Genomic DNA, 57,671 nt, shown 5'->3' on the forward strand with positions numbered 1-57,671 from the left:
TATTATCAGTCGTTTCCAACTGCTATCCCCCAGTATGAGGCAGGTTGCCCACGCGTTACTCACCCGTCCGCCACTAACTTAAAACAAGAATCCGCCGAAGCCTCATCAGCGTCTTAAGTCCGTTCGACTTGCATGTGTTAGGCACGCCGCCAGCGTTCATCCTGAGCCAGGATCGAACTCTCACGTTTAAATGTTTTGTTCAATCCGGCCAGAACTAAAAGCTTGGCTTTAATGTTCTGTCCGTTATTACTTTTGGTTTGTTAATTCTGAATAATTCTCTTGGAATTTTTCAGGGTTGCATTACTGTTTATTTGTCAAGGTTCATGGAGCCTAGAATCCGCTCCATTACTGCATTTGCGGTGCTTTGTAACCGCAGCAGCAACGTATATAAATATATCACTGGGTATATATAATGTCAACAACTTTTTTCAACTTTTTTTACTTTTTTTATAATTTCCCTTAAACACCAGAAAAGACCTGCATTGCAGGCCTTTTCACCATGCTCAGTTTGAGCTGTTTTTTCTTATTTCAGGTAAACAACCTGTTCATTACCGCCTTCTCCAACGATAAGTCCAAGGGTTTCAATATGGGTCGCTTCGCTGGCATCTATCTGTGTAAGAACTACCAGGCTCTCATGGGCTCTGGATTCTATTGTCCCTATAAAGGATGAAAGGTCATTGGGAAGGAATGTCACTGAAGTATAACCTATATTCTTATCATTCAGTAATACCTGGAATAAAAGGTTATACTTTATCATATTCACATCTTTGCTGGAATCTGATCCATTGTACAGGTCAAATCTAAGTACCAGAAGTTTCTTTCCCTTGTCAGCGTTTACAACATAGCTCTTTGAGCTCTCGGGAAATGTACTTGAAACCGAGTAGCCCTCATATGAAAGGAAAAGATCCTGGGCTATCTCCTGGGAATCATCAGCGCTGATGGTTATAGCCTGAGGATTAGCTTCTGCTTCAGCACTTCCTGTATCAGGAATATTTTCAGAACCGGAGTCGCCCCTTGATGCCAGATCCTCTCCTGTCATGGTCTGTTCCTGGGTATCTCCGGAAGGATTATCTGCTGTAGGCTCTGCAACAGGCTGCGGAGCCGGCTGCTGGGGTGTAGTCTGTGTAGTGCTCTCCTGTTCTTTCGCAGCCTCCTTGGCATCTTTTCTGGCCTGACGTTCTCTGCTTTTTTGTTCTTCCTTGGCATCAACGTAAACAAGCCTCTCCTGGCCGTTATTTGAGTACTTCATAAGAAGTCCCACGGCGTACTCCACAGTCTGATCATACTCTTCCTGTGTGAGTTCCGGAAACTGCTCACCACAACCTGACAAAACCAGGATGCAACCTATGACAGCCAAAAGCCCATAGTACTTTCTAACCCTCATAAACTACCTCTTAAGTCTCATTTAGTCTCCAGTTCAAAATAAAACTCAACTCCGTTGTCATAATTGATAACGCCGTAATCCTGATGCATGCCTTCCATAATTGCCCTGACAATCGAAAGTCCGACACCGCTGCCTCCGTACTCTCTGGTTCTGGCCTTATCAACCTTGTAGAACTTATCCCAGATATGTCCGATGCTTTCCTCCGGTATCGGTTTACCTGTATTAAATACAGATACTCTGACAGTATTTTCTTTTTTCTGCAGCTTGACCTCTATTATCCTCTCTCCGTCTATATGATTGAGGGCATTGCTGTAATAATTCTGAAGAACTTCTTCGATCTTGAATTCATCACCCCATACAAAAATTGGGCTGTAGTCGTCAAATTTTACAGTAACATCCTTTTTCTGTGCCAAAAGCTCCGCTGACTTAAGATAGTTACTGACCATATCCACAATGTCAAAACGCTCCATGTTGGCTTTTTCATTGCCGAACTCAAGCTGATTCAGCGTAAGGAGCTTTTTAACCATGATATTCATCTTGGAGGCTTCATCCATGATGACTTCGCAGTAAAAGTTTCTGCTCTCCTCATCATCATTGATGCCTTCCTTAAGACCTTCCGCGTAGCCCTGAATAAGTGCTATGGGTGTTTTCAGCTCATGAGAAACATTGGCCAAAAACTCCTTTCGCATCTCATCAACCTCTTCTTTTCGCGCGATATCGCGTTTAAGGGCCACGTTGGCATTCTTAAGCTCTTTAATGGTTGATTCCAGTGTCTCGGAGAGCTCATTCATATTTTCTCCGAGGACGTCAATCTCATTGTGAGAAGTACCGTCATCAACGTACTTCGCTTCAAAATTGAGCTTTTTCATCTCATCGGAAATGAGATAAAGTCTCTTGATGGGATCTGTAAACTTCTTTGAAATATAAAGGATCAAAACAGAACCGGTAACAACTGCCATAATTCCAACATATGCCATGAAAGTATTGGAAATCATAACATTATCCTTGATACTCTCCATGGTGGATCTGACCAGAACAAGGTTGCCGCTTCCAACAACACCCCACATTTCGAGATATTGTCTTCCGGTAGTTCTGTCCTCATCAAGCTGAAGTGTATAGTCGTCCCCCATATCCAAAACGGTCTTATTCTCTATAAAATAATCACCGCCGGTGGGATTGATCATATTTTCCCAAAGAATCTTGGTGAGCATTTCCGCATTACTTGCAGAAGCCTTGACAGTCTTGGAATCTGCATCAAGAACGATCATTTCAATATTGTATCGCTCACAGATTCGTGTAATTTCTATATCGAACTCATCGGATGTAATATCGCCGTTTCTAATAGCAGTGGATATACTCCTGTACGCCTCGATGATCGCTTCTCTTTTATTCTGAACATAAAACTGTTCCATAAAGAGAAGGTTAATAACAAGGCAAAGTGCAAAGGTTCCTATCATTGTGAGTAGGAATGCCATACTCATTTCGAAGCGTATCGAACGGGTCTTATCCGAGGCCGGATTACTTGTCGATTTCTTCAAACTTATACCCCATTCCCCAAATTGTCTTTATCATGTCTCCCTTGGATCCAAGCTTGCCACGAAGCTTTTTAACATGAGTATCTATAGTTCTGGCATCGCCGAAATAATCATAATTCCAGACATTATTCAGAATTTTCTCACGTGAAAGAGCAACTCCCTTGTTTTCAAAGAAGAATGATAAAAGTTCAAATTCTTTATAGCTAAGCTCTATTTCCTTGCCGTCAACTTCTACGCTGTGAGCAACTTTATTTACCACGATTCCGCCCACTTCCATGACCTGATTATTGATAGCCTGGTTGGTTCTTCTGAGTATCGCGGAAACTCTCGCTGCCAGGATCTTGGGGCTGAATGGCTTGGAAATATATTCATCAACTCCGAGTTCAAAGCCTAAAAGCTCATCTCTCTCTTCCGACTTGGCTGTAAGCATGATGATCGGAACCTTGGAGTTGGAACGGATTTCTCTGCACACTTCCCATCCGTCTCTTCTGGGCATCATAACATCCAGAATTATGAGCGAAATATCCTTGTCATCATAAAAGAGATCAAGAGCCTGTTGTCCGTCCTCTGCCTCTAAAACAAGATATCCGTCCTTTACCAAAAAGTCTTTAACGAGTTTGCGCATCCTGCTCTCGTCATCAACTACAAGAATCTTCAGATCATCCATTAAGTAATTCCTCCTAGCCTAGTTGCTTTCTGTATCCTCATAATAACTTGAAGTATCTTCGATGCCAAGTCTTTTTTCCGCTTCCCTTACCTTCTTTTCCCTATCGGTAAGGTCCTGCTCCCATGAGGCATAGCGATTAGTAATATTACGCCTGTAATTAATAATATTATCACTTTCGCTGAAAGCTGTAATCAAAAACATCACTATGACTAGAATCGTCATAACAATGCTTAATACTATCGGAAAAATCCGCTTAAACTCAGGACTGGATTTTTGCTTTGCCGGCTTTATTCTCTGCCTGACACTTAAGTTTTCTATAGCTGAATGTCTTGTTACAGATACTCCCAGGGGAATAGGAATCAGGTCCTCTTCCGAATAGCCGTTTGCCAGTAGCTTGATCCGAAGATCCATAAGATATCCCCAACCAATAGGAGTTTTAAATATCTTGTTTTCTATAGCCTTTTCATAGACCGCTTTGATATCCTGAGGCTTTGTAGCCTTGGCACGAGTATTAAGGAGCTTTATCTTATTCTGATCCATAGCTCCTTTCTGGGCGTCAATCTCAGTCATGAACTCATATCCGCCGACTATTAAATTATCACCCTTTGATTTATCATCAGTTGCCATATTCTGCTCCGTATGATGCAATGAATACGCTGACGCTTCTGGCCTTCATGGTCTTATTTCTCCAGGTAAGCGGCTTAGGTCTGTTGTAAAAATACTTGCCTGTCTCATCTCCTGTATCAACACACAATGACCAGTATGCTCCTTCAGGAGGATTCGGAAGCATGATCTGCACATCTTCCCAGAATGCATTAATAGCAAGATAAACAATATCGTCATGTCCCTTTTTTCTGATATATCCGGCAAACCTGACGCATATTACCTTGGAATCCCCGGTAATATTGCCATTATCAGGATTTTCGGTATGAACAGAGATATGAGGAAATCCGCATTCAGCAGGTTTAAGATCCTTTCTGATGGAAGGATGCTTTCTCCTGAACTGGATCATGTTTCTGTAGAAGTCAAAGAACTCCTTATTCTTGTCAAGAAGCTTCCAGTCAAGCCATGATATCTGATTATCCTGGCAATAGGCGTTGTTATTGCCAAACTGGGTATTGCCGAATTCATCTCCCGCATAGATCATGGGAGTTCCTCTGCTGCACATCAAAACCGTAATGGCATTACGCATCATTCTGAATCTGAGGTCATTTATAGCAGGATCATCGGTCTCACCTTCAACACCGCAGTTCCAGCTTCTGTTGTCATTGGCTCCGTCGGTATTGTTCCAGCCATTGTCTTCATTGTGTTTTCCATTGTAGGAATAAAGATCATGAAGAGTGAAACCGTCATGACAGGTAATAAAGTTTATTGAAGACTCATATCCAAGATAGGACCCGCCATAGAGATCCAATGAGCCGGTTATTCTTCTTACCGCATCGGGAGCTGACCAGATATCACCTTTAAGGTAAGACCTTATGTCATCCCTATATTTTCCGTTCCATTCTGCCCATCTTTTCCAGGCAGGGAAATTACCAACCTGATACATACCACCGGCATCCCAGGCTTCGGCTATGAGCTTGACGTTTCCAAGAATAGGATCATAGGCAAGACGCTGGATAAGAGGCGGTCTTTCCATTGGTGAACCGTCCTGATCTCTTCCCAGAATACTTGCAAGATCAAATCTGAATCCATCGACTCTGTATTCTTCAACCCAGTATCTCAGACATTCCACAATGAATTCCTGAACTATGGGATGATTACAGTTCATAGTATTGCCGCAGCCGCTGAAATTATAGTATTGGCCGTAGGGTGTAAGGAGGTAATAAATATTATTGTCAAAGCCCTTAAAGGATATAAATGGGCCGTTTTCATTTCCTTCCGCAGTATGATTGAACACGACATCAAGGATAACCTCAATTCCGTTATCCTTAAGGGTCTTGATCATATGTTTTAGCTCTACGCCTTCCTTGTTATACTCAGTCTGTGAGGCATAGCTTGTATTGGGGGCAAAAAAGCTAATGGTATTATATCCCCAGTAATCCAGCAGGGTTCTGCCGTTTACTTCTCTCTTATCTCTTGTTTCATCAAATTCAAAGATAGGCATCAGCTCTACAGCAGTTACGCCAAGTCTTTTTAAGTAGTCCACCTTTTCCTTGATGCCTTCGAAGGTTCCTCTGCATCTGACATTGGAGGATTCATCCATGGTGAAGCCCCTGACGTGCATTTCATAGATAACCGAGTCGCACATTGGAACATTCAGGCTGTTTGTATCGTTCCATTCAAAGTTGTTTCGCACAACTCTAGCCCTATAGGCACCATCCTTGTTGGGTCTCTGTCCCCAGATTCTCTGGCCGGAAACAGCTTTTGCGTAAGGATCAAGAAGCACATGGCTCTTGTCAAACAAAAGACCGTTTTCAGGTTCCCAGGGACCGTCAACACTGTAGCAATACTCAAGATTCTCTATATCCAGACCGAAAACGATCATTGAGTATACTTTTCCGATTCTGTAGCTCTGAGGGAAGGGCAATGTTGCAAAGGGTTTACTCTCTCCTCTGTTATATAAAAGCAGCGTTATGGAAGTCGCACCATTGGAATTAATAGTGAAATTAACGCCGTCAGTAAGCATAGTTGCCCCGTAAATGTTATACATTCCGGGTCTGATTCTGAATCCGTTACATACATCTAAGGCCAGCATCTGTCGGTTTAAATCGCCTTTTCTAAGCTCCCGGACCTGACGCTCGCCTATCTCTACATGTTTTCTTATCTGTTTATGCCTTCTATACTCATCCATAGATTAATTTTATCACATATAGTGTACACAATTATAAAAAAAAGATGATATTTTGTTGATAAAACATACAAAATATCATCTTTTTATTTAATTTATACAAGTATCACACTTATCAAACAGGGTAAGCGTTATTCTTGGTATCTGCAGCAGTTACGTCAACCTTATCCTGCTGAGCCATACGATATTTGAAGAAGTCTGTAGCAACCTGAGGGAACAGTGCGTAGGAAAGAACGTCCTCATCCTGCTGCTTCCACTGAGCAACTTCCTTCTCGAACTTTTTAAGTCCTGGCTCAAGCTTATCTGCAGGTCTGCAGGTAATAACCTCTCTGTCACCGATGATCTTCTTCTGAACTTCAGGATTGAAAGGCTTAATTGTCTTACCATACTCACCGGCAAGGAGGTCCTTGGTCTGGTCAGTAGCAACCTTATATCTCTCACCCATAAGAACGTTCATAACAGCCTGTGTACCAACGATCTGTGATGAAGGAGTTACAAGCGGTGGCTCACCGAAGTCCTTACGAACCCGAGGGATCTCTTCAAGCACGGTATCGTACTTGTCGCTTGCATTCTGCTCTTTAAGCTGGCTAACCATGTTGGAAAGCATTCCGCCGGGAACCTGATACATAAGAGTCTTGATATTAACACCAAGAACCTTGGCATCCATAAGTCCGCTTGCAAGACACTCCTCTCTGTAAGGTCTGAAGTGATCTGCAATCTTAGCAAGAAGCTTCTGATCAAGACCGGTCTCGAAAGGCTGGCCCTTGAATGCCTCTACCATAACCTCTGTAGCAGGCTGTGATGTACCGAGAGCGAAAGGTGAAATTGCGCAGTCGATGATATCAACGCCGGCTTCAGCAGCCTTCATGTATGTCATGCTGGCAACACCTGATGTGTAGTGTGTATGAAGGTCGATAGGAAGCTTTGTAGCACTCTTAAGAGCCTTAACAAGCTTTTCTGCCTCATAAGGAAGAAGAAGACCTGCCATATCCTTGATACAGATAGAATCTGCACCCATGTTCTCAATATCCTTAGCAATGCTCATCCAATACTCTTCTGTATAAGCATCTCCAAGTGTGTATGCAAGGGCGATCTGAGCATGTCCGCCCTCTTTCTTACAAGCCTTAACAGATGCCTCAAGGTTTCTAAGGTCGTTAAGACAGTCGAAAATTCTGATATTATCGATACCGTTAGCAATAGACTTCTGAACAAAGTACTCTACTACGTCATCAGGATAGTGCTTGTATCCAAGAATATTCTGACCACGAAGGAGCATCTGAAGCTTGGTGTTCTTAAAGCCGTCTCTGAGCTGACGAAGTCTTACCCATGGATCTTCCTTAAGAAATCTCATGCAGGCATCGAATGTAGCTCCGCCCCAGCACTCTACTGCATTGTATCCAACTTTATCCATTGTATCAATGATAGGAAGCATAACCTCTGTAGGCATTCTTGTTGCGATCAGGGACTGATGCGCATCACGAAGGACTGTCTCATTGATACGAACAGGTTTTTTCACTAAATCTGCCATTTCTTTAATTTCCTTTCATAAAAAGTATTTATACGCCGAAGACTGCCATGAATGTACCGGCAACAACTGCGGTACCGATAACTCCGGCAACGTTAGGTCCCATAGCATGCATAAGAAGGAAGTTGGAAGGATCATATTCTGAACCAACCTTCTGTGAAACTCTGGCAGCCATAGGAACGGCAGATACGCCTGCGGATCCGATAAGAGGATTGATCTTGCCTCCTGTGATAAGGCACAAGAGCTTTCCAAGCAGACATCCTGCTGCAGTACCGAAAGCAAAAGCTATAAGTCCGAGTACAACGATGATAAGTGTTGTCTTGTTAAGGAAAGCCTCAGCACTTGTTGTAGCACCAACTGATGTACCAAGAAGGATAACTACGATGTACATAAGTGCGTTTGAAGCTGTCTCCTGAAGCTGACGAACAACTCCTGACTCTCTGAACAGATTTCCAAGCATCAGCATACCGATAAGAGGAGCTGTTGTAGGAAGGATCATGCTGACAACTATAGTAACGATTACAGGGAAGAGAATCTTCTCCAGCTTGGATACTTCTCTAAGCTGCTGCATTCTGATGGTTCTCTCCTTCTGGGTTGTCAAAGCCTTCATGATAGGTGGCTGAATCATAGGAACCAGCGCCATGTATGAATAAGCCGCAACCGCGATAGGTCCAAGGATTGATGTCTGATGGAGCTTACTTGCAAGGAAGATAGATGTAGGTCCATCCGCACCACCAATGATTGATACAGCGGCAGCCTGCTGATCATTAAAGCCAAAGAAAATAGCCATAAAGTAAGCAGAGAAAATACCGAACTGAGCACCAGCACCCATAAGGAAGCTGATAGGGTTGGCAATAAGGGGACCAAAGTCTGTCATAGCTCCAACGCCAAGGAAGATAAGTGAAGGAAGGATTGCCCATTCATCGAGAATGTAGAAATAATGAAGCAGTCCACCTGCAGAATCTCCAACCGGCTTAGCCATAATCTCGGGATAAATATTTACAAGAAGCATACCGAATGAGATCGGTACCAAAAGTAAAGGCTCAAATCCCTTAGCAATAGCAAGATATAAGAAAACCAGCGCCACAGCGACCATTACGTAATTCTCCCAGGTCATGGTGGTAAATGCTGTTTGCTGCCAGAGATTTGATAATGTATTAACTATGTAATCCATTTTCTATCCTCATTTCTTAATTTGATAATTGTGAATAGTTCTCTGACAAATATTAGTTAAGAGTTGCAAGAACTGTTCCTGCCTCAACAGCATCACCTGCTGCTACATCGATGCTTGCTACAGTTCCGTCTGCGGGAGCTACCATAGGGATCTCCATCTTCATGGACTCGATAGTTACAACTGTGTCGCCCTTCTTAACTGACTGACCAACATTAGCATTGATCTTAAGGACCTTACCTGCTGCACCTGCCTCAACCTTGATGCTGCCTGCGCCTGCACTTGCCTTCTTAGCAGGTGCTGCGGGAGCCTTAACTGCAGGAGCTGCTGCTCTTGCGGGAGCTGCGCCTGTGCCCTGTCCTTCTTCTACTGTTACATCATATACGTTTCCGTTAACGGTTATTGTATAGTTCTTCATTGTGTCTCCTTTCAAAATTAGAAGCATGCCTTAGCAAGCCTTAATCAATTATTTTTCCACTTTGTATTTCTCTTTCTGATGGAACGTACTACGAAGCCATCAGTTCCGCCGCTTCCTTCATAAGCAGCGATTGCAGCTGCGATAACAGCTACCAGCTCAGCATCGGAAGTAAGCTCTTCCTGTTCAGCAATCTGGCTGGTTACATTATCCATTGACTTCTGGGTGATTTCCTTATCGCTTTCCTTCTTCTTTTTGCCGCCACCGATAAGAAGCGGGAAGAGTGAAATAATAAGTGAAATGATGATCAGGATGGCGAAAGCCATTCCCATTCCCAAAAGTGTATTAAGTCCGGCATTTCCTAATTTCTCTGCGGTAGACTTATTAACCGTAACACCAAGATCGGTAGGCTGACCTGAGTTTGTCAGATAGATCTCCATATTAGCTGTGTGCTTGGTTCCGGTGATCTCATTCTGAGCAACCAAAACTCCGTCACTGTTAATATAGAACTGTGTATCTGTAACGCTGATGTCATCCCTAAGTGTCTCAAGACTGTTGTATCCCAGGTCCTCAACGGCCTTGCACCAGCTGTCATATCCCTTGAACATTACGTCATAGTATTCATCACCATAGTTGGGACCAAGTTCAAAGTACAGACTCTCCTCAAAATTAGCAGGAGTGATGCCCTGTAAATACCAGCTCTCGAAGCAGCGATCCTCAATGTTTGAAGCATAGGATCTGATATTCTCGACATTAAAGATATCGGCCTGATATCTGCTTCCTTCAACAGAATTGTACTTAACCTCCTGACCGCAGGCAGTAAGACCGAGAAGGCAGCTAATCATCACGCCCAAAACTAAAAGTTTACGTTTCATTCTGAGTGCTCCCTTCATTTATACTGTGCCATGTTTCTTGGCAGGACGCTCATCTCTTTTTGTAAAAAGCATTTCAAATGCTCCGATAACATACTTTCTTGTGTCTGCAGGCTCAATGATCTCATCAACATAGCCTCTTGCAGCAGCACTCTTAACATTATTCTGAAGTGCAGCGTACTCAGCAGCAGTCTTGGAAACGGTCTCTGCATCCTTACCGTCTGCGATGATCTTGGCAGCAAGCTTGGCATCCATAGTACCGATCTGAGCATCAGGCCAGCTGATTGTAACGTCAGCACCAAGTGCCTTGGAGTTCATGATCACATAAGCTGAACCGAAGGCCTTGCCTGTGATAAGGTTAACCTTGGGAACAGTTGCATTTGCAAGAGCATAAACAAGTCTTCCTGCAGCCTTGGCAACATGCTTCTCATCACATCTTGATGAACCGAAGCCTGTAGCATTGTTAAGTGTAAGAACAGGGATATCAAAAGCATCGCAGAAGTTAACAAACTCTGCAGCCTTCTCACAGCCATGTCCTGTAAGCTTATCTGCGAACTTCTCAGCCTCTTTGCCGTTCTCGTCAAAAAGTGCTGTGCGGTTACCAACAAGGCCTACTGTAGCGCCGTTGAGCTTGATAAAGCCGGTAACCATCTCTTTAGCATACTCTCTCTTAGTCTCGAAGAATACGCCGTTGTCAGAAATCTGAGAAGCAACAAGTGCAGGATCTGCAGCGCATCCGTCAAGATTCTCACATGCTCTGTTAAGATCGTCAGAGCACTCCTCGTAAGAATCTCCATCCTCATTGTTAGAAGGAAGAAGTGCTACGAGCTCTCTGATCTGAGCATAGATTGCAGCCTCGTCAGCAACTACATCAACATTGCCTGTCTCTGCAGACTGCCACTTAGCAGCAGAAGTATCACATTTTTCTTTATAATTGCCCTCAAGGACATTAGGGGAATTAACAAAGAGTCTTGCCTTATCAGATTCCATAAATGTGAAGTCAGTGATTGAAGGAATCAGTGCAAGTCCACCACCACAGTTCCCAAATACAGCTGTGATCTGAGGAACTACGCCGGAAGCCTCCACCTGCTTAAGATAGATTTCGCCGAATGCATTAAGTGCATCAGCTCCCTCCTGAAGACGAAGTCCCGCTGAATCGATAAGTCCGATTACAGGAGAGCCAGTCTTGATAGCCAGTTCGTACAGGCGAACGATTTTCTTAGCATGCATCTCACCGATAGATCCGCCAAGAACTGACGAATCCTGGCTGTAAACGTATACCAGATTACCGTCAATAACACCATAACCGGTAACAACGCCGTCAGATGGTGTTTCTTCCTGTTTCAGATTGAAATCTGTGCTTCTTGCTGTCACAAGGCCGCCGATTTCAACGAAACTGTTTTCATCGAGCAAAGCATTTATTCTTTGACTCGCTTGTGAAGAACTACTCATTTGTTTAACCTCCGTGAAAAAATTTGTAATATAATGAGAGCCAAGACTCGGAAATGAAAACATTTCCCAAGTTGTCGGACATCTGCAAGATTATGAATATCAAGAAAAGTCGCAAAATCCGCAACATAAGTCAGAATATAGTATACCATAATTGTGGGCAAAAAAAAGTGAGAATGCAGAAAAAAATCAGCATTCTCATATATTTTTTGGTATTTGTATATTAAATATCCAATTTTAAGTTAACTTCTTCTTCGGCCTGTGCCTTGAACTCCTCTACCTGTACGGTTCCTATGGAAGGAAGCTCCTCCAGAGACTTAACTCCAAAGCTTCTCAAAAATTCTTCTGTTGTGCCGAAAAGTAATGGTCTTCCGGGGGCATCAAGCCTTCCCAATTCCTGAACCAGTCCAAATTCCACAAGTCTGTTGACTGCGTGATCGGAATTGACACCTCTGATTTTTTCAACTTCCAGCCTTGTTATGGGCTGTTTGTAGGCTATTATCGAAAGAGTTTCCATAAGGGAATCGGTAAGAACGGCCTTTTTGGGCGCCTTGGCTATCTTTACAAGATATTCGTACATCTCTTTTTTGGTGCAGAGCTGCACTGCCTTTTCAAGCTCGATAAGCCCTATTCCGCTATCTGCCTTTGTGTATTTCTCCTTGAGGTATCCTACGTATTTTTTGACCTCTCTGACATCTGTCTCTATAGCCTTGGCCAAAGCACTAAGCTCAACAGAATCTCCCATTGTAAAAAGAATAGCTTCTACTACAGCTGCTCCCTCTTCTATCGTCATTTTCTCAGCTTGCCTTTCTTGATGTTATGATTATATCTCCGAAGGTAGTCTCCTGCTCGATCTCGATCTCGCCCAGCTTGATCTCCTCCAGCATCACAAGGAACGTAACGATGATCTCGTTCTTACTGTGCTGCTTCTCCAATAGTTGTCTGAAACTAAACCTTGAGTGTTCGCGGATATATGCCTTTACATAGAGATACTTGGCATCCATGTCCACTTCTTCCTTCTCAATGTTGCCAAACTTGCTTCGGATGGGATCCACCTTGTCTTCCTGTCTCTTAAGAAGATCCTGAAAAATCGCATTGAGCTTGGATAAAGTAGCATTCCCTATAAGATCCGTCAGATCAACAGGAGGCTCGTACTCCTTGACTTCCTTGGGAATATTTTTGCTTCTGTACCAGGAAAGTCCGGCATCCATCTGCCTGTCCTTAAGCTCGTATGCCATATATTTATACATCTTATACTCAAGAAGCTTCTCAACGAGCTCAGCTCTGGGATCCTCTTCCTCGCCTTCCTCGTTGACCTCCTTGGGAAGGAGCATCTTGCATTTGATATCTATCAAAGTAGCCGCCATAACAAGGAACTCACTGGTAACTTCCATGTCTTCCTTCTTCATGGCACCTATGTACTGCATATACTGTTCAGTTATGGTAAAAATCGGAATGTCATAGATATCTATTTGGTTTTTATCGATCAGGTGCAAAAGAAGGTCCAAGGGGCCTTCAAATACCTGAAGTTTAACTTCCAGTGACATTATTATCTCCCACAAATCTTAATCACACATACCTCGCCGGGATTGAACATCCTCACATGAATGCTGTGAGTTCCAAGTCCTCTGCTCAGTATCATATATTTCCCGTTTCTTTCGAACTTCCCTCCGTCATACTTTGGGAAAAGAGCTATGGCCGGAGAAATCACGCCTCCCACCAAAGGAAGTCTGATGATTCCGCCGTGAACATGCCCGGAAACAGTAAGATCAGCTCCCCAATCGCTGTATTCCGGAAAATAAATAGGATTATGCGCTATCAGAACCTGAAAGGCTTTCTTATCGGAACTGCCTAAAAGTCTGTTGATAGTTCCGGGTTCCATCTGTTTTTTGACAACCTTGCGAAAGTATTCATAGCCAAGGTCCAGTCCGCTGATCCTGATATTCTTATCTTCGATATCAAGGCTGTCATTCTCAAGTGTTCTGACTCCCGCCCTGTTCAGCATGCTTCTGTATCTGTCAAAAAGGTTGCCAAACTCTCCTTTGAACGCCTTGATCTTATGCTCATGATTGCCGTTTCCCATATATACAGGATAATCGGCAGCAAGGCGAGACAAGAGGCTGAGTCCGGCCTCATACTGAATACGTCCCTTGATCCTGTGAGCTGTAAACATATCGCCTGCACAAAGGATTGCATCAGGATCGGTTGCCCTGATGGCTTCCAACAGCTTGTCATTATTATTGCCAAAAACATAGCCGTGAAGATCCGAAAGAAGGACAAAGGTATAATCTCCCTCTATCTTGTCAGTGCTGATCTCATAATTTCTGACAACAAAGCTGTGCGTATCATGATAAATCACCGCCGCAGATAAAGCAGCAATTATTAAAATGGCTAAAACTACATATATCCACATAGGCAAATTATTATTTCCTGTTCCTTTTGAAAACGTAACAAATCTTATTTTAACATAAAAAAGAGTCTTTGGCATAAGCCAAAGACTCTTTTCAAGTTAAAATTAGTTATATTTGCGCTTTCTTGCTGCCTCAGACTTCTTCTTGCGTCGTACGCTTGGCTTCTCGTAGTGCTCTCTCTTACGGATTTCCTGCTGAATACCAGCTTTTGCGCAGCTTCTCTTAAAACGACGCAGCGCGCTATCCAAAGTCTCGTTTTCTTTTACTACTACAGTTGACATCTCTACTCTTACCCTCCCTTCAGTCCCTTCAAGTACATGACTGATTGGGTTATTTATTATGCTTAAACTGAGCCATTAAGCTCACATAACATCAATAATTATATCATAAAAACATATCTCGTCAAGCATTAATTTGTTGATTGAGAACTTTTTCTGCTTCTGCAAGAGCATTATCGATTCCTGCAGGGTTCTTGCCGCCTGCCTGAGCCATGTTAGGACGTCCGCCACCGCCGCCTCCAACAAGAGGAGCAACAGCCTTGATAAGGTTGCCTGCATGAACTCCCTTGGCCATAGCACCATCTGTTGCCATGGTTACAAGATTAACCTTGCCGTCAGCTTCGGAAATAAGAACTACAACGCCCTCACCAAGCTTGGTCTTGAGCTGGTCGCCCAGATCACGAAGACCATTCATGTCAACGCCCTTAACGGATGTTGCAAGAAGCTTAACGCCCTTGATCTCCTTAACCTGATCCATAACATCACCGAGAGCTGCCTGTGCTTCCTTGCTCTTAAGTGATTCATTCTCGCTTCTGAGTGCCTTAAGCTCTTCCTGGAGCTTCTTGATATGCTCAACGATATCTGAAGGATTGGTCTTCAGAGACTTGGCAGCCTCTGAAAGGGTTCCCTCTACGTTCTTGTAATATGCTCTTGCATTGTTGCCTGTAAGTGCCTCGATACGACGCACACCGGCTGCAACACCGCTCTCGGAAACAATCTTGAAAAGTCCGATATGGCTTGTATTAGCTACATGTGTACCACCGCAAAGCTCAATGGAGAAGTCGCCCATGTTAACTACTCTTACGGTCTCGCCATACTTCTCGCCAAACAGAGCCATAGCTCCGGTCTTCTTAGCTTCTTCGACAGACATCTCCTTGGTAACTACAGGAAGTGCCTCTAAAATCTTGGCATTTACGATTTCTTCAACCTTCTGGATCTCATCTGCAGTCATAGCCTGATGATAGCTGAAGTCAAATCTTGTCTTGTCAGGATCCTGGTAAGAACCGGCCTGCTCTACGCCATCACCCAGAACCAGCTGAAGTGCCTTCTGAAGAAGGTGGGTTGCTGAATGGTTACGGCAGGTAGTTGCTCTGTTCTCAACATCTACATTAAGTGAAACCTTGTCTGAAGTCTTGAAGCTTCCGCTTACAACCTTACCAACATGAGCTGTTCTGCCGCCTGCAACCTTAATTGTCTCGGCAACTTCGAACTTCGCTCCGTTTGAACCGGTAATCACACCGATATCACCTACCTGACCACCCATTGTGCCATAGAAGGTTGTCTTGTCGGTAATGACAGTTCCCTGCTGACCCTCAGTAAGCTCATCAACAAGAGCCTCTGCACCGGCCATGGCAACTACAGTACCATCACAGGAAAGTGCCTCATAGCCGAGGAACTCTGTCTTAACAGACTCATCAAGGCCATCAAATACTCCGGCGCCTGTTGTAAGATTAGCTGAGAAGTTCTGATTCTCTCTGGCCTTCTGCTTCTGCTCTTCCATGGAAGCCTTGAAGCCTTCCTCATCAACAGTAAGTCCCTCTTCCTCAGCAAGCTCAGCTGTGAGCTCAACAGGGAATCCGAATGTATCATAAAGGAAGAATGCATCCTTACCTTCGATCTGCTTCTTGCCGGCAGCTGAAGTAGCATCAAGGATCTTCTTGAACTCCTTCATACCGTTCTCAAGAGTTGACTCAAAACGAGTAATCTCTCTCTCAAGCTCTGTAAGAACGAACTTCTCGTTCTTAGCAAGGTGCTCGTAGCTGTCTTTGTACTCATCAATGTAGATCTGAGCTACGCCAAGGATCTGGCTCTTGTTAAGTCCAAGAGTTCTTGCGTGTCTTACAGCTCTTCTGATAAGTCTTCTGAGAATGTAGCCTGCTCCTGTATTGGAAGGAAGAAGCTTGGCCTCATCTCCGATAAGCATTACAGATGTACGGGTATGATCAGCAAGAATTCTCATGGATCTTGTAGTCTTTTCATCAGACTCGTACTTGATTCCGCTCTCTTTCTCAATAAATGCTATAACAGGTGCATGAAGATCGATCTTGTAAACGTCATCAACGCCGTTAAGGAAAGCAAGGATACGCTCAAGTCCCCAACCTGTATCTACATTCTTCTGTGAAAGAGGTGTGAGGTGACCGTCATGGTGCTTCTCATACTGCATGAATACGTCGTTACCGATCTCGGTATACTTGCCGCAGTGGCATCCGGGGCCGCAATCAGGGCCGCAATCCGGAACATCCTTCACATAGAACATCTCACTGTCAGGACCGCAGGGACCGTATTCAAGTCCCCACCAGTTATCCTCGGCAGGAAGATAATATATGTTCTCAGGCTTAAAGCCTGATTCGATACGATATTTAGCGCCTTCCTCATCTCTTGGAGCATTCTCATCACCTGCAAATACAGTAGCAGCGAGGTGATCAGCGTCAAAGCCAAAGAGCTGTGTAAGAAGCTCATAGCTCCACTGACATCTCTCCTTCTTGAAATAATCGCCAAGGGACCAACTTCCCATCATCTCAAAGAAAGTGCCATGGCTCTTATCGCCGACAGAATCGATATCATTGGTACGAACACATCCCTGAACATTGCAAAGTCTGGTTCCCATGGGATGCTTCTTGCCAAGAAGGTATGGCATAAGAGGCTGCATTCCTGCAACGTTGAACATAACACCGGTTGATCCGTCGGATACCAGTGATACAGCGCCACAATCAACATGTCCTCTGTCTATATAGAACTGCTTCCATGCCTTACGCAGTTCGTTAGCTGTAAACTGTTTCATTTAAAAAATCCTCCAAAAAAAATTAGAAAGTAAACTTATCTGCGAAGAATGCATCAAGCTCGTCGATGGCAATTCTCTCCTGCTCCATACTGTCTCTGAATCTGACAGTAACCTTGTTGTCTGTCTCTGAGTCAAAGTCATAGGTTACGCAGAAAGGAGTTCCGATCTCATCCTGACGACGATATCTCTTACCGATGTTTCCACGGTCATCGAATTCGCAGTTATACTTCTTGGAAAGCTGTGCATAAATCTTCTCAGCACCTTCGTTAAGCTTCTTTGAAAGTGGAAGGATACCGATCTTAACAGGAGCAAGTGCGGGATGGAAACGAAGCACTGTTCTCATATCGGGAGCTTCCTCGGTTCCAAGGTTCTCCTCGTCATAAGCCTCGCAAAGGAATGCAAGAGTTACACGGTCTGCACCAAGTGAAGGCTCAACAACGTAAGGGATATATTTCTCCTTAGTTTCATCATCAAAGTAGTCCATAGGCTCGCCTGATGTCTCCTGATGACGTGTAAGGTCGTAGTTGGTTCTTGAAGCGATTCCCCAGAGCTCACCCCAGTCTGTGAATGGGAATGCATACTCAATATCAGTTGTATGATCGCTGTAGAATGAAAGCTCCTCAGGATCATGATCACGAAGTCTAAGATTCTCTTCCTTGATTCCAAGAGAAAGAAGCCACTCATAGCATGTCTTTCTCCAGTACTCAAACCATTCTGTCTGAGTTCCTGGCTTGCAGAAGAACTCAAGCTCCATCTGCTCAAACTCTCTTGTACGGAAGGTGAAGTTACCTGGAGTGATCTCGTTACGGAAGCTCTTACCGATCTGGCAGATTCCGAAAGGTACCTTCTTACGGGATGTACGCTGTACATTCTTGAAGTTAACGAAAATACCCTGAGCAGTCTCGGGACGAAGATATACAGTATCCTTGGCATCCTCTGTTACACCCTGGAAGGTCTTGAACATGAGGTTGAACTCTCTGATACCTGTAAAGTTGTGCTTACCGCAGGATGGGCAGGGAACGCTGTGCTCCTTGATGAAGTTCTCCATCTCCTCATGAGACCATCCGTCAACTGAAGTCTCAAGTGTAATATTGTTCTCTGCAGCAAAGTCCTCAATGATCTTGTCTGCTCTGAATCTCTCGTGGCACTCCTTACAATCCATAAGAGGATCGGAGAATCCGCCTAAATGTCCTGAAGCAACCCAAGTCTGAGGGTTCATAAGAATAGCGCAGTCAACACCAACGTTATAAGGGTTCTCCTGCACAAACTTCTGCCACCATGCCTTCTTGACATTGTTCTTGAACTCTACTCCCAGGTTACCGTAGTCCCAGGTATTGGCAAGACCGCCGTAGATCTCAGATCCCGGATAAACAAAGCCCCTTGCCTTTGCAAGAGCTACGATCTTGTCCATTGTCTTAGCTGATTTCTCCATACTTCTAATCCTCTCTCTGTTTGATTCTTATTTTGAAAGAAGCAACTGCACTGAGTCTGCGCTGATGTCTGTAGATGCTGCTTCTTTTTTGTTCTTAAGCTGTGTTCCTTTTGTCATAAAAGAAATATTGTAAGGTGTAACAATATCTGATTTATCGGTAGTTATAACTATATGTTTCTCAAGGTTCTCATTGATACCTTCCTGTCCAAGGATATTACCGTCCTTGTCCACCAGGTCTTCCGAAACCTTGTATCCCTTATCCAGTGCTTCCTGCACTGTTCCGTAGAATAGTGAAACCTGATTAAAATGCGAATAATCCGAAGTGCTGTTAAAACTCATAACCATGGTCACAACCTTGGACTCTTCATCCTCTGTGGCCGATTCCAAAAACACTTTCTCGCTGATATACTCTGAATTATACACAGAAACTTCTTTGGCAGCCATGTCGCTGAGTTCCTGCAGGTCGTAATAGGACTCCCCAAAATCCTCAACTATGGTGCTTCTGACTTTTCCATCCTTACTGATGCTAAGGGTTGTTGTCGAAATATTATTATTGCCGCAGCCCAGAAGCAATATGGATGGTATCAAAAACGCAGTAAGCAAGGCCCCCGCCCTTCTGCTTTTTAATTGTAAATGTGTACTAACAGTATGATTCACGAATTCCCTCAATAAAAAAATATTTAAATAACCAAAACAAAGTTATTATAGCCAAATAATATTTCTTTTTCAATACTCAAAGGTTTTTAGCATTTCAAGGCTCTTCATAGGCCTGTCCACAAACCTTTTTATGTAATCATTGCTCACTGATACAAGCTCTCCCAATACTTCCTCGCTCACATTAAAGGTATACAATTTTTCAAGGGGGCTTGAAGCTATATAATCCAGTGCATACTCAGCCGAAGGACTGAGCATCATTTTTTGCGGTTTCCCGGGATATTCTCCCTCAGTCACAAGGGTTCTGAGTTCAAAGATGCATTTTACCAGCCTGTTGGGAAGCTTATCATTCAAAAGAGCCCTCAGGGATAAGTACAAAAGATTCAGCAGCTGCCTGTCTTCATTGTTCTCCCTTGTATAATAGGATGTAAGCTCAAGAAAAAAGGTGCCGTAACAGGCACCTTCTAAATCCTGGCGAAAGCCCTCAAAATAATTCTCTATGTCCGCTTCAACTATGGTATAGCTGTTTTTTCCCGCGAAAAGTTTGAAAGTTCCAAAGCAGAAGGGTTCAACGGTTCCGGAAAGCTTGTTTCCGGGCTTTCTGGCACTTCGTGCAAAGGCCGTTATCTTCCCTCTCTCCGCGGTAAATATAGTAGCTACCCAGTCGTAGTCCCCGGCCGGAGAATGTTTGATGATAATCCCTCTGACGGTAATTATATCTTCCATAAGTAACCTTATCTGTCAAAATTCCTTATATCATATCCAAAGCTCTTCATCTGAGTCTTGTCATCTCTCCAGTCTTTTCTGACCTTGACCCAGAGCTGAAGATTAACCTTACAGCCCACAAGAGCTTCTATATCTTTTCTTGCGGAGGAGCCTATCTTCTTAAGCATGCTTCCGCCCTTGCCGATGACAATTCCCTTATGAGAATCTCTTTCGCAAATGATGGTGGCATCGATATCCATGATTCCTTCCGGATCATAGCCCTCATCAGCAGACTCGTTTCCGGGGATGTCAAATATCACAGGACCATCCTCCATCATCTCATCATCCGGATCCTCAGCAGCTGCAATCTCTTCCTGAAGAAGCTTACTCTTCTTCGGGGGATGCTGATGTCTCTTTTTCTTTTTAGGCGGTTCCACTGTGACCTTCTCTCTCATTCTCATGGTCTCGATGGTCACCGCTATTCCGTGGGGCACCTCATCCTGAAGAAGTCTGAGAGCCTTTTCCCTTATTATTTCAGAGACGATATTTCTCTCCGCCTGATCGGTTATGGTATCTTCATCGTAAAAAGGCGGTCCCACAGGCAGGAACTCTTTGATGGCGTCCATAACGCCTTCTATGTTCTTTCTCTTGAGGGCTGCCACATGTACAACCCTGGCAAAATCCATCTCCTGCCTGTAGGCATTTTCAAATTTCTCGAGGCTGTCTTCAGAAACCGTATCAATCTTGTTGATAACAAGAATGACCGGCTTCTTGCAGCTCTTAAGTTCTTCGATTATGGACTTCTCCCCGGCTCCGATAAATGTGGAAGGCTCCACAAGCCAAAGCACCACATCCACCTCTTCCAGAGTACTCTTGGCAACCTTGGTCATGTATTCACCAAGCTTGTTCTTGGTCTCATGAATACCCGGAGTATCCAGAAAGATCATCTGGCAGGTATCATCAGTGTAAACCGTCATAATCCTGTTCCTTGTGGTCTGGGGCTTACTGGATGTTATGGCGATCTTCTGCCCTATCATCTGATTCATAAGTGTGGATTTGCCTACATTGGGGCGTCCTATTAGTGTTATAAAACCTGTTTTAAAATTATTGTTCATTCTTTCCTTCTGCAGAATCATTCTGCGCTGGTGCATTCTGAACAGGCTGTGCGTACTGATTAGCCTGCATGTACTGAGCGTAAGCAGCTGCTTTCTTTTCCTTGTTCTTCTTATCGACCTTCTTAACTATAAGAACAATGACAGTTACAAATGCTGCAAAGATCACGAGCTGTGGAATATGAATTACGATAAGGACAAAGAGCTCAACGAAGAAATTCTTCACAGCAACAAGGCTGTCAACAAAGCCTTCTCCCATTCTGGCAAAGGCGCCCTTCTTCTCAACAGGAGTAAATTTCTCAACCTGCTCAAGATAAAGGAAAACTGTGGTATAGTCAACCTTGTTGTCATAGGTGCGAAGCTGTGACTCAATGCTCTCTATCTGATATCTTACATCTGAAAGTCTGCTCTCAACTGTGATGAGATCTTCTACTGTCTCTGCACTTTCCAGGATCTTGAGAAGTCTTTCTTCTTCCGTTCTGAGTGCCTTCTTTCTGCTCTCAGTATCAGCATATGAAAGAGTTATATCCTCAACATCCACAGATTTGCTTGTTATGTTGTTATTGCCCTCAACCAGTTCGATGAAGCTGTCTGCCTTGGATGCAGGAATTCTGATGGTGTAATTGGCTGACTTGCTGTCGTTGTAAACGCGGCTGCTCTCGATATATCCACCAAGCTCACCAACCTTGTTCTCAACCTGGCTTCTTGCTTTATCAAAATCCTCTGTTTCCGCTTCTATATTGATAGTTGTGATGAGTTTTCTGCTGTTTTTTACAGTCTCCTCAGCAACCTCTCCGGCTTCAGCAGTATCATACGCCGCTTCTTCTTCATAAACTGCATAATCAGCAGTCTCCATGGCATTACTTCCCGCTGCCTTCATTGAAGCAGCCGGGGCTTCAGTTGTAGAATAGCTGTCTGAAGAGCCGCAGCCCGCAAGAATAGTTGAAGCAAAAACAATTGATCCCGCAATAATACCTAAACACTTTTTCATTTTCATAATACAAATAACCTCCTTGTATACGTATAGTATTTGTGCCGTTCTATACTGTATACATTTATGACTGACAAAATGTTGCAAGTCCCCACAAAAATTTTTTATTTATTTACAAGCTGACCTATATTGTCAAAAAGTGATTCGCTTTCCTGAATCTTCTCAGAGGTTCCTATAACGCAGATACAGCCGTCTTCCATGAAGGCATCCACATAGTCAGCCATCTTGCGTATGGACTCCTTGGTTGTGGCAAGAAGCTCATCTCTGTTTCTCTGGATGTTTTCCATCTTTGCATTGCAAAGATATGCTGTTAAGCCGTAGGTTCCCTTTCCTGAAGGAGTCTTGGGAGTATCCAGATCTGAAATGGCTCCGATCACATACTGAAGAACCACTCTGTCATCTGCATCAAATTCCCTCAGATACTCAGAAGCCTTCTCAAATACATCAACACTGTTCTGAAGATTGGGATCTCTGTATGTCACAAAAGCAGAGTCGCCGTTCTTGGCATAGCTGCTCATACAGCCGTAGGCGCCGCCCAGAACACGAATGTTTCTCCAAAGGTAGTCATAACCCATCATGACCTTGAGAACCCTGAGTGTACCGTTGTACTTAAGTCCCTTGGAGGCAAAGTTACCGGCGCGGCATACATACTGAACCTGTCCGGCAGTCTTGAAGGCCTCGTTCTTTTTAACAGGAACAAGTACAAGGCTTCCCTTATTATATTCAGAGGTGAAAAGAGACTCTGCAAATTTCCTGCTCTCCTGTGGAACGTTTACATACTCAGCCTCTGTTCCGGTAATATCCACAAGAAGATTTTCCGGTCTGAAAATTGACTTTGCAAGACTCTCAAGCTTTTCCGCAAGAGCCCTGGCTCCCTCATCAGTCTCGATCTCCTTGTTCAGCTTTTCAAGGTGCTTGAAGTATCCGATTCCGCTGATACCGTCGGAAATCATTGCGGCAGGTGAAACATAGGACATAGCTCTTACCGCAGCAGACTGATGGCCCGCAGATGCAAGGTCAGACTGCATTCTGGCATATTGCTCCCCAACTATCTCTCTGAGTCTCTTGTAATCATAATACTTGGAGCTTGTAACGATCTCTTTTATCAGCTCAAAGGCCTTGGAAAGATTCTCATGGAGAACCTTGACGTTTATTTCGAATTCTGTCTCAAATCTTGTGACTTCTGAGGAATCGGTATAAGTTCCGATGGATCCGCCTATTCCTCCGGTATGGATGTTGATCTCGTTATACAGATCTCCGTAGGTATAGCTCTCAGTATCCAGCATTCCCAGAACCTTCTTAAGGGTAGATGCATAGGGAATGTCACTGGCGTCAATATTCTTAAGATCAAAAAGGAAGCTCACATAATCAATTCCATGGGTAAATACATTATGGAAAAGAATCTTAACTCCGTCTTCCTCTCTGAGCTCATAGATAAACTGCTCTGCATTTTTACGAAGATCTTCTCTCCTTAAAAGAGGTATCTTCTTAAGGTCCTCAGGGTCATCGGGGCTTTCCTGATACTCCTTGAGGGCTCTGGTGTCCTCTACGATCTTTTTGATCTCCTGATCAGAAAGAGATTCCTTGTATTTCTTGAGGCTCTGTCTGAGTTCCTCATCCTTTTTCTCTGTGAGGCCTCTTTCAGGCTCAAGAAGAAGAACTGTTCTGTGATCATTATCAAGAAGGTATTTCTGAATAAGGTCCTCGAAATAGCGGCCCTGCGCTTCCTTCTTAAGTTCAGCGAAGGTCTCGTTGGCCTCTACATTGATCCATGGGCTTGCATCGTCATAGAGCCAGCTGTCAAGAACCTGAAGTCCGTAGAGAAGTCCCTTTGGATATCTTCCGAAATCCGCTTCTCTGTATTTGAACTCATCAAAATTGAGTCCCGCAAGAAGAGACTTCTTCTCGATACCGTCTGTAGTCTGCTGGGTGAGCACCTCTCTTATGGTATTAACAAATTCATCCTTCTGGGATGCATCTGCATTCTTGGCAATAATGGAGAAAACAGGCTGCTTGATGCCGTTATCGTATTCGCTGTAAACATCCTGGCCGATTCCCTTTTCGATAAGAGCCTTCTTAATAGGAGCTCCCGGTGCTGAACAAAGAGCATAATCCAGAATATCGAAGGCCACATAGAGCTTTTTGTCCAGGGTGTCCTTCAGAACGCAGTTATAGGAGAGATAAGTGTTCTTCTCAAGGCTCTCCTCCTGCATGATAGGATAAGGCTTGTGGATTTCCTTGGGAGCCTCAAAGGCTGCCTGCATAGGAATGTCGGAATCCACCTTCAGATAATCGAAGGCAGATAGATACTCTCTGTCGATATAATCCAGTTTCTCAGCCATATCCATATTTCCATAGAGGTAAATATAGCTGTTGGAAGGATGATAATATTTCCTGTGGAAATCAAGATATTCATCATAGGTAAGATCTGTAATAAAGTCAGGGTCTCCGCCGGACTCTTTACCATAGGTTGTGTCAGGGAAAAGTGAGCACTGGATCTCTCTTGAGAGCACATCCTCAGCTGATGAAAAAGCACCCTTCATCTCATTGTACACAACGCCGTTGATAGTGATGTCGGAGTTCTCATCCTCCATCTCGTAGTGCCAGCCTTCCTGCTTGAAGATCTTGTCTGTTTTATAGATATTCGGATAGAACACCGCATCCAGATAGACATGCATGAGGTTCTGAAAATCGGTATCATTGCAGCTTGCAATAGGATAAACCGTCTTATCCGGGAAAGTCATGGCATTTAAAAAGGTATTGAGAGATCCCTTTACCAGTTCTACAAAAGGGTCCTTGATAGGGAACTCTTTGGAGCCGCAAAGAACAGTATGCTCTATGATATGGGCTACTCCCGTTGAGTTCTTGGGAGGAGTTCTGAATCCGATGGAGAACACCTTGTTCTCATCATCATTGGATAAAAGGGCAACTCTGGCCTTTGTCTTTTTATGGCTAAGGATATAGCTGTCAGAATTGAGATCTTCAATTCTGCGCTTTTCAACTATCTCGTAAGCTGATAAATCCTCTATCTTCATTTATAATTTTCCTTCCGTCGTTTTTATTTGTTCTGTCAAAAATCAAAGATCAAAATCATCGCCCTCTTTAAAGGCAATATCAAAATCATCTTTTCTTTCAGAATAAGTCTTTCTCTTCTTCGCCCTCTTCTTTTCCTCTTCAGCCTTGAGAGCGTCGTTGATTGCTTTCCTGTTAAGGGAAATTGTACCTTCAAACTTGGGCATCTTCATGCGAGGCTCCCTCTCCCTTGGAGTCTCGTCATCATCATCCACAGGAACCACCATACCCTCAGGGATATATCTGGGTTCGCTCTTCTTAGGTGCAGGCTTAGGTTCCGGTTTGGGCTCGGGTTTTGGTTCCGGCTTAGGCTCAGGCTTTGGTTCCGGTTTAAGCTCGGGCTTAGGCTCAGGCTTAGTTTCCGGTTTAGGCTCAGGCTTACGCTCGGGCTCAGGCTTCGGTTCAGGTTCAGGCTCCGGCTCAGTCTCCTGCTCGGGTTCTTCCTCAGTCACAGGCTCTTCCTCAACCACAGATTCAACCCCATATACAGGTCTGCGAGGCACATCCGGTTCAACAACATGAGCTATGCCGCTCTGCTCAGAAGCAGAAAGAGTTTCTTCTTCCTCATATTCTTCATCATCAAAGTCCTCAGCATTTCTGAGCACTCTGTCAGAAGAAAGGCAAATAAGCGCTGCCACACAGGACAGGATAAATGCATAGTAGATAGTCACCAGCATCTGGTCATTCATTCTGGTGGCTCCCATGAAGGGAACTGTGGCAAATACGATGATAAGGGACAAAAGCCAGGGTGAAACCTGCTCAACCACCTTGTTTCTCCAAAATCCCACTATCACTCCGGACATAACAACTAATGTGATAAGATAGATCAGCTTGTAGTCAGTATAGGTCCAGAACATGCTGAAGGTATTGAGATTGTGGAAATAATAGGTCGTCCATTTTACAAGGGTCACATCCCCCTGCATAAAACCGGCTTCCTGGATTATCATTGCACCAAAGGTAAGCACTGCTCCCAGAAGCAAAAGTAACAGTCTGATGATCTCGGCCTTAAGCTCGCTGTCATAAATAAACAGAGCGGCAAAAAGGAGGGGCAGGATCATGATAAAGGTTCCTGCATCAACATAGGTCATAAAACCTATAACTACGCCCACAATCAGATACCAGATAACCCACAGGCCTGATCCATAGGCTTTTTTTGCAACACCCTTAAGATAAAAAGCGGTGATAAGCAGTTCTATTCCAAAAAGAGCTAAAAACAGGTATTCCGTCGAAAGTTTCAGGAACCTGGTATTGTCGGAAAAAAGAGGCATAAAAGAAGTATATGCCGCAAAAACCAATGAGGCTGTCTTTCCAAGAAGCATTCTTACAGCCAAAGAAGCGCAAATAATGAAAACAGTAAAAAGGAAAATCTCAAAGAAAAATGCTACGAAAATCTTATTCCCGGTAAATAAAAGAACAAAGCCAAGAAGCTTGGAATAAATGATTGATAACAGGTCTGACTCAAGAATCTTCACTCCATGTACTACAGCATTATCATAAAGCGACATCTTACCTGTGGGAATACCGGTGTTTCGGGCAACAAGATCCGCTCTGTAGTATACACCGGCTGCAATAACTGCTATGAGGAGAATTCCGTAGAGGACCTTGAATCCGGTCTTTTTCGATAATTCTTCCACATTCAGCATGTCACAAATCCTTCCCAAAAGGAAGGTCAGTACCCCCATGATCAGTACCGAAAGCGCCGTAAAGCCGCCTACATATAACAGGATATTATCAGACGGAAAAAGTCCCGAAAAGTAACTACAGCTCGCTATCATAACCACATCAAAAAGAAGAAAAATACAGAAGATGCATATTGCCGGCCACTTGCGTCTCAGTTTCATTTCAGGACTCCCCCACGTCGTTAGTTTTTATTTACTTATAATTCAAAATTATTCTTCAGGCTCATCCCAGTTGTGGTAAACAGCCTGTACATCATCATCCTCGTCAAGAAGATCGAGAATTCTTGTAAGATACTTAACAGTCTCAGGATCTGTAACAGATACATAGTTCTGAGGGATCATTGTAACTTCTGCAGAAGCTGTCTCGATACCCTCTTTGCCAAGAGCCTCAACTACAGGCTGGAAGTTCTCAGGAGATGTAAGGATCTCGTAGGAATCCTCTTCCTCATTGAAATCATCAGCGCCTGCATCGAGAACAAGCATCATAAGATCATCGGAAGCCATCTTGCACTCTTCCTTGTCGATGAGGATCTGTCCCTTGTTATCAAACATGTAAGATACGCAGCCGGGAGTACCAACGTTACCGTTACCCTTGGTAAATGCGCTCTTAACGTTAGCTGCAGTTCTGTTGGAGTTATCTGTAAGTGCCTCAACAATGATAGCTGTTCCGCCAGGGCCATATCCTTCGTAAGTAATGCTCTTGTAATCTACTGCTCCGTCAGCGCCGGAAGCCTTCTTGATACCACGCTCGATGGTGTCGTTAGGCATATTGTTAGCCTTAGCCTTAGCGATTACTGTTGCAAGTTTGAAGTTGTTGGCAGGGTTTGGTCCGCCTTCCTTAACTGCAACCGCGATTTCCTTTCCGATAATGGTAAAGATCTTACCCTTTGCCGCATCATTCTTTTCTTTCTTGTGCTTGATGTTAGCAAACTTTGAATGTCCTGACATAAAACCTATTCCTTTCACTTATATAAATTAAAAAATTATTTTGCTATCGCAAGTTCACGGTCCTCTTCTGCCGCCTCCTCAGGAAGCTTGTTAACCAAAACATCCTGAACCATGTGGTTCTTAACAGAAAGAATCTTGAAACTATAGCCTTCAACATTGACGGTAAAGTCTACATCTTCCTCAGGGATCCTGTCAAGTCTTGATATCATATATCCGTTGAGGGTTTCGAACTCGGTCTCACCAAAGGAGAGGTCGAACCTCTTCTCAAGGACCTCTATAGGGGTCTTACCGTCCACAATATACTCACCTGAATTTTTGGTGGGCTTGATATAATTCACATCTTCGTCGTACTCATCAAGAATGTTACCTACGATCTCCTCCAGAATATCCTCCATGGAAACAAGTCCCGCTGTCTGGCCGTATTCATCGATGATGATGACCATCTGAGTCTTGGTGGACTGCATACCATGGAACAGAGAATCGATATTTCTCGTTTCCGGAACAAACTTCGGCTGACGCAAAAGGCCTTTTATCTTCCTGATGGGAAGCTCTGCGTCTGTCTCATCCGACAGCTTCTTCATGGCGTCCCTTATGTGCATGATACCGATGATATGATCGATATCATCAAGATAAACAGGGAATCTGGAATTATTGGTATTCATCATGAAGTTCACGGCTTCTTTAAGGCTCATGTTGGCATCGATAGCCACCATGTTGTTTCTGTTGGTCATGATATCCTGAGCCTCCTTGTCGGAAAACTCGAAGATATTGGTGATCATATCAGCCTCAGCTTCCTGAAGCACGCCCTGCTCCTGACCCTCGGAAACCATAGACTTGATTTCTTCCTCAGTTACATCCGACAGATTGTCATCACCTCTTACACCGAAAATGTATAAAATAGCGGCTGACAACATGTTGGTCAGATAAACAAAAGGAATGCAAAGAGTCTCCATAAAGCTCACAGGATAAAAGCAGGAATAAGCCCATTTCTCAGGATTGCCCTTGGCAAGTCTCCTGGGAATAATGACTCCAAAGCACATGATAAAAAGCGCCACCAGCAGTCCGATTCCGAAAAAGATAAGACTGTATGCGGTTTCGCCGTGTTCTATTCCCATGGCTGCGGAAATCATATCTGTGAAGCCATAAGTAACAATACCACCAAGGAACATGTTTGAAACAATAGATAAAAACTGTATGCTCTTTACGTGGTATGAATCATTTTTCAGAAGTTCCAACAGCTTTTTGCTGATCCCGTCCTTCTGCTCCGCGGCTCTTTTTTCAACATCCTCCTGACTTATCCGGAGAAAAGCTGAAGTAAAGCCCTGAATAAGAATATCAATTAAAAGAACCAGACAAAAAGCGAAAATACTGACAGAAGGCAAGCCTTCGTCCATAATCAAATCCTCCTGTTAACTATATAAACAAAAATGCGCAAAACATCAAATTAAACTATATCACATTTTTCCATTTGATAAAAGTAGGCGTGATATCTCTTCCTTGATGCGGGCATCATAGATGCCATCCTTCTCCCTTTCACTTACGGGGATCTCATCATAATCCACCAGCATGGGATGGTGTCTCTTCTCATTATCCCTGACTTTGTCATAGGTCCAGTGGTTGATGAAGTAGAAACGGCACCATCTGATATGCTCCAGCCTCCAGGCCACCTCGCTGTCCTCTGCCAGTTCCCCGTCCTCTGCCAGTTTTTGCTCGATCCAGTAATGATCGGCTCTGGCCACGTTGGAGTCCATATAAAAGCCGCTGAGCTTCTTCCACTCTTCCTCCATCTCCTGCCTGAAATTATCGGGAGCCTGCCTTCCGGCATACCTGAGGCAATAGTCGTAATTAAACAGTTTGCCCAGGGTATAGAGTGTCTCACCCTTAACGTTGTCCTCTGTAAGAACCTCTTTGATATCTCCGAAGGTAAGAAGTCTGTCTGAAAGATACAGATCACTGAAGTCCGTAAGAAACTCTGAATAGCAGTGGATCTCCGCCTCAGGATTGATATAAAGGAGCCTTTGAAGGGCCTCTACAGTATGCTCCTTGATGGTGTAGATGATCCTGTCCATTCCTGCGACTATGTCTATGTCCTCATCCCAGTTACCATCATGCACAATGATTCTGTCATTGTTCATGGTGTCCAGGCTTCTCACAAAGATCTTTTCAAACTCATCACAGCCCCAGAGGTGATACTCGATGTTCTGATCCGGGGCAAAAATATTATTAAGAAAGCCGTATTTAAAAATGGCAATACCCACCTGATCATAGCCGATAATGGCTATCTTCAGAGCCTGTTTTCTCTTGTCATAGAGATTGTTGTCCTTCCAGTAAGTTCTGGCCAGAAGATCATAGATATTAAAGAAATGAAGAGACGCCTCCTCATCATCGGCAGCCTCGAGAAGTGTTGAATCCACCTGCTGCATCAGCATATAGACATTTTTGTTCTTAAGCTTTTTCTCATGTTTGGTATAAAAACTCAGATTGTTGATATCATCGGAAAACATAAGAATGTGGTTGTTCACCCTCTCAGCCCTCTCGGTGTTCCCCACCAGGTAACCATGCCTTATGGTACCAAGCAGCTCTTTCCCCCACTCATTGTCCGAATAAACCACAGTGGCATCCTTATGTAACCTGATAAACATATGCCCCACTCTCTTGGTGGCATATCTGACAACACTTAAAATGATACCGGCCACTACTATAACAGAAGTGATCTCGGCAAAAACAATATAGGGATTCTCTGTATCCACCACGGGATTTACAAAATAAAGTGCCACAGCGGCATACACAGTCTCCCAAAAGCCCATGCCACCTATAACTCTGTATCCGATAAATCCGCTTATAAAGGGAATCACCGCCGCCACATAGGACAGCCAGAAGAATCTCTCCCTAAGCTTTCTAAAAGTATTCATATGTTAATTTCCCCATCGGATGTATATTAAACTAACTAAAATACAGATATAACCTCATACACATTATCATTATCCCGTCACTATTTGCAAGCACTTATTACATGGGATAAAATGGAAAAAGTGAGTATCTAAAATAATACGTAAACGGGGAGTGAAATGGTTTCAATTATCACTATGACCGCCAATGCACTGGGGGGACTTTTTGTAGGTGCATTAAAGGCGTTCTTTTCTTTAATATCCTGGTTTTTAAAGCATTTTTTCAATGGCCTGAAGCTGTTCTTCTGTATGCTTCCGGTGACTGCAACAGCTTTTGCAGCCCTTTTTATCATAAACATTGTACTTTTGCTGACAGGCACCTTTAGCATCTCTTCTTCCGAATATCTGCCGCAGGAAGGCGTGGAGGAAGCCAACAGGCTTTTGGAAAACGGCAGCTTCAACACTTCCAAAATATTCACCGAACTCTTTAGCTGGTGGAATGAGACCGTATATATTTATCATGGAAATGTGGCATATATCTTTCTGATGATCCTGACTGTACTTATGTTTCTTCCGGTGGTCAGCGTTCTTCTTTGTATTTCTGTGTTTGCATCCTTCGGTATGGTGCTTTTTTTAGCAGCATGCATTGATGCAGGAATATATGTTGTCAGGGCAGTCCTGGGCAAATCCCTTGTTCAGCAGGTTCAGAACAGGTATTTTATGTTGTTTCGGGAGGCAGGCAAAAAGCATGATGAAAAGACCTACGAGAAGTGGCTTCGCCGTCACCATGATGCCTTCGCCAATGATGAATATGATCCCTATCCGCAAAAAAGCCGTCGCGATGCCTTCTATGAAGATGATGAGGAGGAATATTACGAGGACGATTACTACGAAGATGATGAGTATGAGGATGAATTAGAGGACGGATATGAGGACGAAGAATTCCTTGAGGATAACGAGTATGACGCCTATGAAGACAACTATGATTACAGGCAAAAAAGTCAGTCTCCTCCTCCGGTAAAAAGCTCAACCGCCTTTGATTTCTTCGCCGGCTGTAATTCCAGAGAAAGTCTTGATCGAAAGTATAAATCCCTTGTAAAGCTCTACCATCCCGACAATATGGACGGTGACACCTCTGCTCTTCAGGAGATCAACGTTCAATATGACAAAGCGAAAAAAAGCGGCAGATTCGATTGATCTGCCGCTTTTAATTTATACATATATTCTCGGAACTCTTTTATTGATATCACAGGTAAGTTCGTAGTTGAATCTTCCGCTGAGTTCTCCCAGGAATTCTGCGGTGATCTCCTCACCGCTCTTTTTATCCCTGCCAAGAAGGACTACTTCATCTCCTTCCTTCACATCAGGGATATCAGTGACATCCACCATAAACTGATCCATGCAGACACGGCCTAAAATATTGGCACGTTTTCCGTCTATCAGAACATATCCTTTACCGGAGAGGCTTCGTGGATAGCCGTCGCCGTAACCCACTGGTATTGTGGCGATCCTGGTGGTCTTATCCGTCACAAAGGTTCCGCCGTAGCTGACAGGTGTTCCTGCGGGAACCTCTTTTATCATGACTATGTGACTTATAAGCTCCATTGTGGGCTTAAGGTCAATTATGTTCTTTGGGACTTCCTCAGATGGCCACATTCCGTAAACCGTAACTCCGGCTCTGACCATGTCCATGCTGGACTCCGGAACAGCTATTATACTGGCGGAGTTGGCACAATGCTTGATAGGAATCTTTATCTCAAGCTCCTTTTCAGTGTTGCCTACAAAATCAGCAAATACCTTTTCTCTTTCCTTAACATTGGAAAGATCCTTTTCATCAGCCCTGGCGAAATGAGTAAACACACCCTCTACAGCGATTCCGGGAAGTTCTGTCACCTCGCGGATAAAATCTGTTCCCTTCTCATCGGGAGTTATGCCTATTCTGCTCATGCCGGTATCCACAGCGATATGGATTGGGGCAGGCTCCTTGAGCTCACCGCTTTCCAACATAGCCTTGGCACATTCCGAGAGCTCTTTTGCCATATCCTCTCTGAAAACAGTGGGTCTTATGCCCTGCAGGAGCATTCTCCTGTGAGAATACGGAAATGTATATCCCAGTATGAGAATAGGCTTTTTTATCCCTGCGTCACGAAGTTCAAAGGCTTCCTCAGCTGTAGCTGTGGCATATCCCCAGATGTAATCTACTTTCTCCAGCATCTCTGCAATGGGAACAGCTCCGTGTCCGTAGGCATCTGTCTTGATGACCGCCATCATTTTGGTGCCTTCAGGAATATTATTCTTCATTGAATCCAGATTGAATCTGACTGCTCCCAGATCTATCTTTGCATATACTCTGGAATATTCTTCCAACATGTTAAAAACCACCTTTATATCTTAGTCTAAAATACCTGACAACTCGTTTGTAATATCAGAAGCTGCCATGAAATGTCTGCCAAGTCTGGCTGCCGCCGCATCTCCGCACAGTCCGTGCAGATAACAGGAAAAACATGCCGCTTCAAAGCTGCTCTGCTTCTCACCCACAAAGGCTGCCATGATACCGGCCAGAACATCTCCGCTGCCGGCAGTTGCCATTCCGTCATTGCCGCTGACATTTATATATATCTTGTCCTCGTAGCCGTCGGCAATTATGGTTCTTGCATCCTTGCAGACCACTGTGCAATGAAGCTGCTTGGAAAGCTTCCTGGGATAATCCAGTATATTCAGCTTGCAATCCTTGACATCTTTGCCATAGAGCCTTGCAAATTCCGCAAGATGAGGCGTCAGGATAAGCCTTTTTCCCTCGGTGGCGTAATTGGCCGCCAGATCTCTAAGCTTTTTGTCCTCTGCAACAATGTTAAGAGCATCTGCATCCATGACAAGATTCTTATCATAGCTCTTTAAAACATTTCTTACAAGCTTTTTGCCGCTGTTTCCTGTACCGATTCCCGGTCCGATAAGGGCCTGGGTTGACCATTCAAAAGCCTTCTCAAGCCTTGAGGAAAAGTTATCATCTTCCTCATAGACATCAAGTATTGCTTCCGGCAAAAGAGTCTTGATGGTCTGGGCATTGGCACTGGAAGTGAAGACCCTGATCATGCCTGCACCGCTCCTAAGAGCCGCCGTAGCGCTCAGAACGCAGGCGCCGCTTATCTCCTGTGAACCGGCTATAATAAGCACCTTGCCGTTACTGCCCTTATTTGAGTCACTCTTTCTTATGGGCATAAGCCTCTTGATATCTTCATCATAGTAAAAGGCATCAGGCTCTTTTCCCAAAAAGCTCTCTCCGGTTATACCGGCATCCTCCACATAGAGCTGTCCGGTATATTCACATCCGGGATAAAGAAGCTGTCCAACTTTGACCTGATTAAAAGTCACGGTGGCATCTGCCTTCACCGCAGCCTGGCATACCTGGCCATTGTCGGCATTGACTCCGGAGGGCATATCCACGGATACCACAAAAAGATCATTCTTGCGGGCTGCCTTCTGCTGGTTGATAAAGCTCACAGCCTCCTTGTAATCTCCGGATACAGGCCTTGATAAGCCTATTCCGAACATCGCATCTACTATGATATCCCATTGAATAAGGTTTTTGTTGTCTCTTATATGGGAAAAAGTGTCGGTGAAGACCTTATATTTTTCAAGGATCCTAAGCTGCTTCAGCAGTAGCTCCGAACACCTGGTGTAGTCCCCAAGAACGCAGACATGAACGCGGTAACCTCTCTGAAGAAGAAGTCTTGCGGTGCAGACACCGTCCCCTCCATTATTTCCGACTCCGCAAAAAACAAGACAGTTCAGAGCCCTGTTGGCATTTCTGGTCTTTTTCCAGTCATCTATCCTGTCGCAGATTTTAAGTGAAGCTCTTTCCATAAGGATGGCACTGTCAATGCCGAAATACTCAGAGGTATTCCTGTCGCAAATCTTCATCTCACTGCTGCTTACTGCGTATTTCATAGAATCCTCCCTGTGGCGTTTCTACAAACATAAAGGCTGCCAAAACGGCAGCCCTGTTATCATTCTACATATTCATTTTCATTTCCGGCAAGAGGGCGCCTTATTGGATGTCTTCTGTCCGGATCATACTTCATATCAAAAATCTCTATAACCTCCGGTCCAAAGATCTGATGCATGTAGGAATAGAGATTGTAGTTCTCCATCTCCGATTCCTGAAGTCTGATGATGTTCTTCTTGAGTTCGACTCTCACCTTGGAGATCCACTCGTCCATAGCCTTGATATAATCCGTATTCTCATGAAGTCTCTCGTAGCACACCTTCATGGTCTCTATCATAAGCTTATAGTCTATATCATAGATCTCTCTGGAAAGATCCAAAAGCTCATCATTATGACTGTCGAGCCTGTCATTACACTCATTGATAAGACGGGTCCTGTCCTGGATCTCCTTCTCTATCTGAGGAGAATTGCCGGCCTTGGTGGCCTGATCTCTCAAGGGAACAATCTCACCAAGAAGCTTCTTTTTGAGCTTCTTGATATCCTTGGTCTCCGTACGGATCTTGCCATCCCGCTCAACCAGTGCATTCAGTTCGTCCGCGAGCTGTTCTATCTCGGGCGTCATCTCTGTCTGTGTAAAAAGCTGGTGCCACTTATTATCCAGTGTCAGAATGGGAATACTCTTCCCCTCCAGCGCAGACATGTACACTTCGTCATTTCTAGCCATCAGTGTCTCTTTCCGGTCTCACCCCGAATCACTTATTCTGGGATGGGTTCAATGTTTTCTCGTACCTATTTATATTATACGATAATTTCATTAAACTGTCAGATAAATGTACATTTTCTACCTGAATATTGTTAGGAACTTCCAGATCAACATGTGCGAAGTTCCATATAGCCTTGATACCACAGCCTGCAAGCTTCTGTGCCATGGGCACTGCCTGTTCCTTGGGTATGGTAAGTACAGCTATCTCTATATTGTTATTACGTACGAAGTCCTCCAGTTCCTCTATGGGACGAACCTCGACATTTCTTATCATTGTGCCGTACAGCTCAGGATTGCAGTCAAAAGCCCCCTTGAATACAAATCCTCTTCTGGTAAAGTTGGTATATCCCGCAAGAGCCTTACCAAGGTGACCAGCACCCACGATAACAAGACTGTGCTGCTTGTCTATTCCAAGTATCTTGCTTATCTCGTCATAGAGATATCCAACATTATATCCGTATCCCTGCTGTCCGAATCCGCCAAAATTATTGAAGTCCTGCCTGATCTGTGAAGCAGTGACCTTCATAATGTCGCTTAATTCCTGGGAGGAAATTCTCTCGATCCCCCTCTCCTTGAGATCTCCCAGATATCTGAAATAGCGCGGCAAACGACTGATAACCGCCTGTGAAATTTCCTTCTCTGACATGCTAACTCCCTATTCAATTACATTTTTTGTATATTAACAAAATGGTTATTGTTAATTAATGAACAATACAATTATATCCATCCGTTAAATAAATGTCAAACAAACAGAGCCTCTAAATCCGCCGTCTCAAGCACCTTTTCAGGACAAAAATCTTCACTGTCCAAATACTGATAAATAGCGGAAAGCAGCGCTTTTGCCTCGGGATATTCCTGAAGTTGTTGAAGACCCATGGAGGAAAAAAGTACTCTTCCCTTAAGACATTTGCACTCAAAAAGTTTTGCCAGAGGTCGCAGCTTTGAATAGCTGTCCAGTTCTTTTATTATTGGCCTTATATCCTCTCTGACCATAACTGCTCTGCCATTGGCCATAGGCCACCACTGCCACTGATTATGGCTCTTTGTGGGGAAGTGCTTAAAAATGGGGTGCTCTGCATCAATATATTGCCCCATGCCTCCCTCCTGGAATTCGAAGGTGCCAACAGACCAGAAATCCGTTGAAAACTGGGCCTGTATGGAGTGGGGAAGACTCTCAGCATCAGAATCCGGCGATAAGTAAACGATTCCACCCTCCTCCAGAACCTTTTTTGCCTTATCATCAAAGGTCTTGGATTCATAGATTGAAGCAGGCCTTTCAGGAGTAAACCTTGGATATGCCCAGATATTATAGGAATTGCTGATAACTTCCTTATCATCGCCAATAATGTAAACCAGGATTCTCAGACAGACTCCATGCTCCGATTCAGGATTGACCGGCAAAAGAGCTTTTTTCAAAAGAGGAAGTCGTAGCCCCAATTTACCTCCGTAGCTTAACTCGCCGAATTTATATTCCCCGGACTCAAGGGTCTGATGCATCAGCTTTGTTCCTGTCTTATCATCGATTATTTCGATTTCAATTTTTCCCTTAATATCATTTCTGCCGTAGTTGGCAATGAAAATCTCCCCGGAAACCTGCTCATCTAGGTAATAGGTATACCTTGGAAGCTGCAAAAGAGGAAGCTGCGCCCTGAAGAATTCTCTGAACCTCTCGGGCTTTGCAAAGTCAAAGGGCTTGGGCTCAAGATGCGAATTCATCATTCCCACCAAAGCGGTGCCCTGCCCCGGGAAATCCTGTATTCCAAGGAGAGATAATCCAGACATGCCAGGAGTCCTAAGGGCCGCTTCAACCTCTTCCCTGTAGCACAAAAGAGCCAGTTCTCCCGTGGCCTCCACATATTTTTTCCAATCATCAACAAGGCCCTTTGCTACGGCCTTTTCCTTGACCAGCCTGAGATTAACGGGATCAGATACTCCCCTGAATTCTTCCAGCTCATCAAAATCCGGCAGGATCTCATACTGCCCCACCTCAAATCCAAAAATGGGCTTATCATAGTCCTTCCTGATCTCGCTGCAGATTTCAGAAAAATTGTGCTCTGAGTTTGGATACTCCCGGTTAAGATAGCCTATCATTCCCGCTGAGGTTGCTCGGAGCATCGTTTTCCTATAATCGCTTCCGGTATAAAAATCACTCTTTTGGTTAGCTCCCTTATCACCGTAGAAGTTGTTGGAGCCCCAGGCGTAAAGCCTTGTGTCATCTGCTTTTCTCGCAAGTTTTATAAGCTCTTCCATTCGCGCTACACCTTCATCCGTCGAATGAAGCTCATTTCCCAGTGTCAGCATTACAAAAGAAGGGTGGTTCGCATAACTTGTAATTATTTCAGTAAGCTCCTTTTTGTAATACTCAAAGCTGTGCTCCGGCAAAAAAGCATCCACCGGATTCCAGTGGGACAGCTCCGGCTGCACCATGATTCCTGCCCTGTCCGCTGCTTCAAAGGCTGCCTCCGGCGGGCAATGGGAGTGAAATCTCACGCAGTTTAAGCCATAGGCCTTGTACTTCTCCATAATGCTCTTCCAGGTGCCGGTATCCATGGGCCAGTGCCCCTCTTCCGGGAATTCTGCGCAATTGGCTTCGCCCCGAAGAAAGAACCTGCGGCCGTTTATGGTAAGTCGTCCCTCATGGTCATAGCCAAAATCCCTGATTCCAAAGTCTGATGCGGCTTCATGAAGTTTCTTACCGTTTTCATCTATAAGAGCTGCAATACACTTATACAGATTTCCTTCATATTCGTCCCATTTAAGGGCATTTTCATTAATCCCTATATTCTCAAAGACCACCGTCACTTCGCTGTTTTTTAGAAGCTCTACAGCCTGTTCCGGTGCCTCTTTAAAAGCATCACTGTCAAGGCGCAGTATCCCCTTAAATTCTCTGTCCGACGATATCGTGGCCTTTACACATACTTTCTCTTTCTTTGGATAAATCCAAAGCCCTGAAATAAAGGCCTTTGGAAATACCTCTATTCCAACCTTTCCCAGAAGACCGTTCCAGTTGGTCTGGGTCTCATCCGTAGCCGCAGAGGAATACAGAATATTCGCAGCCGGCATATCGGGATAGCTGTTATCACACAAAAGCCGGATAGTGCTTCCTTCCTGCAACAGCCCCGTTACCTCAAATCTATAGGGCGTTGCCAACGTCCCCGATATAGCTTCTACCTCTTTTCCATCCACAAACAGCCTCAAAGCTCTCGACCTTTCAACCGTCAAAAAAACCCTGTTCTCCCCTATCTGCTCTATCGCTTCCCTGCTCACCTTAGTGCAATAGGCTGCTTCCCCCATATAAAAATGCTTTCTCGTCAGCCTGCTTTCTATCGGCCCCTCAGCCTTAACAAACTCCCTTCCCTCTTTCTTTAAAAGAAGCTCATCCTTCCCCCCAATCCCGCTCTCATCCAGCGTCCCCGGAATCTTCACCTCATACTTCTCATCCTCTATCTTAACTTCCCAAACTCCCGCAAGATCTATAACCATAACTCACCCTCAACCTGATCAAATCTGTAATAACTTCAATATTTCTCTATTATCTAATCTAACACAATCTATTCTCCTAAGTAAGACAGATTTATGAATCATTCGCACGAGGAAGATGATTCATGGCAAAATTAAAAGAAGTATTGACGGTTGCTCTGAACAACGTGAAAACCGGCAATACTTCTTTTTATTTTGTCTTTATGGCTTGAAGTAACTTATGGCATCGGTCATACCGGTGGCAAGGTCCTGAAGCTTACCGGCTGACTCGGAAATAATAGCAAAGGTTGCATTAAGCTCCTGCATAGAAGCATTTGTCTCCTCAGATGAAGCCGCATTCTCCTGGGAAATCGCTGAAAGATCCGAAATAATCTCAACCAGTTTGTCCTTGGCAACACTGAGCTGATCTACATGAGAAGCAATGCTTCCTGTGGAATCAGATACATGACTTACATTCTCAGCCATGCACTGCATGTTGTCCTTTGTATCACCAAGCTGCTGCTCCTGCTGGTCAAAGCTTGTATTAAGCCTCTCCATAACCTCTACGGAAGCCTCTGAATCAGCCATGAGCTTATCAACGATCTTCTTGATCTCCTCTGCACTGTTACTACTCTGTACAGCCAGCTGGCCGATCTCTGTAGCAACAACAGCGAAGCCTTTTCCTGCATCTCCCGCTCTTGCAGCCTCAATACTTGCATTAAGGGAAAGAAGGTTTGTCTGGGATGCGATCTCAGTAATAGCCTGGGAGAACTTGGAAATCTCTTTTGCAGATTCATTTGTTGAATCAATGGTCTGTCCGATATCACGAACTGAAGCCTGAACTTCACTGCTCTGCTGGATAAGTCTGTTAAGAGCTTCCATGGCAGCTTCGCAGGATTCCTTCATCTGAGCTGTAAATCCGTTAAGCTGCTGAACATTGTCAGCAACGATCTCAATATCACTGCCGATATGCTGGGTGTTTCCTGCTGCATTCTCAACACTCTCTGCCTGCATTACAGCACCCTTGGATATCTCGTCAACAGCCTGGCTTACCTGGGATGAAGCATGGGATGCCTGATGGGCGGAATTTGAAAGCTCCGATCCGGACTCCTTAAGCTCTTTTGACATATCCATAGTTGTTTTAATTACTTCACCCAGCTTCTCGCTGAGAATCTTGGTACCATCTGCAAGAAGTCCGATCTCATCATTTCTGTCAATTGCAGACTGATCAATATCAAGCTTAAGCTCACCTCTTGAAAGGCTTGCAAGCTCATCTGCGATGGCTCTCATCTTACCTGAAGACTTATTTGCAATAACAATACCAAAGATGGATACCACTATGGTAATCACTACAGAAATAAAGATCATATTGGCAATAATGCCCCATACCTTTGCTTTTACAGAGTCGCTCTCTCTTCCTGCAAATACCATTCCAATTGCAGAACCGTCAGTATTCTTAAGAGGCATATAATAGCAATAATAGGGTTCAGCTGCACCTGCAGGTGTGGTCTGAACATAATAGTCCTGTTTGCCGGTTACCACATGACTGAAAACAGTATCTGATATGTTATAGCCTGTTGCTTTTTTGCCACTGCTGTCAACCATGGTTGTAATAGCTCTTTCTTTTCCGTAAAAAAGAGAATATTCAACACCGGTAGCTGCCTTCATTTCATCCATTAATTCCTCATATTCAGCCATGACGTCTTCTTCGCCCTTATAGACAACTCCGTCTACATAAGACCAGGGACCATCCCATACATTATTCATCTCACTGTCAAGCTGACTGACAGCAACTTTCAGTTCTTCCTGAACCATGTTTTTATAAGTCTTGTTGATCTCAATACCGCCCAGAACTGTCAGGGCGGTCGCCACAACGACAATGGCAGCAACAGCAGCAAAAATAAGCTTTTGAATAAGTTTTCCTTTTCGTTCCTTTACTTCCATAGTCGTAGGCAACCTCCTTCATATAATTTCACCATCAACTTAAATGTTTACGTTATCTATTTAGCGATAATTGTATAACGGTAAGCAATAATATTATACAGGAAAAAGGCCCCCAACTTATATGTCGGAGGCCCATTTTATTTATGAAATTTTTATTAAAAGTACACTAATTTATCAATACACCGTTTTCATCAAAAGTATATTTCTTACCCCACTTGCTGATGGTCTTTCCGATAACCATGTGACCTTCGCTATCGAAATAATGTCTTCCATCCTCAAGATCGATGAAGCTGCCTTTTACGACATGTCCCTTGTCATTTACATAATACTTAAAACCATCTTCCTCAACAACGCTTTCGGTAACCAGAACACCCTTATTATCATAATAGCTTGTGGTGCCCCATCTTGTATTGAATCCGGTTACCATGTGGCCATTGCCATCAAAGAAGTATGTCTTTCCGTCGACAGTAACTGCAACAGACTTAACCATGGAACCATTTTCCTTGAAGTAGTAAGTAAATCCGTCAATGGTCCACTTGCCTGTAAGCTTGCTTCCATCCTCAAGCTGGTAGTAAGTTGTTCCCCACTTGGTTACGAATGTGCCGGCAGGAACTGTGATCTCCTCTTCGCCATAATATGAAGCATCATCAATAATTTTGCGGACAATGAAGCCACCAACTCTTGGTGTTCCACCGCCAAATTCTACAGTCAGCTGACCGTCTGTTACTTCAACATCAACGGAAATAATTGAATATGTTCCTGCTGCATTGCTTGTGTTGAAGGTTACGCCCTCAGCAGTTCCTGAGATTGAACTCTTATAAACTGAGTTACTGATAAGATCAAGCTGATACTTACCGTTTGGAACGTCATAGAGGAAGGTCTCCCCTGCAGGAAGGGCGAAGTCGGTATATACGTTGGAAGGAAGTATGCCTTCGAACTCGAAGCCTTCTGTTCTTCCCTGCATAAGTGACTCAGGATTACTGAATCCGAAGTGCTGCTTCTTGGTGTATGCACTACCAAAGGTTTCAAGGGTCTTTGTACCATTCTTAGGATTAACAGTAATAGTTGTCCAGCCCTCAGCTGCTCTTGATGCGTCGATACCGAAGTCAAACTTGTTAACTGCAGGATATCTTACTGTAACATCCATCTCTGCCAGATCATCATAATCCTCAACGGTTCCTGTAAGAGTGAAGGTTGTGCCAAGCTTTGTTACATCGAGATTCTCTGTATTCCAGGTTACCTTGGCATCTGCCTTCTTACCGCTTGAATAAATAACTGCTACTGTCTCAGGAAGAACAATATCTTTTCTGAGATAATCAACCTCTGCATAAACCTTATTAACAGCTGCGATGTAGTCATCAACAACTTTTACCTTGATCTGAACTGTATCATCGGTTCCTTCAACAGTACCTGTCAGAACATATTCACCGACCTTTGTAAGGTCAAGACCGTCTCTGTTCCAGGTTACAGCAACACTCTTGGAGGTTCCGTTAAGGAAGGTTGCTTCTACTGTAGCAGGAAGCTCTACGTCATTACCAAGAATAACCTTGATATCGTCAAAAGGAGCATATCCTGTAGGAACGTTTTCAATAACTACAACTGTTACCTCAACAGGGTTCTCAGCATATCCGCGAACGTTGGCATAAGCCTTGTAGGTTCCAACTGCTGTGATATCAACCCCTGAAGCATCATAGGTAACTGCTACATTTACTTCTTTTCCCTCAGAATCAGTTACTGCTATGGTGGACTTCTTAGCAGCAAGAAGGTCTGCTACTGTCTCGCCCTCTGCCATAGGTGTATTCTGAACGAGCTCAAATACTTCAAATTCTTCGTTGAGCTTCTCAATAGCTATTGTGGTCTGAACTGTAAGAGCTGCTGAGCTGTAGCTCTTCTTACCATCAACGATAGCTGCTACCTTGTATGAATAGTAGCTTCCGCCTGCAAGACCTGTATCTGTAAATGAGTAAACCTGCTGATCCTCAGCTTCCTCTTTTACCTCTTCATAGATAGGATCAACTTTGGTAACAACTACTGCATTAAGGATAGCCAGATTGCCTTCATTGGAGGATACAACCTCAATCTGTGAAGCGTTGTCAAAAGTAACATATGCAGTCTTTACGATATCGGCTACTTTTGTGGACTGTGAAACAACTCCAAGGTCCTGTCCGTTTACAGAAACAGTTGTGTTGTTATAGGCATTGTTGCTGTATGCTGCACCTGCATATACATCTACCTTGTAGCTTCCTGCAGGAACATCTATGAGGAATTTAAGTCTGTTATCAGCTCTTACAAGATCGCAGCAGGCCTTCTCAACGTCAGTCTGTGTTTCACCTGCATTCTCAATTCCTGCACCAACTCTGTTCCAGTTAACTCCTGAGCCGGTTCCTGCTTCCCATCCATAACCTCTGTCGGAGGAATAATCATCCGCAAGGATTCTGTCAAAGCCAGTAGCGTTGCCGCTCTTGTAGCCCATGTCAAACTTCTTGAATACATCCTGCTCTTTATAGCCTGTGATAACCTTGCTTGTTCCTGCAGCTGATGAAGATGCTGTCTTAAGCTCCTCAGGAGAAAGCTCAGCAACTGTCTCATAATCAGATACATTCTGCTCGCCGTTTTCATCAACGGTTACCTCTGCTCTGGAGATCACATAGCCTTCCACATCATGTCCGTATCTTGTTCCGTCATTAGCTGCTGTAAACTGAATCTCAGCTGTTGATGTAGTCATTTTTCCTTCTGAAAGTTTAGCTGTGATAAGGCCTTCAGAAATGAGATAGCTTGTGTGTGCAGGCTGGTTGTAACCAACGTTCTGCCATGCAACACCCTCTCTGTAAGCAAGATCTGTAAGAAGGCAGGGAACTACGTAGTCAGTCTGAATAGTTGTTGAGTAAATTCTTACCTTGCTGTTATCTGTTGCGCTTCTTGCAACTATCTCTTCTCTCCAGTCACCCAGGATATCAGCTACAAGGCCAAGGTTACCCTTAGTTCCGTTGCTGGTGTGAACCTCTGAAGACTCAAAGAGCATTACAGATGTCTCATTCTCGTAATCCCACTTCTCAATAGTAGTTGTAAGAGGTGCATAAGCGCCCTTATCAAAGGTGTGATCCTGTGTTTCAGCTAAAAGATCACCATCCCAGTAAATTGAGAAGTTAACTGCCGGTGTAGTTCCCTTGGAGAGCTCAACCATTGCATCATTTGTCTTATCCTGTGACCCGACAAGTCCTGAAAGTGAACCGAATACGCTGGCATTTCTTGAATCCCATGAAGGCTCATCATTTCCCTTGTAGTTAGGATTAGCGATTGACCAGTACTCTGCGCCTTCTGCTCTTGGGTCGATATCGGATGCCATTCCACGGCCGGTATCTTTTCCTGTGTAATAACCTGTGATGATCTCACCTGTCTCAGCGTCATGGATCTCTACATGATATGCTGCATTGTCATGCTCGTGAACATCCATTACTTCAAGTCCGGGACGACTTGGAATCCAGTCACTTACGTGCATTGCATCACCGTGGCCAAGGCCTGTGGAATACATTGTTGTTCCGTCATCATTAATGGTGAGTGAACCGTAGATGATCTCGTCCTTTCCGTCGCCATCCACGTCATTTACTGAAAGACCGTGGTTACCCTGAGCCTCCAGTGAAGGTCCGTTAGGAAGATCATTGGTATCAAACTTCCAATATACTCCGATCTGCGCTTTCTCATTGCCCTCTTCATCTGTTGTCTTAGTGAGGTAGTAAGCAGTAAGAGTTGTTCTTGTGTAGTAACCTCTTGCGAATACTGCAAAAGGAGTTGTGCCGTTAAGGTAAGCTGTTGCTGAAAGGAATCTGTCTACACGGTTGCCGTAGCCATCACCCCAGGCTGATACAGAACCTCTTCCGGGGATATAATCCACAGTATCGATAAGTTCTCCGGTGTTGCCCTTGAACATTGAGAAGTACTCAGGTCCGTCAAGAACATATCCGCCGCTGTTTCTGTAGTCGTTGACAGGACTGATAACGTCAGTAGGAAGCGCATCACTGTTGCAGGCACCTACATAGCCTGTCTCAACAAGGGTTCCGTTCTCATTTGCATAAGTTGTTGTGCCGTCTGCAGTCTTTACTGCGATCTCGGCGATACCATCGGCATCGAAGTCCCAAACCTGGAACTGTGTATAATGAGCACCTGAACGGATATTTACGCCAAGGTCAATTCTCCAGAGCTGCTCTACATTTCCTGTGATGAAATCAACATTGTAGCCATCAAGGAAGGTCTTTCCTGTATATCCTGACTTGGAGTTATCCTGAGCGTTGCTGGGATACCACTTAACAATGAGTTCAAGATCACCGTCTCCGTCGAGGTCAGCCACTGACATATCATTTGCTGTATATGTGCAGGTTGATCCGTCAGGCATTGTCTCATCTTCAGGCTTATTAAGTGAAAGCTCAAGATACTGATTTTCCCATACAGATGTTACAACTTTCTTAAGTGAAAGTGCTTCGTCATTGGAGCCTACAACTGTATAAGTATTTGAAGGAAGGCCGCCTTCATCGATCATGTTAGTTGCCTTGATGTTATAGGCAATCTGTGTTCCGTTTCTGTATACATCAAAGGTTGTAGTGAGCTCGTCGCCCTCAAAGTCCTCAGGGAATGCTCTCCAGGAGAGATAATTTCCTCTCTTGATCTCATTGCCCTGTTTATCTGTGCATGTAACCTTGATCTCTGCGCCGGCATTGCCTGCAATATTCATGGCCACAACAGCTCTGTCTGAGTAGCTCTCAAGACCGCCTGCAATAAGCTTGCCTGCGATAGGAGTTGTGCAAACCTCTGAAAGTTCTGATACACCGCCGGCATTCATGGCTGCTACTTTGTAGTAGTAATGAATGTTTGTGGAGATTCCTTCACTGTCATCTGTAAAAGTTGTTCCAAAGGCTTCTCCAACCTTTGTGAACTCCTTGAATCCCTTGTCAGATTCAGGCTTGTTTGAACGATAAACAATGTACTTAAGAACATTGTCGGCAGCATCGTTGGCTTCCCAGGAAATTGTGATGCTGTTCTTAAGCTCTGTATCACCTTCAACAGGATCTGTACATACCACTTTTGCAGGGGCTGCAGGAACCTTGATGCTTGGATCAAGCATTGCCTGTGTAACGATGTTACTGGGTGCTGACTCTGTTCCGTCCGCAACCACGCAGGTCATGTAGTAAGAATAGGTCTCACCGAGAGTTGCTGTCATTGCTCTGCAGTCAAGCTCATTGTGGGTAAGCTCCTGAGCTGTGTAGCTCTTTACAAGAACGAAGTCCTTATCGGTCTCGCCCTTCTGATATACGTTGTAAGAAACCGCATCCTTAACCTTGGTGAAGGCAAGGAGGAAGGTTGCTGTAGCTTTTTCAAAAGAGAGCTCTGTGATGGCAAGGTTGCCGGGAGCCTCTAAAAGTGTTGTGATGGTAAGACCGTTGATATACTGGTTAGTACCGTCAACAACGATATTGAGCTGTCCATCTGTAACCTTGGCAACACCTGTGCAGCTTCCGAGGGACTGCTTACAGGAAATTGAACCGATGGAAACACCCTCTGCTGTGTATGCAGGCTTGATGGTGCTAGTTCCGGATAAAAGATCGCAGGCATAAACCGTGATCTCATAGGTTCCGTTGGGAAGGTCTACAGCGAACTCGCCTGCTCCAAGACAGAAGTCATCTGCCATTGCTGATGAATCAGGATTGCCGTTGCCCTTTCTGTCTCTTCCGTTGCCGGGAGCCTTGATCCATCCGTAGCCCTTGGCCTTGTCATACATTTCGTTATGATTAACCCCGGTCCAGCCTTCCATGGTAGCTGAATTGTTATAGTTAAAGTCGAATCTGTAACCCGCGGTCTTGGTTCCTACTTCGAGCTTGTCTGAAAGTTCACCCACGCCGAAGCTGTTAAAGCCTGCTACAGCGTATGCATAGGTTGCACCGCCGGCGCACTTGGAATCAACGTAGCTGTTCTTTCCTGAAACTGAGTACTTCTCAGCACCGGTAAAATCAACATCAGCTGCGGTCTGGCCTTCTGCAAGCTTAGCTCTGTAGATGTAATAGAGCTCTGCTCCCTCAGCGGCATCCCATGCAAGGGAAATACTGGTGGCACCAACCGAAGTGGTCTTAAGGCCTTCAGGCTTCCCGGGTGCTTCCTTGGCTGAAGTAAAGGTAACCTTAGAAGCAAGGCTGTCCAGCTGCTCATCGGAACCGTCAACCTTACCCTCAGCATAGTCAAGGATTCCTTCTGCAACACAGCCTGCAAACTTAAGAGCGCCGTAGTACTGAAGGTGTGTTGAATCATCAACGCCTCCCGCATAAGCACCGGAGGTAACTTCTCCTGCTGCAAGCTTAAGGAAAAGCATCTTTGAACCTTCGATTCCGAAGCTGTTGCAGACATCGATTGAACGCTGTGTCAGGTCAACATAGGGAATGTTGTGCTCTTTTGCAAGAGAAAGCATTACCTGACGGTAGCTCTCGAAGTTGCTGGCAAAAGAAATAAGATTGCCGTTAGCATCTGCATTGTAGCTGTAACGAGCCACAGGAGTTACCAGGACAGGAATTGCGCCTCTCTGATAAGCACCCTCAACATACATCATGATCCACTTCTCGAAATCCTCTGCAGATACATATCTGTTAGGTCTTGAATATGTGGCATCATTGTGTCCCCACTGAACAAGGAGATAGTCACCGGGCTTGATGTCCTCAAGAATATCATCGAACTTGCCCTCATCAATGAATGACTTGGAGGAACGACCGCCGATGGAACGGTTCTCTACGATAACGCTCTCTGTCTCATATGTCTGGGACTGGCTGTAGCCGCAGGCATCACATTCTCTCTCTTCTACAAGCTCTCCGAAGTATGAAGAAAGAACCTGGCCCCAACCTGTCTGTGGGTAATAATATTCATCATAGGTCTGAACGGTTGAATCAGATGCAATGAATACTGTAGGCTTGTCGCCCATGGCCTCTGTGGCAAGTCTTGTGATCTTAACCTCAGAAACATATACAGTGGTTGTCTTTGCATCAGACATCTTGGTAGCACTGCTACTGCCAAGGAATTTAAGATTGAGCTGACCGTCAACCAGATTGGCTTCAAAGCTCTCTGTTACAGAGCTTCCGGCTGCTACATTAATATCCCATTTCTTGCTGATGTCCTCAGCCTCAAGAGCTGCGGTGTAGTCAGCAGAAGTGGGGTTGGTAAATGTAACCTCCACCTGATAATCTGCATTATAAAGGTCAACATCAAAAGTAGATGTAGTCTCATAAGTATAAACGCCATAGCCTGAGCTCTCAGTCTCTGTCCAAATCTTGGAATCTATGGCCACATAGTTATCTGCATCCTTAACATTGGATGCTCCGGGAGTTACTGCCGGTACTCTCGGATAATAGACGTTGTTCTTCCAGCCGTCTGCTTCCTTGGAAAAATCAACATCACTGAATCCATACCCCTTTTCATTATCATAAACATCCTTGGAAGATACACTTCTGCCCTCGCCGAATTTCACATCGGCTACAACAGTATCCTCCATAAAGTTCGCATAACCATCATCGCCCTGGTCTGCGAACACACCACCGTCACCGGCTCCTTCCTCGGAGAAAGCTGCAACCTCTTCCTCTACCCGGATTTCGTCTGAAGCATCCTCCTCAAGAACAATCTCTTCCGACTCCTCAGATTCGGAAGCTTCAGATGAATCTGCGTCATTGATGTCCAGTATCGTTTCATCCTCTGCTGCAAAAGCAGTTAGTCCATTCGCAGCTGCAGACAGATTTGACGCAGCCATAGCTATTGCCATGAACAAAGCCAGACTCTTCCCCTTATGCATTCCAACAATCCTCCTTTTCATTCCCCTTCACTTCATTTTGTCACATTTTTATAACATTACTCATCCCCCTCAGGATCGCAGGTTCAAAAAGTGACAAAATTTGTTATTTACATGTCGATATTTTATGCAATTTGTATTCTTTTTGCGACTTATTTTCCCACCTAAACTTTGCAATTTTGACCATTATAAATGTATGTCAAATATTTTGGGTAATTCTAAATAATAGACAGAAAAAAAGCCGCAGTTATCATAATTTGTACAATAACTGCGGCTCCATATTCTGTATTAAATTTTTATCTCAAAGAATTACTTCTGAGTCTGGTCGCCTCTTGGTGCGCCATATTTAGCAGCTGTGATATTGCCTCCAAGAACATCCTGAACGTACTCCATAACAGCCTCATCCATTACGATACCGGTGTCAAACTGCTCGCTGGCACTCTTAAATGCATAATAGGTATCACCACCTGCTGCGCAGAAGTTGTTGGTAACTACCGCATAAGTATCTGTAGCTGAGAAAGGCTTATCATTGATACTCTCAATAGTAACTCTGTTGATGGAAGCCGGCTTATAATATGTTGATGCAGGATAAGCTGGTCCCTTGTGGAAGCTCTTGGTTGTATCAATTGTAAACTTGATACCTGCAGTCTGAGGATATCCGCCTACAGCCTTAGGTGTGCAGAAGGTAGATGCCTCAAGGGCCTCTAAGAGCTCTGCTCCTGTTACATAAACTACAGATACTGTGTTTCCGAAAGGAAGTACGGTATTAAGATCCTTCTTTGTTACATCGCCGGCCTCGATAGTAGCACGGATGCCACCGCCATTGGTGATTGCAACAACGTGATCTGCGTCAACCTTAAGTGCTCCGGGCGCTTTCAGAACGCTCCACATGATAGCATCTGTAATAAGGTCACCGAGGTTGGTCTCCTGTGTTCTGTTTCCGGGCTCCTTGGCACCGTTGAGCAGAACCTCTGACTTAGCAAATACTACGCCATACTGCTGATCAATAGCCTTGAAAAGCTCGTTGGCCTTAGCTGCTGTAGTTACTTCCTGCTGAAGAAGATCAAAGTTAATAAGGTATCTGTCCTCGATCTGCTTGGAAGCATCATCAATAACAACAACACCGATGGTCTCAGCCTTGGTTCCTGTTGACTGAACAGGCTCACCCTTTGCCCCCTTTGTCATAACGGTGTGTGAATGTCCGTCAATGATAAGGTCTATGCCTTTTGTCTTGGCATAAAGGTCAACACTTCTGTGTCCGTCGCCGGCTGACTCATCATCAACACCAAGATGAGCAAGGCAGATAACAAGGTCTACGCCCTGAGCCTTTAATGTGTCGATCTGTTCCTGAGCACAGGTATAAATCTGTCCCTTGGAAAGGAAGGTGATTCCCTGAATAAGTCCGGGATTAACCTTGGTCTGAGTCTCAGGAGTCTCCATTCCGAAGAAACCGATCTTAAGTCCTGCTGGTGATGTGTAAATATAATTTGGATCTACAATAGGCTTGCCATCGGCCCCAAGAACGTCAGCGCAGATTGTCTTGAACTTGGCCTGAGAAAGATTGGACATAAGCTTGTAATAACCATAATCAAACTCATGATTTCCAAGTGTTGCGAGATCATAGCCTGCTGCATTCATCATCTTGACTGCATCAAGGCCCTTGGATGTGCTTACATAAGGAGTTCCCTGGCTATAATCGCCCATATCTGCCAGAATAACATTGGCTCCCCTCTTCTGAAAATTCTGCTTAACTGATGCGATGTACGCATACTTACTGACAGCACCGTGAATATCATTGGTGTGCATAATTACAGTCTTGCCGGTAAGATTAGCCGGCACATTTGCAATAGATCTGATGTCTGCTGAAACACTGTAATCAGCCAGAGCAACCGGTGCCTGGAATCTCAGTGTTAACAGCATTGCAAACGCCATTACAAATGCAAGTACCCTTTTCACACAATTCTTTTTCATTCCTGCCTCCTTAAAATATTAATTTTTTATAAAAAAATTGATGGCAACTTTCATTATAAACGAATCGCCATCAATTTTCACATTTTTATTATTTTTTCTGAGATTTTGCCCGAATCTTTATCTCTTTGAGTTCATCTACGGTAAAGGTATACTTCTTGTTACAGAACTGACAGCACATCTCGATTTCCTTGCCGTCGCCGATCATCTCCTCAATGTCCTTCTCGCTGATCAGCATCAGTGCTCTCTCCACTCTGTCTCTGTCGCAGTTGCAGTAGAAATTGAGATCGATCTTGTCAGTAAACTCAATGTCAAATCCCTCAAGGACTATCTTAAGTAGCTCCTCAGGAGTCTTGCCTGCCTTGAGAATGTCTGTTACGGAAGTGAATTTCTTAAGGTTCTCCTCCAGATGAGCGATGGTCTCCTCCTCAGCAAAGGGAAGAAGCTGGATAATAAATCCGCCGGAAGCTATAACTGAAAGATCCTCTCTTTCCACCAGAACTCCAAGCCCCACAGAAGAAGGTGTCTGCTCGGACTTGGTGAAGTAATAGGTGAGATCCTCAGCAACCTCTCCTGTATAAAGAGGCACCTGGCCCACATAAGGCTCCTTCATTCCCATATCTCTTATAACAGTAAGGGTTCCCTCACCGATACCGCCGCCCACATTCAGGTGTCCCGCTGCGTTGGGCTCCATGATAACATAGGGATTGGACACATAGCCCTTTACATTGCCCTTGTTGTCTGCGGTCGCCAGAACTCCCTTGAGAGGTCCGTCTCCGTCCATCTTTACGGTGATGAGATCATCATCATTGTCCATCATGGTTCCCATCATAACAGTTCCGGTCATAAGACGTCCCAGAGCTGCAGCAGCAATCGGCGATAATCCGTGAACCTTTCTTCCGTACTCCGCAAGATCCCTGGTGGTTGCCGCAAAGGCTCTGATCTGCGCATTTCCTGCAGTTGCTCTGACCATATAATCCTTGTATTCCATTGTAAAAAACATCCTTTTCTAAATATTTTTATTCTGTAATGCGCTTATAGCATTCGGGTCTTCTGTCTCTGAAAAGTCCCCAGGACAAGCGGTTCTCCCTGATCTTGTCAAAGTCGTACTCGGCGTAGATTATCTCTTCCTTGTCACGGCTTGCTCTTGCCACAAGATCTCCGGTCTCATCAGTCAGGAAGCTGTTTCCATAGAAGCACAGGCTGGAACTCTGTCCGCCGTTTTCTTCTGTAGGAGTGACCGTCTCAGTTCCGATTCTGTTGGCAGCTGCCACAGGAACGATATTGGCTGCAGAATGTCCCTGCATGGTCCTCATCCAGTGTCCTGAGCTGTCCACATCGAGAATAGGCTCAGAACCGATGGCAGTGGGATAAAGAATGATATCCGCTCCTGCAATGGCAAGGCATCTTGCGGTCTCCGGGAACCACTGATCCCAGCATATTCCCACGCCCACATTGCCGTATCTTGTCTTAAAAACCTTAAATCCGGTATTCCCCGGAGTAAAATAGAACTTCTCCTGATAATAATGGTCATCAGGAATATGGGTCTTTCTGTAAATTCCAAGGTCTGTACCGTCGGCATCCAGCATCACTACTGAATTGTAAAGAACATTTCCGTCTTTTTCATAGATGCTTATGGGCATCACCACAGAAAGCTCTTTGGCCAGCTTCTTAAAATACTGAACTGCCTCATTCTCGTCGGCAGGTACAGCATAATCATAATAATCGTATCTTCTCTCCTGGCAGAAATACTTTCTTTCGAAAAGCTCTGACAAAAGAATAATGTTGGCGCCATTTGCTGCCGCCTCTCTTACAAGCTCCCCGGCTTTTTCTATACTGGCTCTGACCTGCTCGCTGTCTGAAGAAGCCTCTTTTCCGCAGGCATACTGGATGCAGGCCACCTTAACTTTTTTTGACATAAGTCCTCCTAAAATCAGTTCTCCGGAATCTGCTGTGTTATACAGTGGATGTTTCCGCCTCCCAGCAGGATACTTCTGGCATCGATTCCGATGACCTCTCTATTCTTACAAAGATCTCTCAATATCTCAAGAGCTCTTTTATCACTTTCTTCATTATCACCGCCAAACTGTGGAACCAGGGCGGCGCCGTTTATATAGTAATAGTTAACGTAGCTGGCGGCAAGTCGCTCTCCAACCTCGCGCTGATCCTCGCCTTCCTCGAACTCATAATTATCCAGGTCCTCCTGATCGATAAGAACCGGATAATCAGGAATCGGAAGCTTGTGAACCTTTATCTTGCGTCCCCTGGCATCGGTCTCACTCTCCAGATACTCAAGGTCTTCCAGTGACATCTCATACTGAGGGTCATCCTCATCATCTGTCCAGGCCAGAACCACTTCTCCAGGAGCCACAAAAGCGCAGACATTGTCCACATGCTCATTGGTCTCATCATTATAGATACCGTTGGGAAGCCATAACACCTTTTCCGCTCCAAGGTACTTCTTCAGGGTCTTTTCTATCTCTTCTTTGCTAAGATCAGGATTTCTTCCCTCGCTCAAAAGGCAGGCCTCTGTCACCATGACTGTTCCCTCGCCGTCGGAGTGGATGGAGCCACCCTCCAGAACAAAAGGAGCTGCGTCATAGTAGTCTATCTCGCACATATCAAGGAACTTCCCTGCCACCAAATCATCTTTTTCCCAGGAAGCATAGAGACCGTCCACATCTCCGCCCCAGGCATTGAAGCTCCAGTTGATTCCTCTGATACTCTTCTCCCCGTCGGTCACGAAGGTGGGGCCCACATCTCTTGCCCAGGAATCATCGGATTCTATGGGCAGAATAAGGCATCTTTCTTCCATGGTCTTCAGGACATCCTCATCCTCTCCCTGAACCTTGAGTTTCACCAAAAGTGTGTCCACAAAAAGCCTTGCTTCCTCAAAGTCCTCCTTGCTGGCAAGAAGATACAGATTCTCCCTCTTTAATATCTCAATAAAAATGTCCCCAAAAGCCTTAAGAGCGCCGCTTCTGTCCTTTCCCCAGCTGCCGGGCCTCACGGGATAGATCATAATTGTTCCGTCATGAGGTGCAAACTCCGCAGGCATATAATATCCGTCGTTAACGGGCTTGGAATCGGTTATTTTCTGCAACATTACTCCTTTCCGGATCTGTATATCATAATCTCATCTTGAAATCGTTATATCCAAACTCTCTGATAAGCTCCACATCGGACTTGTCATGCATAATGGCAATATCCGGAAGAGGCATACCGTTGAAGGTGTTGTTCTTTACCATGCTGTAGATGGCCATATCCTCAAAATAGAGCCTGTCGCCTATCTTCTTTTCCTTCTCAAAGCTGTAGTCGCCGATAATATCACCGGCAAGGCAGGTCCTTGAAGAAAGCCTGTAGGTATAGGGCAGTTCTCCCGGATCCTCCGCATCCTTAAGAGGCGGAACATAGGGCATCTCTATGACGTCAGGCATATGGCAGGAAGCAGAGGTATCAAGAATGAGCACCGGCTTTCTGTCTGTCTCCACGATATCCATTACCGTGGTAACAAGATAACCTGCGTAAAGAGCTATGGCCTCTCCCGGCTCTAAGTAAACCTCAAGTCCGTAGGTGCTCTTTATGTACTTAACAAGCTCAATAAGCCCTTCTCTGTCATAGTCATCTCTTGTGATATGATGTCCGCCCCCCAGATTGATCCACTTTAACTGGTTGCCGGCAGGCACCTCTCCCTCGGAGTACAGATGCTCCTTCTCAGGAAAATATGAAGCGAAATCCTTCTCAACCTTTTTGAAGGTATCGAATAGAGGCTCAAAATCCTGCTCGCAGAGATTGTGGAAATGGATTCCCTCAACCCCCTCAGGAAGCTTATCCGGAAGATTCACCTTGCGTATGCCAAGTCTTGATCCGCTGGCGCAGGGGTCATATATCTCATGGGCATCATCTGTGCTGAATTCAGGATTTATCCTTATTCCCACAGACAATTGTCCTGCAGCCGCTTTCGGGCCCCAGACAGGTCTGTGATGTTCAAGCTGTCTCAGAGAATTAAAAACAACGTGATCACAGATATTGCAGATCTCCGCCATCTCATCATCCTTAAACGCAGGCTCGTATACATGATTTTCTCTTCTCTCACCCTCAGGAGTAATGAACTCCTCATGGGCAAGCTTTGCCTCGAAAATACCTGAAGCCGTGCATCCTGACAGATATTTGGCTATAAGAGGATAGGTCTGATATACGGAATAGGCCTTCTGTGCAAGAAGGATCTTGGCCCCGGACCTCTTCTGAACATCAGCCAGTATCTCACAATTCTTCCGCAGTTTCTTTTCATCGATCACATAGACCGGTGTCTTTACTTCCGATAATTTCATTCTTCATTTTCCTCATTAAAAGTATTTATTTCCTATCTTCTAGCTTATCACAAATTTATGCCGAAAAGAAAATCCTTACCCCTTAAGAAAAAGGAGTAAGGATTAAATCTTCATAAACTTTAATCTACTAAAACAGGATTCTCATCCACAACCCATGGAAGTCCGTATTCGTTCAGCATTTCCATGTATGGATCGGGATCGAATTCATCTGTAGTATAAACGCCGGGCTTCTTCCACTGGCCTGTTACCACAAGAGAGGTTCCGATCATGGCAGGAACGCCTGTGGTGTAGCTGATAGCCTGGCTTCCCAGTTCCTTGTAGCACTCCTGATGGTCACAAACGTTGTAGATGAAAAGAGTCTTCTCTTTTCCGTCCTTGATTCCCTTGAAGATACATCCGATGTTGGTCTTTCCTACTGTTCTTGGTCCAAGGCTTGCAGGATCAGGTAAAAGAGCCTTCAGGAACTGAATAGGAACAATATCCTTGCCTTCGAACTTAATAGGAGTTGTTGAAAGCATACCAACATCCTCAAGACATCTCATATGATCAAGGTAGCTCTGGCCGAAGGTCATGAAGAAACGGATTCTCTTGATCTCAGGGAAGTTTCTTCCAAGGGCCTCGATCTCCTCGTGGTGAAGAAGATACATATCCTTCTTTCCTACCTGAGGGAAATCATACTCTCTCTTGATCTCCATGGGTTTGGTCTCAACCCAGTGGCCATCCTCCCAGTAGCTGCCGTTGGCGCTTACTTCACGAAGGTTGATCTCAGGATTAAAGTTGGTGGCAAAGGCATAGCCGTGGTCACCGCCGTTGCAGTCAAGAATATCAACGCTGTTGATCTCATCGAAATAGTGCTTCTTTGCATAAGCAACAAATACGCTGGTTACACCGGGATCAAAACCTGTTCCCAGAAGGCCTGTGATACCTGCCTCCTTGAACTTGTCCATATATGCCCACTGATAGCTGTAATCAAAGTAAGCTGTAAAGCCCTTTTCCTTGCATCTCTTCTCATAAGCTGCGCGCCATACGGGCTCGTCTGTATCCTCAGGCTCATAGTTGGCTGTATCGATGTAGTCTACCTTGCACTCAAGGCAGGCATCCATAATAGCAAGGTCCTGATAAGGAAGTGCTACATTAAGAACAGCATCGGGCTGGTACTCTTTGATAAGCTTGGCAACATCAGCGCTGTCATCAGCGTTAACTGTTGCTGTAGTGATCTTTAAAGTAGTTCCCTGCTTCTCAAGCTTCTCCTTAAGTGCATCGCACTTGCTTACTGTGCGGCTTGCAAGGCACATTTCTGTAAATACCTTATTGTTCTGAGCGCATTTCTGGATAGCAACCTGCGCAACGCCGCCGCAACCGATAACCAATAATCTACTCATCTGGACATGTCCTCCTCTTCTTGAAGTAAATCTTCAACATACTTAGGCAGCATGAAAGCTCCCTTATGTAAATGTGTTGTATAATACCAGGTCTTTATTCCTCTCTCGTCCCATCTGTCGGGATTGAAATCCTTGAGGGGATGATATTTCTTGCTGGCAAATCCAAAGAGCCAGTAGCCTGCCGGGCAGGTAGGAATGTGAGCCTGATAAACCCTGTTCACAGGGAAAACTCTGTAGGCCTTGCGGTGCATGGCTCTGCAGCTCTCCTCGTCCTCGTCGTAGAAAGGACTGCCGTGCTGGTAAACCATGATTCCGTCATCATGAAGTGCCTTGTAGCAGCTTCCGTAGAACTCCTTGGTAAAAAGTCCCGCCTCATGGCCCAGGGGCTCTGTTACGTCATTGATGATAAGGTCATACATATCCTCGCACTTGCGCAGATACTTAAGACCGTCCTGATAGTAGATGTGAACCCTGTCATCCTCCAGGCCCACTGCGTTATCAGGGAAAAACTGCTTGCAGACATCCACAAACATATTGTCAGGCTCAACCACATCGATGACCTTGATCTCATCATAATGTGTAAGCTCTCTGGCAACACCGCCGTCGCCACCGCCAAGAACCAGAACCCTCTGAACCTTGGGATGAACAGCCATAGGCACATGGACTATCATCTCATCATAGGTGAACTCATCCTTCTCGGAAAAAATGATATTTCCGTCTGAAGTAAGGAATTTTCCAAATTCAGGGGAATCAAAAACGTCTATTCTCTGAAACTCACTGGTTCCGGAAAAAAGCTGTTTGGCAAGGCGAATGCTTATCTTAACATTGCCTGTATGCATATCACTGAACCAATAATCCATCTCAGCCATATCTATGTCCGTCCTTTCACTATATCTATTATTTTAATACAAACAGCTCTGAAATGTCTTCACTTTCCGGGCCCTGCATTGAGCAGCCCTTTTCCATGGCTGTCTTAATATAATCAAGAATATCCTTGGTGATCATCTCACCGGGAGACAGAATCGGTATTCCCGGAGGATAACACATAACTGACTCGGCGCTTATGCGGCCCACAGTCTCATCTATAGGCAGTGACTCCTTTTCTGCGTAAAAAGCCTCCTGAGGAGTTGCCTTAACAATAGGAGTAATATATTCCGCTGAGAAAATCTGATACTCAGGCTTACTGTAAAGTCTTCTGATATCAGCCAGGGCTCCTGCCAGTCTCTCTATATCCTGAAGTCTGTCGCCGATGGAAATATAAGCCATTACATTGGACAGATCTCCGAACTCCATCTGAATATCAT

41 protein-coding genes and 1 rRNA gene (1 of these 42 running past the window's edge) are annotated in these 57,671 nt (G+C 44.5%); 1 reads left to right on the plus strand and 41 read right to left on the minus strand.

Annotated elements, in window-relative coordinates; genetic code table 11:
• The 26 genes from T359_RS0115405 to T359_RS0115535 form a co-directional block, all read right to left on the minus strand.
• Positions 1–188: ribosomal RNA gene (locus T359_RS0115405) — 16S ribosomal RNA — on the minus strand; the annotation flags it as partial.
• 335 nt (positions 189–523) lie between these two features.
• On the minus strand, positions 524–1,384 hold the full coding sequence (locus T359_RS0115410; protein WP_026518243.1) for a hypothetical protein: 861 nt from the start codon (positions 1,382–1,384) through the stop codon (positions 524–526).
• A gap of 17 nt (positions 1,385–1,401) precedes the next feature.
• Positions 1,402–2,922 carry a sensor histidine kinase gene (locus tag T359_RS0115415; RefSeq protein WP_242839109.1) on the minus strand — a complete coding sequence of 507 codons (1,521 nt, stop codon included), beginning with the start codon at positions 2,920–2,922 and terminating at the stop codon, positions 1,402–1,404.
• Entirely contained in the window at positions 2,903–3,586 is a 684-nt protein-coding gene (locus T359_RS0115420) for a response regulator transcription factor (RefSeq protein WP_026518245.1), read from the minus strand. The genes T359_RS0115415 and T359_RS0115420 overlap by 20 nt, the downstream gene beginning before the upstream one ends.
• A gap of 18 nt (positions 3,587–3,604) precedes the next feature.
• Positions 3,605–4,213 carry a hypothetical protein gene (locus tag T359_RS0115425; protein ID WP_026518246.1) on the minus strand — a complete coding sequence of 203 codons (609 nt, stop codon included), beginning with the start codon at positions 4,211–4,213 and terminating at the stop codon, positions 3,605–3,607.
• Positions 4,203–6,380 carry a glycogen debranching protein GlgX gene (glgX, locus tag T359_RS0115430; RefSeq protein ID WP_026518247.1) on the minus strand — a complete coding sequence of 726 codons (2,178 nt, stop codon included), beginning with the start codon at positions 6,378–6,380 and terminating at the stop codon, positions 4,203–4,205. The genes T359_RS0115425 and glgX overlap by 11 nt, the downstream gene beginning before the upstream one ends.
• 112 nt (positions 6,381–6,492) lie before the next feature.
• A complete protein-coding gene (locus T359_RS0115435) occupies positions 6,493–7,905 on the minus strand; it encodes an oxaloacetate decarboxylase subunit alpha (RefSeq protein WP_026518248.1) in 1,413 nt (470 codons plus the stop codon).
• Positions 7,906–7,933: 28 nt separating this feature from the next.
• On the minus strand, positions 7,934–9,076 hold the full coding sequence (locus T359_RS0115440; protein ID WP_026518249.1) for a sodium ion-translocating decarboxylase subunit beta: 1,143 nt from the start codon (positions 9,074–9,076) through the stop codon (positions 7,934–7,936).
• A gap of 52 nt (positions 9,077–9,128) precedes the next feature.
• Positions 9,129–9,491: a biotin/lipoyl-containing protein gene (locus T359_RS0115445; RefSeq protein WP_026518250.1), complete on the minus strand. Its 363-nt coding sequence runs from the start codon at positions 9,489–9,491 to the stop codon at positions 9,129–9,131.
• A gap of 44 nt (positions 9,492–9,535) precedes the next feature.
• Complete coding sequence (locus T359_RS21825; RefSeq protein WP_197027109.1) at positions 9,536–10,363, minus strand: OadG family transporter subunit; 828 nt, start codon at positions 10,361–10,363, stop codon at positions 9,536–9,538.
• 18 nt (positions 10,364–10,381) lie between these two features.
• Positions 10,382–11,812, minus strand: coding sequence for an acyl-CoA carboxylase subunit beta (locus tag T359_RS0115455; protein WP_026518251.1), 1,431 nt, complete (start codon positions 11,810–11,812; stop codon positions 10,382–10,384).
• Between the two features lie 220 nt (positions 11,813–12,032).
• A complete protein-coding gene (gene scpB / locus T359_RS0115465) occupies positions 12,033–12,602 on the minus strand; it encodes an SMC-Scp complex subunit ScpB (protein WP_026518252.1) in 570 nt (189 codons plus the stop codon).
• 4 nt (positions 12,603–12,606) lie between these two features.
• Complete coding sequence (locus T359_RS0115470; RefSeq protein ID WP_026518253.1) at positions 12,607–13,356, minus strand: segregation and condensation protein A; 750 nt, start codon at positions 13,354–13,356, stop codon at positions 12,607–12,609.
• A 2-nt stretch (positions 13,357–13,358) separates the two neighbouring features.
• Positions 13,359–14,222 carry a metallophosphoesterase gene (locus T359_RS0115475; protein ID WP_035784712.1) on the minus strand — a complete coding sequence of 288 codons (864 nt, stop codon included), beginning with the start codon at positions 14,220–14,222 and terminating at the stop codon, positions 13,359–13,361.
• A gap of 102 nt (positions 14,223–14,324) precedes the next feature.
• A complete protein-coding gene (rpsU, locus tag T359_RS0115480; protein ID WP_013280615.1) occupies positions 14,325–14,501 on the minus strand; it encodes a 30S ribosomal protein S21 in 177 nt (58 codons plus the stop codon).
• A 121-nt stretch (positions 14,502–14,622) separates the two neighbouring features.
• On the minus strand, positions 14,623–17,280 hold the full coding sequence (gene alaS, locus T359_RS0115485) for an alanine--tRNA ligase (RefSeq protein WP_026518255.1): 2,658 nt from the start codon (positions 17,278–17,280) through the stop codon (positions 14,623–14,625).
• A gap of 22 nt (positions 17,281–17,302) precedes the next feature.
• On the minus strand, positions 17,303–18,712 hold the full coding sequence (locus T359_RS0115490; protein WP_026518256.1) for a glycine--tRNA ligase: 1,410 nt from the start codon (positions 18,710–18,712) through the stop codon (positions 17,303–17,305).
• A 27-nt stretch (positions 18,713–18,739) separates the two neighbouring features.
• A complete protein-coding gene (locus T359_RS0115495) occupies positions 18,740–19,315 on the minus strand; it encodes a hypothetical protein (protein ID WP_155840146.1) in 576 nt (191 codons plus the stop codon).
• A 123-nt stretch (positions 19,316–19,438) separates the two neighbouring features.
• A complete protein-coding gene (gene recO / locus T359_RS0115500) occupies positions 19,439–20,092 on the minus strand; it encodes a DNA repair protein RecO (protein WP_026518258.1) in 654 nt (217 codons plus the stop codon).
• 8 nt (positions 20,093–20,100) lie between these two features.
• Positions 20,101–21,186, minus strand: a complete 1,086-nt coding sequence (gene era, locus T359_RS23090) for a GTPase Era (RefSeq protein ID WP_026518259.1) — start codon at positions 21,184–21,186, stop codon at positions 20,101–20,103.
• Positions 21,176–22,180: a DUF4349 domain-containing protein gene (locus T359_RS20705; RefSeq protein WP_051545527.1), complete on the minus strand. Its 1,005-nt coding sequence runs from the start codon at positions 22,178–22,180 to the stop codon at positions 21,176–21,178. Before T359_RS20705 ends, era begins: the two co-directional genes overlap by 11 nt.
• 98 nt (positions 22,181–22,278) lie before the next feature.
• A complete protein-coding gene (locus T359_RS0115515) occupies positions 22,279–25,209 on the minus strand; it encodes an insulinase family protein (protein ID WP_026518260.1) in 2,931 nt (976 codons plus the stop codon).
• 42 nt (positions 25,210–25,251) lie between these two features.
• Positions 25,252–27,087, minus strand: coding sequence for a hypothetical protein (locus T359_RS22860; protein WP_026518261.1), 1,836 nt, complete (start codon positions 27,085–27,087; stop codon positions 25,252–25,254).
• A gap of 48 nt (positions 27,088–27,135) precedes the next feature.
• Positions 27,136–27,873 carry a YebC/PmpR family DNA-binding transcriptional regulator gene (locus tag T359_RS0115525; protein WP_026518262.1) on the minus strand — a complete coding sequence of 246 codons (738 nt, stop codon included), beginning with the start codon at positions 27,871–27,873 and terminating at the stop codon, positions 27,136–27,138.
• A gap of 35 nt (positions 27,874–27,908) precedes the next feature.
• Positions 27,909–29,267 (minus strand): hemolysin family protein, encoded by a 1,359-nt coding sequence (locus T359_RS0115530; RefSeq protein WP_026518263.1) that lies wholly within the window; start codon positions 29,265–29,267, stop codon positions 27,909–27,911.
• 60 nt (positions 29,268–29,327) lie between these two features.
• Positions 29,328–30,785: a RyR domain-containing protein gene (locus T359_RS0115535; protein ID WP_026518264.1), complete on the minus strand. Its 1,458-nt coding sequence runs from the start codon at positions 30,783–30,785 to the stop codon at positions 29,328–29,330.
• Between the two features lie 156 nt (positions 30,786–30,941).
• Here T359_RS0115535 and T359_RS0115540 point away from each other — a divergent pair, with 156 nt between their 5' ends.
• The gene (locus T359_RS0115540; RefSeq protein ID WP_026518265.1) at positions 30,942–31,958 is read left to right on the plus strand and encodes a hypothetical protein; all 1,017 of its coding nucleotides are present in this window, start codon (positions 30,942–30,944) and stop codon (positions 31,956–31,958) included.
• A gap of 15 nt (positions 31,959–31,973) precedes the next feature.
• Here T359_RS0115540 and alr read toward each other — a convergent pair whose 3' ends face one another.
• The 15 genes from alr to T359_RS0115620 form a co-directional block, all read right to left on the minus strand.
• Complete coding sequence (gene alr / locus T359_RS20715; RefSeq protein WP_035784718.1) at positions 31,974–33,128, minus strand: alanine racemase; 1,155 nt, start codon at positions 33,126–33,128, stop codon at positions 31,974–31,976.
• Positions 33,129–33,152: 24 nt separating this feature from the next.
• Complete coding sequence (locus T359_RS0115550) at positions 33,153–34,709, minus strand: NAD(P)H-hydrate dehydratase (protein ID WP_026518266.1); 1,557 nt, start codon at positions 34,707–34,709, stop codon at positions 33,153–33,155.
• A 59-nt stretch (positions 34,710–34,768) separates the two neighbouring features.
• On the minus strand, positions 34,769–35,431 hold the full coding sequence (locus T359_RS0115555) for a hypothetical protein (protein ID WP_026518267.1): 663 nt from the start codon (positions 35,429–35,431) through the stop codon (positions 34,769–34,771).
• A 28-nt stretch (positions 35,432–35,459) separates the two neighbouring features.
• The gene (locus T359_RS0115560) at positions 35,460–36,116 is read right to left on the minus strand and encodes a redox-sensing transcriptional repressor Rex (RefSeq protein ID WP_026518268.1); all 657 of its coding nucleotides are present in this window, start codon (positions 36,114–36,116) and stop codon (positions 35,460–35,462) included.
• A 95-nt stretch (positions 36,117–36,211) separates the two neighbouring features.
• On the minus strand, positions 36,212–38,953 hold the full coding sequence (locus T359_RS0115565; RefSeq protein WP_026518269.1) for a glycoside hydrolase family 2 TIM barrel-domain containing protein: 2,742 nt from the start codon (positions 38,951–38,953) through the stop codon (positions 36,212–36,214).
• 198 nt (positions 38,954–39,151) lie between these two features.
• Positions 39,152–40,873, minus strand: a complete 1,722-nt coding sequence (locus T359_RS0115575) for a methyl-accepting chemotaxis protein (protein WP_035784706.1) — start codon at positions 40,871–40,873, stop codon at positions 39,152–39,154.
• Positions 40,874–41,039: 166 nt separating this feature from the next.
• The gene (locus T359_RS21835; RefSeq protein ID WP_051545529.1) at positions 41,040–48,689 is read right to left on the minus strand and encodes a rhamnogalacturonan lyase family protein; all 7,650 of its coding nucleotides are present in this window, start codon (positions 48,687–48,689) and stop codon (positions 41,040–41,042) included.
• Between the two features lie 306 nt (positions 48,690–48,995).
• Positions 48,996–50,657 (minus strand): bifunctional metallophosphatase/5'-nucleotidase, encoded by a 1,662-nt coding sequence (locus T359_RS0115585; protein WP_026518271.1) that lies wholly within the window; start codon positions 50,655–50,657, stop codon positions 48,996–48,998.
• 88 nt (positions 50,658–50,745) lie between these two features.
• A complete protein-coding gene (gene hslO, locus T359_RS0115590; RefSeq protein WP_026518272.1) occupies positions 50,746–51,645 on the minus strand; it encodes an Hsp33 family molecular chaperone HslO in 900 nt (299 codons plus the stop codon).
• Positions 51,646–51,673: 28 nt separating this feature from the next.
• Entirely contained in the window at positions 51,674–52,573 is a 900-nt protein-coding gene (gene aguB, locus T359_RS0115595) for an N-carbamoylputrescine amidase (RefSeq protein ID WP_026518273.1), read from the minus strand.
• A 14-nt stretch (positions 52,574–52,587) separates the two neighbouring features.
• Positions 52,588–53,760: an agmatine deiminase gene (gene aguA, locus T359_RS0115600; protein WP_081795619.1), complete on the minus strand. Its 1,173-nt coding sequence runs from the start codon at positions 53,758–53,760 to the stop codon at positions 52,588–52,590.
• 22 nt (positions 53,761–53,782) lie between these two features.
• A complete protein-coding gene (gene nspC, locus T359_RS0115605) occupies positions 53,783–54,985 on the minus strand; it encodes a carboxynorspermidine decarboxylase (RefSeq protein ID WP_026518275.1) in 1,203 nt (400 codons plus the stop codon).
• Positions 54,986–55,104: 119 nt separating this feature from the next.
• Positions 55,105–56,367, minus strand: a complete 1,263-nt coding sequence (locus tag T359_RS0115610; protein WP_026518276.1) for a saccharopine dehydrogenase family protein — start codon at positions 56,365–56,367, stop codon at positions 55,105–55,107.
• Positions 56,364–57,227: a polyamine aminopropyltransferase gene (speE, locus tag T359_RS0115615; RefSeq protein WP_026518277.1), complete on the minus strand. Its 864-nt coding sequence runs from the start codon at positions 57,225–57,227 to the stop codon at positions 56,364–56,366. Before speE ends, T359_RS0115610 begins: the two co-directional genes overlap by 4 nt.
• 37 nt (positions 57,228–57,264) lie before the next feature.
• Positions 57,265–57,671, minus strand: partial view of an aminotransferase class I/II-fold pyridoxal phosphate-dependent enzyme gene (locus tag T359_RS0115620; RefSeq protein ID WP_026518278.1) — the 3' end only. Its footprint extends 1,042 nt past the window's final position; the window shows 407 of its 1,449 coding nt (coding positions 1,043–1,449); the start codon falls outside the window, past its right edge; it ends in the stop codon at positions 57,265–57,267.

The organism is Butyrivibrio sp. MC2021, from assembly GCF_000621605.1.
In the GTDB taxonomy this organism is placed as follows: Bacteria; Bacillota; Clostridia; order Lachnospirales; family Lachnospiraceae; genus Butyrivibrio.

Excerpts from the sequence above, each read along its gene's own strand:
- T359_RS0115410 (WP_026518243.1), bottom strand. The coding sequence starts at position 1,384 with ATGAGGGTTAGAAAGTACTATGGGCTTTTGGCTGTCATAGGTTGCATC.
- T359_RS0115420 (WP_026518245.1), bottom strand. The coding sequence starts at position 3,586 with ATGGATGATCTGAAGATTCTTGTAGTTGATGACGAGAGCAGGATGCGC.
- T359_RS0115425 (WP_026518246.1), bottom strand. The coding sequence starts at position 4,213 with ATGGCAACTGATGATAAATCAAAGGGTGATAATTTAATAGTCGGCGGA.
- glgX (WP_026518247.1), bottom strand. The coding sequence starts at position 6,380 with ATGGATGAGTATAGAAGGCATAAACAGATAAGAAAACATGTAGAGATA.
- T359_RS0115435 (WP_026518248.1), bottom strand. The coding sequence starts at position 7,905 with ATGGCAGATTTAGTGAAAAAACCTGTTCGTATCAATGAGACAGTCCTT.
- T359_RS0115440 (WP_026518249.1), bottom strand. The coding sequence starts at position 9,076 with ATGGATTACATAGTTAATACATTATCAAATCTCTGGCAGCAAACAGCA.
- T359_RS0115445 (WP_026518250.1), bottom strand. The coding sequence starts at position 9,491 with ATGAAGAACTATACAATAACCGTTAACGGAAACGTATATGATGTAACA.
- T359_RS21825 (WP_197027109.1), bottom strand. The coding sequence starts at position 10,363 with ATGAAACGTAAACTTTTAGTTTTGGGCGTGATGATTAGCTGCCTTCTC.
- T359_RS0115455 (WP_026518251.1), bottom strand. The coding sequence starts at position 11,812 with ATGAGTAGTTCTTCACAAGCGAGTCAAAGAATAAATGCTTTGCTCGAT.
- scpB (WP_026518252.1), bottom strand. The coding sequence starts at position 12,602 with ATGACGATAGAAGAGGGAGCAGCTGTAGTAGAAGCTATTCTTTTTACA.
- T359_RS0115470 (WP_026518253.1), bottom strand. The coding sequence starts at position 13,356 with ATGTCACTGGAAGTTAAACTTCAGGTATTTGAAGGCCCCTTGGACCTT.
- T359_RS0115475 (WP_035784712.1), bottom strand. The coding sequence starts at position 14,222 with ATGTGGATATATGTAGTTTTAGCCATTTTAATAATTGCTGCTTTATCT.
- rpsU (WP_013280615.1), bottom strand. The coding sequence starts at position 14,501 with ATGTCAACTGTAGTAGTAAAAGAAAACGAGACTTTGGATAGCGCGCTG.
- alaS (WP_026518255.1), bottom strand. The coding sequence starts at position 17,280 with ATGAAACAGTTTACAGCTAACGAACTGCGTAAGGCATGGAAGCAGTTC.
- T359_RS0115490 (WP_026518256.1), bottom strand. The coding sequence starts at position 18,712 with ATGGAGAAATCAGCTAAGACAATGGACAAGATCGTAGCTCTTGCAAAG.
- recO (WP_026518258.1), bottom strand. The coding sequence starts at position 20,092 with ATGGAAGATATAATTACCGTCAGAGGGATTATCATCAAACATTCTCCG.
- era (WP_026518259.1), bottom strand. The coding sequence starts at position 21,186 with ATGAACAATAATTTTAAAACAGGTTTTATAACACTAATAGGACGCCCC.
- T359_RS20705 (WP_051545527.1), bottom strand. The coding sequence starts at position 22,180 with ATGAAAATGAAAAAGTGTTTAGGTATTATTGCGGGATCAATTGTTTTT.
- T359_RS0115515 (WP_026518260.1), bottom strand. The coding sequence starts at position 25,209 with ATGAAGATAGAGGATTTATCAGCTTACGAGATAGTTGAAAAGCGCAGA.
- T359_RS22860 (WP_026518261.1), bottom strand. The coding sequence starts at position 27,087 with ATGAAACTGAGACGCAAGTGGCCGGCAATATGCATCTTCTGTATTTTT.
- T359_RS0115525 (WP_026518262.1), bottom strand. The coding sequence starts at position 27,873 with ATGTCAGGACATTCAAAGTTTGCTAACATCAAGCACAAGAAAGAAAAG.
- T359_RS0115530 (WP_026518263.1), bottom strand. The coding sequence starts at position 29,267 with ATGGACGAAGGCTTGCCTTCTGTCAGTATTTTCGCTTTTTGTCTGGTT.
- T359_RS0115535 (WP_026518264.1), bottom strand. The coding sequence starts at position 30,785 with ATGAATACTTTTAGAAAGCTTAGGGAGAGATTCTTCTGGCTGTCCTAT.
- T359_RS0115540 (WP_026518265.1), top strand. The coding sequence starts at position 30,942 with ATGGTTTCAATTATCACTATGACCGCCAATGCACTGGGGGGACTTTTT.
- T359_RS0115550 (WP_026518266.1), bottom strand. The coding sequence starts at position 34,709 with ATGAAATACGCAGTAAGCAGCAGTGAGATGAAGATTTGCGACAGGAAT.
- T359_RS0115555 (WP_026518267.1), bottom strand. The coding sequence starts at position 35,431 with ATGGCTAGAAATGACGAAGTGTACATGTCTGCGCTGGAGGGGAAGAGT.
- T359_RS0115560 (WP_026518268.1), bottom strand. The coding sequence starts at position 36,116 with ATGTCAGAGAAGGAAATTTCACAGGCGGTTATCAGTCGTTTGCCGCGC.
- T359_RS0115565 (WP_026518269.1), bottom strand. The coding sequence starts at position 38,953 with ATGGTTATAGATCTTGCGGGAGTTTGGGAAGTTAAGATAGAGGATGAG.
- T359_RS0115575 (WP_035784706.1), bottom strand. The coding sequence starts at position 40,873 with ATGGAAGTAAAGGAACGAAAAGGAAAACTTATTCAAAAGCTTATTTTT.
- T359_RS21835 (WP_051545529.1), bottom strand. The coding sequence starts at position 48,689 with ATGCATAAGGGGAAGAGTCTGGCTTTGTTCATGGCAATAGCTATGGCT.
- T359_RS0115585 (WP_026518271.1), bottom strand. The coding sequence starts at position 50,657 with ATGAAAAAGAATTGTGTGAAAAGGGTACTTGCATTTGTAATGGCGTTT.
- hslO (WP_026518272.1), bottom strand. The coding sequence starts at position 51,645 with ATGGAATACAAGGATTATATGGTCAGAGCAACTGCAGGAAATGCGCAG.
- aguB (WP_026518273.1), bottom strand. The coding sequence starts at position 52,573 with ATGTCAAAAAAAGTTAAGGTGGCCTGCATCCAGTATGCCTGCGGAAAA.
- aguA (WP_081795619.1), bottom strand. The coding sequence starts at position 53,760 with ATGTTGCAGAAAATAACCGATTCCAAGCCCGTTAACGACGGATATTAT.
- nspC (WP_026518275.1), bottom strand. The coding sequence starts at position 54,985 with ATGAAATTATCGGAAGTAAAGACACCGGTCTATGTGATCGATGAAAAG.
- T359_RS0115610 (WP_026518276.1), bottom strand. The coding sequence starts at position 56,367 with ATGAGTAGATTATTGGTTATCGGTTGCGGCGGCGTTGCGCAGGTTGCT.
- speE (WP_026518277.1), bottom strand. The coding sequence starts at position 57,227 with ATGGATTATTGGTTCAGTGATATGCATACAGGCAATGTTAAGATAAGC.